Annotated in this window: 47 protein-coding genes, 1 tRNA gene and 1 pseudogene; 23 read left to right on the top strand and 26 right to left on the bottom strand. The window is 62.3% G+C overall.

The genetic code is table 11. The features are described 5' to 3' along the window. From dctP to ABSG20_RS00475, 5 genes are all read left to right on the top strand, one after another. A partial coding sequence (gene dctP, locus ABSG20_RS00495) for a TRAP transporter substrate-binding protein DctP (RefSeq protein WP_423862510.1) occupies positions 1-505 on the top strand: 505 nt, incomplete at its 5' end. Between the two features lie 10 nt (positions 506-515). After that, positions 516-1,088: a TRAP transporter small permease gene (locus ABSG20_RS00490; protein ID WP_423862509.1), complete on the top strand. Its 573-nt coding sequence runs from the start codon at positions 516-518 to the stop codon at positions 1,086-1,088. Then, entirely contained in the window at positions 1,088-2,371 is a 1,284-nt protein-coding gene (locus tag ABSG20_RS00485; protein ID WP_423862508.1) for a TRAP transporter large permease, read from the top strand. Before ABSG20_RS00490 ends, ABSG20_RS00485 begins: the two co-directional genes overlap by 1 nt. Before the next feature lie 118 nt (positions 2,372-2,489). Next, positions 2,490-3,077: a Spy/CpxP family protein refolding chaperone gene (locus tag ABSG20_RS00480; RefSeq protein ID WP_423862507.1), complete on the top strand. Its 588-nt coding sequence runs from the start codon at positions 2,490-2,492 to the stop codon at positions 3,075-3,077. A gap of 168 nt (positions 3,078-3,245) precedes the next feature. Next, positions 3,246-3,321, top strand: a tRNA-Lys gene (locus tag ABSG20_RS00475). 142 nt (positions 3,322-3,463) lie between these two features. On the opposite strand, the gene ABSG20_RS00470 is transcribed toward ABSG20_RS00475, so the two are convergent. After that, entirely contained in the window at positions 3,464-4,402 is a 939-nt protein-coding gene (locus tag ABSG20_RS00470; RefSeq protein ID WP_423862506.1) for a hypothetical protein, read from the bottom strand. Between the two features lie 570 nt (positions 4,403-4,972). Here ABSG20_RS00470 and ABSG20_RS00465 point away from each other — a divergent pair. From ABSG20_RS00465 to ABSG20_RS00450, 4 genes and pseudogenes are all read left to right on the top strand, one after another. Continuing rightward, positions 4,973-5,710: pseudogene (locus ABSG20_RS00465) on the top strand (adenylate/guanylate cyclase domain-containing protein); the annotation flags it as partial. Between the two features lie 333 nt (positions 5,711-6,043). After that, positions 6,044-7,348, top strand: a complete 1,305-nt coding sequence (locus ABSG20_RS00460) for an ABC transporter substrate-binding protein (RefSeq protein ID WP_423862505.1) — start codon at positions 6,044-6,046, stop codon at positions 7,346-7,348. 50 nt (positions 7,349-7,398) lie between these two features. Next, positions 7,399-8,283, top strand: a complete 885-nt coding sequence (locus ABSG20_RS00455; protein WP_423862504.1) for a carbohydrate ABC transporter permease — start codon at positions 7,399-7,401, stop codon at positions 8,281-8,283. Then, complete coding sequence (locus ABSG20_RS00450; RefSeq protein WP_423862503.1) at positions 8,283-9,125, top strand: carbohydrate ABC transporter permease; 843 nt, start codon at positions 8,283-8,285, stop codon at positions 9,123-9,125. The genes ABSG20_RS00455 and ABSG20_RS00450 overlap by 1 nt, the downstream gene beginning before the upstream one ends. 91 nt (positions 9,126-9,216) lie before the next feature. On the opposite strand, the gene ABSG20_RS00445 is transcribed toward ABSG20_RS00450, so the two are convergent. From ABSG20_RS00445 to ABSG20_RS00415, 7 genes are all read right to left on the bottom strand, one after another. Then, positions 9,217-9,957, bottom strand: a complete 741-nt coding sequence (locus ABSG20_RS00445; RefSeq protein WP_423862502.1) for a YoaK family protein — start codon at positions 9,955-9,957, stop codon at positions 9,217-9,219. A gap of 264 nt (positions 9,958-10,221) precedes the next feature. Then, positions 10,222-12,396: a DNA topoisomerase gene (locus tag ABSG20_RS00440; RefSeq protein WP_423862501.1), complete on the bottom strand. Its 2,175-nt coding sequence runs from the start codon at positions 12,394-12,396 to the stop codon at positions 10,222-10,224. 55 nt (positions 12,397-12,451) lie between these two features. After that, positions 12,452-13,528 carry an alpha/beta hydrolase gene (locus ABSG20_RS00435; protein ID WP_423862500.1) on the bottom strand — a complete coding sequence of 359 codons (1,077 nt, stop codon included), beginning with the start codon at positions 13,526-13,528 and terminating at the stop codon, positions 12,452-12,454. Between the two features lie 38 nt (positions 13,529-13,566). Beyond that, the gene (locus ABSG20_RS00430; protein ID WP_423862499.1) at positions 13,567-14,751 is read right to left on the bottom strand and encodes an ABC transporter permease; all 1,185 of its coding nucleotides are present in this window, start codon (positions 14,749-14,751) and stop codon (positions 13,567-13,569) included. A 3-nt stretch (positions 14,752-14,754) separates the two neighbouring features. Beyond that, a complete protein-coding gene (locus ABSG20_RS00425) occupies positions 14,755-15,915 on the bottom strand; it encodes an ABC transporter permease (protein WP_423862498.1) in 1,161 nt (386 codons plus the stop codon). Then, positions 15,912-16,601, bottom strand: coding sequence for an ABC transporter ATP-binding protein (locus ABSG20_RS00420; protein WP_423862497.1), 690 nt, complete (start codon positions 16,599-16,601; stop codon positions 15,912-15,914). Before ABSG20_RS00420 ends, ABSG20_RS00425 begins: the two co-directional genes overlap by 4 nt. Before the next feature lie 34 nt (positions 16,602-16,635). After that, a complete protein-coding gene (locus ABSG20_RS00415; RefSeq protein ID WP_423862496.1) occupies positions 16,636-17,475 on the bottom strand; it encodes an efflux RND transporter periplasmic adaptor subunit in 840 nt (279 codons plus the stop codon). A 421-nt stretch (positions 17,476-17,896) separates the two neighbouring features. Here ABSG20_RS00415 and ABSG20_RS00410 point away from each other — a divergent pair, with 421 nt between their 5' ends. From ABSG20_RS00410 to ABSG20_RS00365, 10 genes are read left to right on the top strand one after another with little or no spacing between them, the layout of a single operon-like run. Continuing rightward, the gene (locus tag ABSG20_RS00410) at positions 17,897-18,358 is read left to right on the top strand and encodes a cobalamin-dependent protein (protein WP_423862495.1); all 462 of its coding nucleotides are present in this window, start codon (positions 17,897-17,899) and stop codon (positions 18,356-18,358) included. Between the two features lie 38 nt (positions 18,359-18,396). Continuing rightward, positions 18,397-18,636 carry a phosphopantetheine-binding protein gene (locus ABSG20_RS00405; protein ID WP_423862494.1) on the top strand — a complete coding sequence of 80 codons (240 nt, stop codon included), beginning with the start codon at positions 18,397-18,399 and terminating at the stop codon, positions 18,634-18,636. Positions 18,637-18,679: 43 nt separating this feature from the next. Then, positions 18,680-20,257 carry a class I adenylate-forming enzyme family protein gene (locus tag ABSG20_RS00400; protein WP_423862493.1) on the top strand — a complete coding sequence of 526 codons (1,578 nt, stop codon included), beginning with the start codon at positions 18,680-18,682 and terminating at the stop codon, positions 20,255-20,257. A 1-nt stretch (position 20,258) separates the two neighbouring features. Continuing rightward, complete coding sequence (locus ABSG20_RS00395) at positions 20,259-21,401, top strand: type III PLP-dependent enzyme domain-containing protein (protein ID WP_423862492.1); 1,143 nt, start codon at positions 20,259-20,261, stop codon at positions 21,399-21,401. Further along, complete coding sequence (locus tag ABSG20_RS00390) at positions 21,385-22,443, top strand: acyl-CoA dehydrogenase family protein (RefSeq protein WP_423862491.1); 1,059 nt, start codon at positions 21,385-21,387, stop codon at positions 22,441-22,443. The genes ABSG20_RS00395 and ABSG20_RS00390 overlap by 17 nt, the downstream gene beginning before the upstream one ends. Continuing rightward, positions 22,430-23,275: a hypothetical protein gene (locus ABSG20_RS00385; protein ID WP_423862490.1), complete on the top strand. Its 846-nt coding sequence runs from the start codon at positions 22,430-22,432 to the stop codon at positions 23,273-23,275. Before ABSG20_RS00390 ends, ABSG20_RS00385 begins: the two co-directional genes overlap by 14 nt. Next, on the top strand, positions 23,272-23,814 hold the full coding sequence (locus ABSG20_RS00380; protein ID WP_423862489.1) for a hypothetical protein: 543 nt from the start codon (positions 23,272-23,274) through the stop codon (positions 23,812-23,814). The genes ABSG20_RS00385 and ABSG20_RS00380 overlap by 4 nt, the downstream gene beginning before the upstream one ends. Then, a complete protein-coding gene (locus tag ABSG20_RS00375) occupies positions 23,807-24,763 on the top strand; it encodes a hypothetical protein (RefSeq protein WP_423862488.1) in 957 nt (318 codons plus the stop codon). The genes ABSG20_RS00380 and ABSG20_RS00375 overlap by 8 nt, the downstream gene beginning before the upstream one ends. Beyond that, positions 24,756-26,633 (top strand): acyl-CoA dehydrogenase, encoded by a 1,878-nt coding sequence (locus tag ABSG20_RS00370; RefSeq protein ID WP_423862487.1) that lies wholly within the window; start codon positions 24,756-24,758, stop codon positions 26,631-26,633. Before ABSG20_RS00375 ends, ABSG20_RS00370 begins: the two co-directional genes overlap by 8 nt. 11 nt (positions 26,634-26,644) lie before the next feature. Beyond that, positions 26,645-28,009, top strand: a complete 1,365-nt coding sequence (locus ABSG20_RS00365; RefSeq protein WP_423862486.1) for a hypothetical protein — start codon at positions 26,645-26,647, stop codon at positions 28,007-28,009. A 39-nt stretch (positions 28,010-28,048) separates the two neighbouring features. On the opposite strand, the gene ABSG20_RS00360 is transcribed toward ABSG20_RS00365, so the two are convergent. The 3 genes from ABSG20_RS00360 to ABSG20_RS00350 all read right to left on the bottom strand — a co-directional run bounded on the left by ABSG20_RS00360 (position 28,049) and on the right by ABSG20_RS00350 (position 31,391). After that, positions 28,049-28,798, bottom strand: a complete 750-nt coding sequence (locus ABSG20_RS00360; protein ID WP_423862485.1) for an autoinducer binding domain-containing protein — start codon at positions 28,796-28,798, stop codon at positions 28,049-28,051. Positions 28,799-29,284: 486 nt separating this feature from the next. After that, positions 29,285-30,418, bottom strand: a complete 1,134-nt coding sequence (locus tag ABSG20_RS00355; protein WP_423862484.1) for an LLM class flavin-dependent oxidoreductase — start codon at positions 30,416-30,418, stop codon at positions 29,285-29,287. Positions 30,419-30,470: 52 nt separating this feature from the next. After that, positions 30,471-31,391: a LysR family transcriptional regulator gene (locus ABSG20_RS00350; RefSeq protein WP_423862483.1), complete on the bottom strand. Its 921-nt coding sequence runs from the start codon at positions 31,389-31,391 to the stop codon at positions 30,471-30,473. A 258-nt stretch (positions 31,392-31,649) separates the two neighbouring features. On the opposite strand from ABSG20_RS00350, the gene ABSG20_RS00345 reads away from it, so the two are divergent. Next, entirely contained in the window at positions 31,650-32,333 is a 684-nt protein-coding gene (locus ABSG20_RS00345) for an acyl-homoserine-lactone synthase (RefSeq protein WP_423862482.1), read from the top strand. A 1,105-nt stretch (positions 32,334-33,438) separates the two neighbouring features. Here ABSG20_RS00345 and ABSG20_RS00340 read toward each other — a convergent pair. The 10 genes from ABSG20_RS00340 to hutH form a co-directional block, all read right to left on the bottom strand. After that, positions 33,439-34,362 (bottom strand): alpha/beta hydrolase, encoded by a 924-nt coding sequence (locus tag ABSG20_RS00340; protein ID WP_423862481.1) that lies wholly within the window; start codon positions 34,360-34,362, stop codon positions 33,439-33,441. Positions 34,363-34,388: 26 nt separating this feature from the next. Beyond that, on the bottom strand, positions 34,389-34,853 hold the full coding sequence (locus ABSG20_RS00335) for a hypothetical protein (protein ID WP_423862480.1): 465 nt from the start codon (positions 34,851-34,853) through the stop codon (positions 34,389-34,391). A 74-nt stretch (positions 34,854-34,927) separates the two neighbouring features. After that, positions 34,928-35,779, bottom strand: a complete 852-nt coding sequence (locus tag ABSG20_RS00330) for a hypothetical protein (RefSeq protein ID WP_423862479.1) — start codon at positions 35,777-35,779, stop codon at positions 34,928-34,930. A gap of 16 nt (positions 35,780-35,795) precedes the next feature. Continuing rightward, entirely contained in the window at positions 35,796-36,938 is a 1,143-nt protein-coding gene (locus tag ABSG20_RS00325; protein ID WP_423862478.1) for a type III PLP-dependent enzyme domain-containing protein, read from the bottom strand. A 30-nt stretch (positions 36,939-36,968) separates the two neighbouring features. After that, on the bottom strand, positions 36,969-38,567 hold the full coding sequence (locus ABSG20_RS00320) for a class I adenylate-forming enzyme family protein (RefSeq protein ID WP_423862477.1): 1,599 nt from the start codon (positions 38,565-38,567) through the stop codon (positions 36,969-36,971). A gap of 51 nt (positions 38,568-38,618) precedes the next feature. Further along, entirely contained in the window at positions 38,619-39,413 is a 795-nt protein-coding gene (locus ABSG20_RS00315; RefSeq protein ID WP_423862476.1) for an ABC transporter permease, read from the bottom strand. Next, entirely contained in the window at positions 39,406-40,371 is a 966-nt protein-coding gene (locus ABSG20_RS00310) for an ATP-binding cassette domain-containing protein (RefSeq protein ID WP_423862475.1), read from the bottom strand. The genes ABSG20_RS00315 and ABSG20_RS00310 overlap by 8 nt, the downstream gene beginning before the upstream one ends. Positions 40,372-40,427: 56 nt before the next feature. Continuing rightward, positions 40,428-40,670 carry a phosphopantetheine-binding protein gene (locus ABSG20_RS00305; protein WP_423862474.1) on the bottom strand — a complete coding sequence of 81 codons (243 nt, stop codon included), beginning with the start codon at positions 40,668-40,670 and terminating at the stop codon, positions 40,428-40,430. 50 nt (positions 40,671-40,720) lie between these two features. Continuing rightward, on the bottom strand, positions 40,721-41,167 hold the full coding sequence (locus ABSG20_RS00300) for a DUF2141 domain-containing protein (RefSeq protein ID WP_423862473.1): 447 nt from the start codon (positions 41,165-41,167) through the stop codon (positions 40,721-40,723). A 195-nt stretch (positions 41,168-41,362) separates the two neighbouring features. Beyond that, on the bottom strand, positions 41,363-42,907 hold the full coding sequence (gene hutH, locus ABSG20_RS00295) for a histidine ammonia-lyase (protein WP_423862472.1): 1,545 nt from the start codon (positions 42,905-42,907) through the stop codon (positions 41,363-41,365). 263 nt (positions 42,908-43,170) lie between these two features. Here hutH and ertE point away from each other — a divergent pair, with 263 nt between their 5' ends. Beyond that, entirely contained in the window at positions 43,171-44,436 is a 1,266-nt protein-coding gene (ertE, locus tag ABSG20_RS00290) for an N-carbamyl-l-glutamate amidohydrolase ErtE (RefSeq protein ID WP_423862471.1), read from the top strand. Positions 44,437-44,448: 12 nt separating this feature from the next. Here ertE and hutU read toward each other — a convergent pair whose 3' ends face one another. Together hutU and hutI are read right to left on the bottom strand one after the other, a co-directional pair. Further along, complete coding sequence (gene hutU, locus ABSG20_RS00285; protein ID WP_423862470.1) at positions 44,449-46,113, bottom strand: urocanate hydratase; 1,665 nt, start codon at positions 46,111-46,113, stop codon at positions 44,449-44,451. A gap of 26 nt (positions 46,114-46,139) precedes the next feature. Then, complete coding sequence (gene hutI / locus ABSG20_RS00280; protein WP_423862469.1) at positions 46,140-47,372, bottom strand: imidazolonepropionase; 1,233 nt, start codon at positions 47,370-47,372, stop codon at positions 46,140-46,142. A 122-nt stretch (positions 47,373-47,494) separates the two neighbouring features. Between hutI and ABSG20_RS00275 the strand changes: the two genes are divergently transcribed. Together ABSG20_RS00275 and hutC are read left to right on the top strand one after the other, a co-directional pair. Continuing rightward, entirely contained in the window at positions 47,495-48,856 is a 1,362-nt protein-coding gene (locus ABSG20_RS00275; RefSeq protein WP_423862468.1) for a formimidoylglutamate deiminase, read from the top strand. Then, positions 48,853-49,593, top strand: a complete 741-nt coding sequence (gene hutC, locus ABSG20_RS00270; RefSeq protein ID WP_423862467.1) for a histidine utilization transcriptional repressor HutC — start codon at positions 48,853-48,855, stop codon at positions 49,591-49,593. Before ABSG20_RS00275 ends, hutC begins: the two co-directional genes overlap by 4 nt. A gap of 17 nt (positions 49,594-49,610) precedes the next feature. On the opposite strand, the gene ABSG20_RS00265 is transcribed toward hutC, so the two are convergent. The 3 genes from ABSG20_RS00265 to ABSG20_RS00255 all read right to left on the bottom strand — a co-directional run. Next, positions 49,611-50,438 (bottom strand): hypothetical protein, encoded by an 828-nt coding sequence (locus ABSG20_RS00265; RefSeq protein ID WP_423862466.1) that lies wholly within the window; start codon positions 50,436-50,438, stop codon positions 49,611-49,613. 333 nt (positions 50,439-50,771) lie between these two features. Beyond that, on the bottom strand, positions 50,772-52,190 hold the full coding sequence (locus tag ABSG20_RS00260; RefSeq protein ID WP_423862465.1) for an eCIS core domain-containing protein: 1,419 nt from the start codon (positions 52,188-52,190) through the stop codon (positions 50,772-50,774). A gap of 76 nt (positions 52,191-52,266) precedes the next feature. Next, a partial coding sequence (locus tag ABSG20_RS00255; protein ID WP_423862464.1) for a hypothetical protein occupies positions 52,267-52,995 on the bottom strand: 729 nt, incomplete at its 5' end.

The following is a 52,995-nucleotide window of genomic DNA, read 5'->3' as shown; positions in this document are numbered from 1 at the left end:
GAAATTCCGCATTCAGTCGTCGAAGGTCCTCGAGGCGCAATTCCGTGCGCTCGGCGCGATCCCGCAGGTGATGGCGTTCAGCGAGGTGTATCAGGCGCTGCAGACCGGCGTGGTCGATGGCGAGGAAAACACCTGGTCGAATATTTACACCCAGAAGATGAACGAGGTGCAGAAATACGCGACCATCACCAATCACGGCTATATCGGCTATGTCGTGGTCGTGAACAAGAAGTTCTGGGACGGTCTGCCTGCCGACCTGCGCGGCGAGCTCGAAAAGGCCATGAAGGAAGCCACCGCATTTGGCAACGGGCAGTCGGCGAAGGAAAACGAGGACGCGCTCGAGGCGATCAGGAAGGCCGGCAAGACCGAGATCATCACGCTGACCGAGGCGCAGGACGCCGCCATGCGCAGGGCGATGGAGCCGGTCTACAAGGACGTCGCAGGCCGGGTCGGCCAACCCTTGATCGACGAGTTCGTCAGGGAAACCGGCGGAGCCAGCCACTAGAGCATGAGAGATGCTGCTTCGCATACTTGATCGGCTCGAGGAAATCATCATCGCCTCGCTGATGGCGGCCGCGACTATTCTGATCTTCATATCCGTCGTGCACCGGTTCGGCACCGGCGTGCCGTTCCTCTATCCCTATTTGATCGCCATCCACATTTCCTGGGCGCAGGAACTGTGCATCTACATGTTCATCTGGATGGCGAAGTTCGGCGCGGCCTATGGCGTTCGCACCGGCATCCATGTCGGCGTCGACGTCCTGATCAATCAGCTCAATGCGCGCTGGCAGAAGGGCGTCATTCTGTTCGGTCTGTTCGGCGGCGCGCTGTTTACTTTTGTCGTCGGCTCGATGGGTGCGAAGTTCGTGCTCGAATTGATGAGCACCGACCAGGTCTCGCCCGATCTGGAACTGCCGAGCTGGATCGTCTACGCCTGCATCCCGCTCGGCTCCTATCTGATGTGCTTCCGATTTCTGCAGGTGTCGTGGCGCTATTTCCGGACCGGCGAACTGCCGCATCATGATGCCACCCATGTCGACGGCGTCGAAGTCAGCGCCAAGGCGCCGATCGCGCTCGGAGAAGCGTGATGAGCGCGGCCCTTATTTTCGGACTGCTGTTCGCCCTGATGCTGACGGGCATGCCGATTTCGATTTCGCTCGGCCTCACCGTCCTGACCTTCCTGTTTACGATGACGGAGGTGCCGATCGAGAGCGTCGGACTGAAGTTGTTTTCCGGCCTCGACAATTTCGGCATCATGGCGATCCCGTTCTTCATCCTGGCCGGCACCTTTCTGACCCGTGGCGGGGTGGCGCGGCGCATGATCGCCTTCACCACCTCGCTGGTCGGCCATCTGCCGGGAGGCCTTGGGCTGGCCGGGGTGGCGGCGTGCGCGATGTTTGCGGCGATTTCGGGATCCAGCGTCGCCACCGTGGTGGCGATCGGTTCGATCATGATGCCGGCCATGGTGGATCACGGCTATCCGCGCCGCTTCGGAGTCGGCGTGATTTCGACCTCGGGCGCGCTCGGCATCCTGGTGCCGCCGTCGATCATTCTGGTGCTGTACGGCGTCTCCACCAACACCTCGATCGGCGCGCTGTTCATGGCCGGCATCGTGCCCGGCATCATGCTGGCTTCGATGCTGGCTACCGTCACCTGGTTCATTGCCTGGCGCAACGGCTATCCGCGGATGCCGCGGGCGAGTTTTGGTCAGCAATGGGCCGCGTTCCGTGAAAGCGTCTGGGGCCTGTTGCTGATCGTGATCGTGCTCGGCGGCATCTATGGCGGCATCTTCACGCCGACCGAAGCCGCCGCCGTGGCAGCGGTCTACGCGTTCTTCATCACCGTGTTCGTCTACAAGGAACTGAAATTCCTCGAAGCAGGCAAGGTGCTGCTGCAGGCGGCGAGCATGAGCTCGATGCTGCTCTACATCATCACCAACGCGGTACTGTTCTCGTTCCTGATGACGCACGAGCAGATCCCGCAGCAAATGGCGGCCTGGATCATCGACAAGAATTTCAGCCTCTGGATGTTCCTTTTGGTCGTCAATGTGCTGCTGCTGGCGGCCGGCAACGTGATGGACCCGTCGTCGATCCTGTTGATCATGGCGCCGATCCTGTTTCCGCTCGCGACCAAGATCGGTATCCATCCGGTCCACCTCGGCATCCTGATGATCGTCAACACCGAGGTCGGATTGTGCCATCCGCCGGTCGGCCTCAATCTCTATATCGCCAGCGGTATCGCCAAAATGGGCATCAGCGAGATCACTATCGCGGTGCTGCCCTGGCTGTGCGCGATGCTGGCCTTTCTCGGGCTGATTACATACATTCCGGAAATCTCGCTGTGGCTGCCGCGCCTGCTCGGCATGGTCTAGCCTTATTGTTTCAAAGGCGGCAGATTACATCTTGGTAACGCGGGCCACTCTTGCCAAACTGTAAGTTGAATACGCCTAAAAGCGCGTCATGTTGATGCAAGCTTGACAGGAGGCCGACATGAGGAAGTTTACTATCGCCGGTATTGCGGCGCTCGCCATCGCCGGTTCGACCGCGGTCTATGCCCAGCATCGCCCGTGGTTTCACGAGGGCATGGAGCATTTCCGGATCAGCCCGGAGGACCGGGCGGCGTTTGCCGATGCGCGGATCGCCGCGGTTCATGCCGGGCTGAAACTCAATCCCGATCAGGAAAAGCTGTGGCCGCCGGTCGAGGCCGCGGTGCGGGATTTCGCCAAACTGCGGATCGACCGCGCCAATGCGCGGATGAATGCGAAGCCGGATGATGCGCAAGGCCAGAAGCCCGACGATCCGGTGGCGCGGCTGCGCGAGCGCGCCGACAATATGGCGACCACGGCGGCGGCGCTGAAGAAGATCGCCGATACGGCCGACCCGCTCTACAAGACCCTCGACGACGGCCAGAAACGGCGGCTTGCCGTCCTGACACACAGGCAGGGCGGTTTCGGCGGCGGCTGGCGGCACCCCGGCTCAGAGCGGGGCATGATGGGCGGCGACCGGGATCACGGCCACGAGCGCCAGGGCGGCCGGGGCGGGGATGACGGCGATCGGGATGGCCCCGACCGGCTCTAGCCGCGCGAGCGTTGCATGACTCGGAGGCTCCAGAGAAGCCGCCGGATCCGGCGGCTTTTTCGCTGCTTCGCACCGCCGGGGGCCGGGAATAAACTGCCGCATTGCTGGACATCGGGGGGTCGCTTTGCTAAACGACGCCCTCTTGCGAAGGCTTTCCGGGCCGGTTCCGGGCGCATAGCTCAGTTGGTAGAGCAGATGACTCTTAATCATCGGGTCCCAGGTTCGAGCCCTGGTGCGCCCACCAATGGTTTCAGGCACTTAGTGGTAACCTAGATTCCGTGCCATGGTGGTCGTCTGCTGTGCGCGCTTCTCACAAGCGTGTCCGGCGTCGACCTGCCGAATTGCGAAGGGCATCGGGAATAGACCATTCCCAGGCTGGACGCGGTTTAACACACGATCTCGTTTGGTTTCCCTAACTTAACCACCGCCAGCGCGTTCGACGACCGGCTTGCGACCGTCGCTTCGGTGCGATAGCGCGGGAGATGATCCTCGAGCGAGTAGAAAACGCACAGCGCGAGGCTGGCCCAGACCGCCGCACTGAAATAAAGCGACATCCAGGCAATCTCATCCTTCCACTCAGCAAAGTCGTGCGTCACGACCCAACGCGTGCTCACGTCACGGAGACCATCGAGAGGTCTCAGGAGCGTGCTGCCGACGGCGACCTCGGCCCGCCATCGGCTCAGATACATCGGCACATCGATGGTCACGAGAAACGCCAGATAGCCTGCGATAGCGATGATCGCGATGGCGAGGACCAGGCGAACCGGACCATCGAACTCCGGTAGCAACCGGCAAAGTCCAAACCCAACTGCGAAGAAGGCAACGGCCCATATCGAATTTTCGATGGCGTTGCCCAAATAGTGGGTGGTCAGCACGGCATACCATGAGAAGCATTCCGCGATGAGGATCAACGGCACGATCACCCACGCGGCGTTCAAGGTGGTGTCCGCTCCCGTCATCGTGCCCAGCTGGTGCAGGATCATCGCCCACTGCGCCGCGAAGCACACCTCGGCCGCGGTTGCTACCGACCGACCGACGACAACGCTCGACAGCCAGGTGTCGAACAAGCAGATCCGCTGAACATCCGCGCGCGGAAGGAACGACCTGAATGCGCAGCCGAAAACATAGGCCGCACTGAGGAGGAGCATGAGCTCGATGCCGGAGGTGCTGCCGAGACTGCCAGTCGGCTGTTCGTGGAGCTGGCGATACAGAAAGAACCAAACGGCGATATTGGCGCTGCTGACCAGGGTCAACAGACCCCACCACCAGGACAGGGGATTTGACCAGGCCAGGGAACTTGACCGCGCCCGCCATTCCAAACTCATGGATCGCTCCGCGTGTGACCGAACTGACATCTGATTGTAGTGATACTGTCACAAACTCGCGGCCAGTCACGACAAAAAAATATGTGTGCTGCGGGTGCTTGCGGGATGGTGCAGCCGGTTGGCGGGCGGCGCCAGGGTAGGCGGGGCCGGAGTTGCACCCGTAAGCCGGATACCGGGCTTGACGTAATCCGATCAATGTCGAGCGAACGCTGAAAATCCGTCATCATCGCGCTCTCCGCGGAAGTGCCCCTGAACGAAGGCGCCGTGCGGGTCTTTTCCCTCACGCGGCCGCTTGCTGCCGCGATGCGCCGATTTGGATCTGGTCGACGGCTTGCGCGTGCTTGCGTCATCACCCAGGGCGGGCAGCGGTGGCGCGGTGCGGCGGCCGAGGTGTCGAGCATCTTTTGCCATGCCGCGCCTGCTTCGCCGGAAGCGATCTGCTCAAGAGCGCACGCGCGGGTGAACAGCGCCAGATAATTGGCGGGATCGCGCAGCAACGCGGGATCGAGCCCTCCTCGATGGCCCGGCGATGCTGACCCATTTCGTGAAAGATGACGCCAGGTTCCCGTCGATACCGTTGCCTTGTGCCCCGGGCCACTGCGGCTGGCTTTGGAAAACCGCACCGAGGGTCGCGTGTTGCCGGCGGTCTGGGTGACGAACCAGGCGCTGGACGATCTCCTGAAGCGACGCAAGCCTGTTCGCACGGCAAAGCGTCTCCTCACCAATCAGAGCTTCCGCGACATCTACCGCACCCAGACGCTCGCCATCGGCCAGCGCCTCAAGATCTTGAGCCTGACTTTCCTGTTCAGTGATCTCAAGGACTCCACTGAGCTCTACAAGCGCGTCGGTGACCTCGTCGCTTTCGATCTGGTCGACGAGCATTTCAGGCTGCTGGGGAAGATTATCGCGTCCGAAAGGGGGGCAGTGGTGAAGACCGTTGGCGATGCCGTCATGGCGACCTTCGAGACGCCTGACCGCGCCATTGCCGCTGCGATCCGCATGCGCGAGGCGATGAGCGATCTCGGCGCCGAGCGTCAGCATCAGAGCCTGCGCCTGAAGATGGGCATCCATGAAGGCTCACGCCTCGCGGTCATACTCAATGACCAGCAGGACTATTTTGGCCAGACTGTGAACATCGCCTCGCGCGTCCAGGGCCTTGCGGCCTCGCGCTCGATCGTGGCGACGCAATCGGTGGTGGAGAACGCGCATGCCCGGGCCCTGCTCGAGACCAACGGGCTAAAGCCAACGCTCAGACGCGTGGCGTTGAGCGGCATCGCCGACAAGGTGTCGGTCTACGATATCTCTTGAACACGGCGGTGGTCGGGGTAAGTCGGATGGCAGGACGCGCATGGTTTTCTAACTTGCGGATTGTCATGTGTTCGATCATGCGCTGCCGCAGCGGCTTATGGCCTTCCGGGATTCAGGCCGCATCCGGATCGTCATGGGCCTTTCATCCAATCGTAGCGCTGCACCGGGCCGCGCAACTTCTGGGCTTGAGAAAATCCAGTTGCATCAGTGTATGGAGGGGTTAGGCTAACGGGAAAAAAACCGCCTCGATACGTGACCGGACGAAATGTCGGATCGAAAAAGGTTGGGCTGCGCTCTTGTCGATGGACAGGGGCGCCACAGGGAGGGGATGCGATGACCAGGGCGGTACACGCTTTGCCGGACAACTCGCGCCGGCAATTCTTGAAGGCAACGGGATTCGGTGTCGCCGGGGCTGCGCTCGGCGTGCGCCCCGGAGTTGGAGCGCCGAAGACCATGTCAATCATGCACGAAAACTCGTTCATCAGGACCTATGACGAGTATTTCCAGAAGGCGCTGATCCCGGCCTACGAGAAGCTCACCGGAGTCAAGATAAAATACGAGCTGGTCAGCGTTGGCGGCCTGCAGACCCGTGTCACTACCGTGGCAGAGACCGGATCGGGTCCGGACATGACGCTGAACTTCTTCAACTGGCCGTTCCTGTACGATGAGAAATATGTCGATGTCGGTGATGTCGCGGAGGAGGTAGGCAAAAAAAGCGGCGGCTGGCATGACGCGGCAAAGGAGGCCGTCATCGTCAACGGCAAATGGAAGGCTATCCCGTTCGGCAATGTCGGCCAGTTGATGAACTGGCGCACCGACTGGTTCAAGGAGGCCGGTTACGACAAATTCCCCGATACCTGGGACGAGCTTCTGGAGGCCGGCATCAAGCTGAATGCCATGGGGCATCCCTTTGGCTTTGAGCTCGGTCATGGCTTTGGCGACAATCACGGCTGGCTCTATCCTTTGTTATGGTCCTATGGAGGGCGCGAGGTCGAGCCCGACGGCAAGACGGTGGTGATCGATTCGGCCGAGACGGCGCGCGCGGTCGATTTTGCCCGCACCTTCTTCCAAAAGACCATGATCGAGGACGTGCTTGGCTGGACCGATCCCAACAACAACAAGGCCTATTTGAGCGGACAAATATCCTGCACCAACAACGCCGAGAGTATCCTGTGGGCGGCGAAGCGCGATTTCCCCGAGATCGCCAAAGCCACCGACCAGTCGCTCAATCCGAAGGGGCCGGGTGGCCAGCGCTTCCACATCCTGTTGCCGTGGAGCCACTCCATCTTCAGCCACACTCCGGATCAGCAGGCCGCGAAAGATTTTCTGCGCTGGTTGATGGAGCCGGCGCAGGTCGGCGGATGGTATGCCTCGGCCGACAGCTACTACGCGCCGTTCCTTCACGCCTTCGACGACGCGCCGCTGTGGCATGTCGAGCCGCGCAACATCCCGTACCGGGATTCGCTCGCCACCTCACATCCGCCGGGCTGGCCGGCGCCGATCAGCCGCGCCTCGTCCGAGAGCGTCGCCAAATACGTGGTCGTGGATATGTTCGCCAAGGCGTGCGCCGGCAAGTCGACCAAGGAGGTGATCGCCGATGCGAACACACAGCTGAAGCAGATCTACCGGCCCACCTGAGCATGTCGGCGCACAGCGAGCCGATACCGCGTCCGGCCACTCGCGGGCGCGTGCTGCCGGCCCTGCGGGAGTGGACCGAACGCGAGGACGCCTTCAGCTTGCTGATGATCTTGCCGCCGATGGCCTTCCTGGTCGCGCTGGTCGGCTATCCCTTCGTCTACGGCATCTGGCTCAGCCTCGAGCATCGCCCGGTCGCCCAGCCCGGCACCTTCATCGGGCTCGGCAACTTCATCACCGATTTCCACGATCCGACCTTCTGGCAGGTGGTTCAGAACACCTTCGTCTATACCGGCGTGGCGACGGTATTGAAAATGGTCGGCGGCCTCGGACTCGCGCTGGTGATGAACCAGGCCTTCCGCATGAAGAACCTGGTTCGTGCGTTGCTGTTGTTGCCGTTCATCGTGCCGACCGTGTTGTCGACCATCGCCTGGATGTGGATCCTCGATCCGTCCTTCAGCGTGATCAATTGGCTGCTCGTGCACGGCGGGATCGCCGTGCGCGGCCCCTCCTGGCTCGGCAATGGCAGCTGGGCGATGTTTTCCCTGATCGTGGTCAACACCTGGCGCGGCCTGCCTTTCTACGCGATCACGCTGCTCGCCGGACTGCAGACAATTCCCCTGGAACTCTACGAGGCCGCGACGATCGATGGCGCCAGCGCGCTCGATCGCTTCCGCTACGTCACCTTGCCGCTGCTCAAGCCGGTCGTTTTCATCGTGACCATGTTCTCGCTGATCTTCACCTTCTCCGACTTCCAGCTGGTCTACGTGCTGACCCGGGGGGGACCTGCCAACGCCACCCACCTATTCGCGACCTACGCGTTCGACATCGCAATGAGCGGCGGACAGTTCGGTCTCGGCGCCTCGGTCGCGCTCGCCATGCTTCCCCCGCTAGCGCTGCTGATCATCGCGCTGGCGCTGTATCTGAGGAGGGCTTGATGGTGGACGACGGCGGCTGGCGGGTGCGCGCGCTGCGGTTATGGCTGCCACTCGGATTCTTTCTGATCTTCGCGCTTTTTCCCTTCTACTGGATGGCGATCACGTCGCTGAAGTCGAACCAGGAACTGTACAATCCCCAGGTGATGCCGCTGATCGTGCATCACCCCACGCTCAAGCATTATGTCGACCTGCTCGGCGAGACGGATTTTTTGATCTGGACCTGGAACACGATGCTGGTGGCGACGGTCTCGACCGCCATCTCGCTGGTTTTTGGCACCATGCTCGCCTATCCGCTGGCGCGAATGAACTTCCCCGGCAGTGCGCTGGTCTCGTTCGCGGTGGCGGCGACGTATCTCGTCCCGCAACCGCTGCTGTTCATCCCGATGGCGGAGATCATCGAGCGGATGGGGCTCGGCAACACGCTCACCTCGGTCATGCTGACCTATCCGACCTTGCTGATTCCGTTCTGCGCGTGGCTGCTGATGGGTTATTTCAAGAGCGTCCCACGCGAGCTGGAAGACGCCGCGCGGATCGACGGTGCGAGCCGGCTGCAGACAATGTTCCTGGTGTTCCTGCCACTATGCAAACCGGGATTCATCTCGGCCGGCATCTTCGCCTTCACGCTTGCGCAGAACGAATTCCTCTATGCGCTGATCTTCCTGACCGACACCTCGGTCCGTACGGTGCCAGTCGGTGCTATTGCCGAATTGATCCGCGGCGATGTCTTCTATTGGGGGCAGCTTATGGCCGCGGCGCTGCTCGGCTCAATTCCGGTAGCGATCATTTATTCGTTCTTCGTCGAGCACTACGTGGCCGGCCTGACCGCTGGAGCGGTGAAATAGGCGCCCGGGGATGCCGCCCCTTTTGTGCTGAGCAAATGTGGCCCAATCGATGTTTGATGAGGTCTCAGGCGCGAAGACGGTTGGCCCGCAATCAGCGCTGTATCGCGCGCCAAGCGCAGTAGCCGACAGCCCCTGCGAGAATGGCAATGGCGCCAATAAGACACGACAAACCGAACCATCGGTAGCCGAGCGCTCCGCCAATTGTGCCTCCGAGAAACCCGGCCATGATCGAAAATAGCCCGGTAAAACGGCCGCGTATGGCAGCGTAATCAGCTTGGACGCCGGGATCGTCTGGCATCACACGTTTACAGTGCGATGCGATCAACCATTCGGCAGCATCTATGGCAAGCTGCGTTGTATTTGTCGTCATCACATTTGTGGAGGCCACGCCGCGCATCAGCAGGCGGACCAATGCGCTTTGCACGCCCATCGCCGAAATGCCGAGAAGACTTGAGACCACCGCAAGCGGAGTATTCGCGTCAACGAACGGTGCCCCTATTATGCCGACTACGAAAAATGCGACGACCAGGGCCAACTCCACCGCAAGCGCGGCTGTCAAAGCCGTCCAACCCGTGCGCCCGAACCAAGCTAATAGCAGCCTGGTGCCCAACCCCATCAGAAAGAAAGTTGGAATAGCGAGAACGGGCACCAGCATGGTTTCGTCCAATCCAGAGAAATGCCCGCCGGCGACGACAAAGCTTCCGGTCACCTGAGCAACGAAAAGATGAAACAATGCAAAAAAGGTACAAGCGTCAATAAAGCCGGCTACGAAACCGAGACACGCAGGCAACATACGCGGCACCGCGAGCGGTTGCACGGTCAATGGCAGCATTGTTCGTCGCCCTCCAAAGCCCACCCCCCGTCCAGGAGCGCGCCTTCCAGCTCCCGGACGTCCCGACCGCCTTGTAGCCAGTACAGCCGCCCCTTCCGCCGATCAGTTAGACGGATCGATGATCTACGCCTTCGCTAAGCTGCAACTTCCGCTCAAGGCGCTCAAAACCGCGAGCATCGGCGGCGACCTCCGCTCCTTTGCTTCGTTCATCGCCGAGCCCGTGCGCTGCTCGATCGAGCAAGCCGAGAGGGATGCGATCGGACGTTATAACCATCCGCGCTCTTTGAATGGACCCGTTTCAACTCCAGGTGGAGCGTACCATCCTGCTGAGCCGTAGCGGGCGCCGAGCTTCATGGCGACTTCCTTGTTGCCATAAGGAATTCGCAGCCGCGTTGCGGTTACGCGCTTTGGCTGCGCGGGAGTCGGTGGGACGGCAACAGCATCAGCCTTGCGCTTTCGGGGCCTCTTTGTCGGGGCCCCTGATGGGGACGCAATCGATCCCGCCGGCCCTAAGGCGCTCTTGCGGCGCTTCGCGCCTTTGTTCGAGTCAATCCGCGCGTCCATTGCAGCCGAGTTGGCCTTGGCCTCGTCGGGAATGACGAAGCCTTTGCCGAGCGCAATCTTCGTGGCAGGGGCGCCTTCCGCAAGCTTGCCTATGATCCGCCGGGCGACATCGCACACCGCGTCGATCGCACCGATCATTTCCTGCTTGCCGACAACGACATCGTCCAGCAAGCATTCAAGTCGTGCCGTCACACCCGGATCGACCAGCGCCGGATCGGCCTGTTTGAGAACGCCAAACAGCGACAGGCCGGCCGCGGTCGGCACCGTATTCCTTCCCTGGGCAATTAGAAAACCCTGCTTCTTCAGTCCGCCTATGATCTCAGCCCGGGTCGCCGGCGTGCCAATACCCTTGGCTCGCTTCAGACGCTCCCGCAGAACTTCATCGTCGACGAATCGCCAGGCATTCTGCATCGCCTCGATCAGAGTGCCTTCGTTGTAACGCGGCGGGGGTCGGGTCTCCTTGTCCTCAATTTTGGGGTCCTGCAGCTGGGCGATCTCACCGTTGCGCAGCGGCGGCAGCAATTTTGCCTCGTCGCCCTTTTCGTCGGCGGGTTGCCAATCCGGAAATGCGGCTCGCCAGCCGAGATCGACGGGCTGACGGCCGACGGCACGGAATTCGAAGCCACGCACGTCGAGCGAAGCGGTTGTCTGCCGGTATCGGAAGTCAGGCATCAGGGCGGCGAGATAGGCCCGCGCGATGACGTCAAACAGTTTCCTTTCGTCAGATGACAGACGAGGCCAGATCCCCGGCAGTTTGTCGATCGTGTTGACATTGGGAATGACGGCGTGATGGCTCGCGCCCTCCAGTCCCTTGTCGTAGAATGTGCCGCTTGCGCCGCTGCGGATCACCGGCGGCTCAGGCAAGTGGATCGCGCTGAAGGATTGGCCGACCCTTAGTCCGGCCACGATTCGCGGCACATCCGAAATCAGGCTCTGCGGCAGGTAGCGCACCTCGGCCCGAGGGTAGGTGATGATATTCTTGCCCTGACCGTCATACAGCTCCTGCGCTACCCCAAGCGTCTTGCTCGCGGACCAGCCGAAGCGCGAGCCGCAGAGTTGCTGCAGCGAGGGCAAATCGTGCAGCCTGGGTGGCCCTTGCCGCTTTTCCTCGACGCGAATGGCGAGCGCGCCCGCGAAGTCTTGCGCAGCAGCGGCGACAGCCGCGGCCAATTCGCGCCGAACAATTCGGTCCGAAGGCGCGTGCCGCATCTGGAATTGGCCTTCCGCAACTTTCGCGGTGGCAACGACCTCAAAATAGGCAAGTGGCACGAAATCCCGGATTTCCAGCTCGCGCTTGCAAACAATTGCCAAGGTCGGCGTTTTCACACGACCAACCCCGATCACACCACGCGCGCCCTGGCGCAGGATGACGGTCGCCGTGCGGGTGAGGGATAAATTGAAGATCTGGTCGGCTTGCTGGCGCGCCACAGCGGCGGCGTAAAGGCGAGCGTATTCGGTGTTCGGCTTTGCCCGATCAAATGCGGTGCGAATTGTCTGGGAGTCCTGCGCGGTGAACAGCACCCGCATCACCTCGCCGCGGTACTTGCAATGCTCGAGAATTTCCTGGCCGATGAGCTGACCTTCGCGATCGCAATCGGTGGCGAGCCAAACTCGTTTGGCTCCGAGCAGTGCCTCGCGAATGACTTTCAGTTTGGCGGCTTTGTTTCCGCCCGCTGCCGGACGAGTGCCGTAAAGGCCTTCGGGCCGCAGAAGTATCGGCGACCACCGCTTCCACGCCGGCACCACATCACCTGGCTCCAGGAGCTCGAGTAGATGACCTTCGGCCGGGAGAACGTCTCCGTAACGAGAACCAACTGCGCCGCGGACGTCCTTTGCCTGGCTGTTTTTTTCGGTGATGACGATCTGCTCGGGCATGGCGGTTGACCGGAACGAACGACCCTATGTGTTTCCAGAACATACCATGAACAATTTACCCGGGCAATTGGGCATTTTGCATTCCGCCGGAGCCCGCCTTGTCGCCGCGAGAACATATCTCTTGATGTGAACTTTCGGGGCTAGACCGGGAATTCGCTCCGGATCGTGCAATATCGTCGGCGATAACGGATACGGCGGCGGGGTCGCTCACGATGCCAATGTGATTGACATTGGCAATGATCCTGACGATCCCGAGCGGGCTGAAAGCTTCCTGATATTTGTCGGGCAGTATCAGTTCGTCCGCTGCGCCTGCAAAGACCGTCACGGGATTGAGAGCCTTTGCGAGGTCCTGACGAAAATCACGCGAGGCGGAGAAATCGCGCAGCAGCCGATACGAATAGGTTGGCGTCAGAAATCTGCTGGCGTTGGGCGGCACCGCGAAGGCAAGCGTCGGCAGCGATTCGGCAAAGGGCATCCCCAGTCGGCGCAACATCGATAGCGCGATGAAGCGCGGAACATTCGCGCTCGCCCAGCCTCCCGAATCGGGACGGCTGGTGGGGGCGTCGTATCCGAGATAGGGCGCGAGCAACACGGTGCGCACGAACAGTTTTTGCATCGATGATCCGGCGATCCGCAGCGCAAACCCGCCGCCGGCCGAATGTCCGACCAAGGTCAGTGGCGCCACGGGGTGGTGCTTGCGAACTTCACCGACAAAATCGGCAAGGTCGTGCTCGAGCTGTCCGAGGTAGGCGATGTCGCCGCGCGTGCCCGACGCGCCGTGTCCGCGGATATCCACCGCATAGGCTTCGACCCCCCGCATCGCGATGGCTCTGGACAGGACATGGATCGAGCCCCGGCTCGAAACCGAAGAGCCGTGCACGACGATGGCGACACGATCGACGGCAGCCGAACGCGGCGCGTAGCGTCGGTAGGCCAGTTCGGTGCCGTCCCTGGCCTGAAACCGGTCAAGCGGCGGCAGGGTGGCAAGATTGATCAATTTGCGGGCCGCTGAAACCGAGGTCAGCTCCGGTGGCGATCGCAGCGGCCACGCGACAAGACCGGCCAACACCAAAGCTGCAAATCCAACGGCAGCCAAGCCCCAAACGATCACCGTAAAGCCGACTACGGCCATGAGCGGAAACTCCGTGCGGCTGCAAATGATGCCACGGCTCAACCCCGCAGACCCTCGACAATGCCGATACGCGCTGAACGCCATGCCGGAGCCATTCCGCCGACCAGCCCGATGGCGATCGAAAGCGCGAGAGCCTTGGCCATCAGTCCCCCGCTTAGTTTCAGGTTGAATGCAACTTGGGTAAAGCTGTTTCCGAGCGTCGTTGCGGCGAGGCCATCAAATGCGAAATAGGCCACCAGCGAGCCGATGATACCGCCGAGCATCGCTACCGCGAGCGACTCGCACATGGTGCCAAGAAACGTCGAGGCCGCGCTGAAGCCGATCGCCCGCAAGGTCGCAATCTCGCCCGCCCGGGCCGCGACCGAGCTGTACATCGTATTGAGGGCGCCGGCGACGGCGCCGATCGCCATGGCGATCGCGAGCGGCCAGCCCACATTCTGGATCAGGTTGGTGACGCGGGAAGATTGGTCCGCGAAATAGGCCGCTTCAGATTTGACCTCGAGCTTGAGTCGGGGCTCGCCGTCAACATAGAACTTGAGCTGCTGAAGATCGGCGGCGTTGCCAAGTTGCAGCCGCACGGTTTGGAAAACGTTGGTGCGTTTGAACAGGCTTTGAACGACGGGAGGATCTGCCCAGAGTTCGGATCCGAATACGGTTCCACCGGACGCCATGACGCCGACCACGGTCCACTTGCTGCCACCGAGCGTGATGGTGCTGCCCAGTTCGAACCCTTCGAAACGTTTGATGACGTCGGCCCCCGCGACGATCTCGTCGCTGCCGGCATGATACATTCTTCCCTCGGTAAACCTGATGCTCTTGTGCAGCCTGGCACCGTCCGGGCTGACACCGCGCAAGGGAATGTTGGCGCGCCTTTGTGAATCCCGCTCCACCCCGGAGATCGCGAGGTAGAGTTCGGGCGAAATCAGGGGCCTGCCGTCGGCACCGCGGGCGACGCCCGGCGCCTGCGCCAGCAACTTGATCTGGCTTGAACTCACGACGCTGTTGAACTCGGACTGCGAGGCGCCGCGGTACACAACCGCGATGTCGTCAGATCCGGACGAGGTGAGCGTATTGCGAAATCCGTCGGCCATGCCCAGAAAACCGAGCAGAACGACGATAACCAGCGTAACCGCCAACACCGACGACGCCGAGGACAGAAACCGGCGGGGGATGCTGCGGATATTGAGCCTGGAGACAACCGCGCTTTGTCGCAACCAATCCATGGTTCAACTCCTTTTGAGCGCCTGCGCAATTCCGATATTCATGGCGCGCAGTGCCGGCGTTAAGCCGGTGAGAATGCCGAATACCGCCATGATCGCCAGTGCTTCGCCCACGATGGCCAAACTCAGCGTCAACTGCGAAAACGCCCCCGCGCCGGCGAAGTGGAGGCAAAGGATGGCTGCCTCGGCTGCGATCATGCCGAGCACGCCGCCGGCCAGCGCCAGCGCACAAGCCTCGCCCAGCATCAAATTGAGCAAAGTCCGGCGCGAGAAGCCCAGCGTTTTCAGAACGCCGATCTCGCGCGTGCGCTCGCGGATCGCCATCACCATGGTGTTTCCAACGATCATCAGAATGGTCGCAAAGGCGGCGCCGATGACGAGGGTGACAATCAATCCGACGTTGCCGTACTGGGCGCCGAAAGCCCTGTTGAATGCGCGGTCGGTATCGGTCGATGTTTCGTTGGTGGAATTGGCGAACATGCCGTCGATCATGCGCGCAACCTCGTCGATGCGCTCGGGCGCTCCGGTCAGAAGCGCAATCCAGCCGATCGTATCCTTGCCGAATGTGCGGGTCTCATTGAGATACGCGTAGTGGAACACAAGGAAATTGGTCGGGTTGTTAGCGGTGCGGCCCTGCAGCAGGCCGACGATCGTCAAGGTCCAACTGAGCGAGCCGTTCTTCTGGAAATAGATATCGCTCGAGATCGGGATTTGATCGCCGACTTTCCATCCCCACTTCCGAGCCAGCTCCGCGCCGACCAGGGCCGAGGTGCGCTCCCGCAAAAAGGCCTTGTTGGCGTCGTCGGCAACGACGTAATCCGAACCATAGACGGTCAGGTAGGTCTCAGCGTCAACCGCCATCGCCGTGACCGTGTTCTTCGGCTCCTGGAAGTAGCCTCCAAACCAACTGAGATGGGTCGCGGATTGGACGCCATTGACCGCGCAAACCCGCTGGTAGTGGCCGAGCGGCAGCGGCTGCACGTAGTCGATCTTGTTGACGACGACGAGCCGGTCGGCGGCCGCGGCGTCGGCTCTGGCGCTCAATCCCCGCTCAAAAGCGGAGAGGACGCCAAACATGCCGAAGGCGATCATGATGGAGGCGATCATGAGTGCCGAGCGCACCTTGCTGCGCAAGAGATTTTTCCAGATCAGTGAGAGGACGTTCATGCCGCCAGCCTCCTTTCGACAAATTGTCCCTTGTCGAGGTGGAGCGTGCGGTTGGCGTACTCGGCCGCCGCCGGATCGTGGGTCACCATCACGACGGTTTTGCGGAAATCGCCATTGAGCAGCCGCAGCATCGACAGAATGTCGTTGGCCGAAGCCCGGTCCAGGTCGCCGGTGGGCTCGTCGCAAAGCAACAGATCCGGGTCGGAAACGATCGCGCGCGCGATGGCGACGCGCTGTTGCTGCCCACCGGACATTTCGTTCGGATAGTGTCGTCCGCGCTCGCTCAGATTGACGATCCTCAGCGCCGCCGCGACGCGCTTGTTGCGGTCGCCGGTGCCCTGGCAAAGCAGCGGCAATTCGATATTTTGGGCGGCCGTGAGTATGGGCAGGAGATTGTAGGACTGGAACACGAAGCCAATATGCCGGGCACGCCAGCGCGTGAGCCTTGATTCCGAGAGTGTGTCGATACGCGTGCCGGCGACATGAACCTCGCCGGAGTCGGCACGGTCGATCCCGCCGAGCAGGTTGAGCAAGGTCGATTTTCCGGATCCGGAGGGTCCCATGATGGCGATGAAGTCGCCGTGGGAAATCTGAAAATTCATGCGGTCGAAGATCGCAATCCGTTCTCCGCCCTTGACATAGCCTTTGGATATATCGATCAGATTGACGACGGCTTCATGTGACATGCCTCACCTCGGGTTTGCGCGAACAGGATTGCATTCAGTTCCCGGCCGCATTGACGTTCCGCGGCGGCGGTTCCTCGGCGGCAACGTCGTCCTGGAACGTGACCTTGACATCCAGACCGGGCACTACCCGCTGATCCTTGCCGGTCAGGGCGATCCTCACGCCCACCGTCGCCTTGTCGCGGTTGGCCATTGGACTGAATGCGAATACCGAGGCGGGAATACTCCAGTCGGGGTAGGATTGAAGGATGGCCGAGACGCGGCTGCCGGGGCGGACGCGACCGATATAGGCTTCGTTGACGTCGACGTCGATTTCCAGCGAGTCCGTGTCGATCATGGTGCAGACTGCGTTTCGCACGAGCCCGCTGCCAGGCGAAGTCGGCGAGATCAGTTCGCCGACCTCGGCATTGCGCTCGGTCACGACGCCGTCGAACGGGGCGTGGATGGTATACTTTTCCAGCAATTGCGTCGTGCGTTGCACGTCCAGCCTGCTGGTCAGGATTTGCTCGTTTGCCTGATGGAGCTGGGCGCGTAGGACGTTGCGATGCGCTTCCACCTTGCTGAGGTCGGCGGCGGTCGAAAAGCCCTTTTGCAGGAGCTGCGAGGTGCGGTCCAGCACGCGTTCGGCATCGGCAAGATCGGCTGCGATCGAATCCGAGTTCGCCACGGCGGCGCTCTCGCGAGATCTCGCCAGGGACACGTCCTTCTCGGCCAGGGTTGTGTCCAGGCGAGCTATCACGTCGCCCTCGCGAACGACCGATCCTTCATCGACGAGCAACTCAGTGACCTTGCCCGTTACTTCGGCGGCGACGGCGGATTTTCTACGCGCGACAACATAGCCCGATGCCACAAGTCCTGCATCTGCCGCCGCGGCCACCGGCGCCTTCGGGGTAGGCGCGGGATTCGGAACCGCGGCATATGACTGCGTCACAGCCGATGGAGGCCACACAGCAAAAAGATTCCAATGCCAGATCGCGGCGGCCGTGGCTCCGGCCGCGATCGCGGCGCTCGTAGTCAGAAGGCGCCCCTTCCACGCCGCGGACCGGCGTGACGAGCTATCCGATCGATCAACCACGAGTGTGCTCAGCAAAGCGCTGGTTTCATCTGTCACGTTCGCACCCTTCCGTCCCGATCCGCTTCTCACCGGTCAAATCCTAGCATTGCGACGGCGACGCCCAAGCCTACCAACATTCGTAGGTGCGCTGGCTGCCGAGTTATGGATACGTTGCGGACACATCAGCGAAGGCGGGCCCGGCAGGTCGAAGGTTTCGCTGCTGCGGGAATGGGACGGTGTCACGATGAAGCGCGTCGTTATTGGAATGACAGAATCGGATTGCCACACCGTCTCCCTGTACATGTTCAAGCTCTATCTCGAAGAGAGAGGATTTCAGGTGTTGAATCTCGGTGCATGCGTCCCGCTCGAACTCATGTTCAGGGAGGCGGTGAACTTCCGAGCCGATGCCATCGTGATTGGCGCGCAGAACGGCCACGCCGTCGACGACCTGAAGCGGCTGAAGGCGATCAAGAAAGGATATCGTGACAGCCCGCCGATATTCATAGGCGGTCGGCTTGCTGTCGGCGTCCAGAAACCCGAAAGGGCCGAGGCGATAATCAGGGACCTGGGAGTCGACCATGTCCTGAATAGCTTCGAAGAGTTTCTGTCGATCGCGGCCGCGCCGGGCGATCGGCGACGATCCGAGATGGCGCCGGCCGCAGCCGGTCCGAAATCGCACCCCGTTGCGCCAGCCTTGGTGGGATAATGCGGACAACGACGTGACAGAAAAGGAAAGGAAGCGAGATGAGCGACACGCTGACGATTTTCGAAGATGAGATGAAGCGCATGTTGAGCGTCAAGACCATCGATATCGACGTTCCGCTGTCTCAGTTGGGCATCGACTCGCTCAACATTGTCGAGATGGTGATCATCTGCCAGCAGGTCTACGTCGATGTGCAGAATTATGAGGATATCGCCATCGACGAAAACACGACCATCCGCGAGCTGGATGAGCAGCTGAATTCTCTATCCATCCCTGCATGACCGGTCGGCGGGATTCCATGAAGCCAGAAGTCGAGAGGCGCCCATGAATAAGATCGTAACGGACTGCATTGTTGACACGCGGCTCGATCGCGGCGCCAGGGCGATTGCAGAGCCGCTCGCCGGCCTGATCGAAGCGGCGCCCGCCGGCGATGCGCGCCTCTGGGCGCAGAGCCTGCAGGATCTGGTCGTCGCCATGTTGCGTGACGGCCGTGCCGGCAACATTGAAGACGCCACCGGCAAGAGGCTGCGTGACGAGGACGTTTTCGCCGCGCAGGAACAATTGCGGTCGCTCGGTGTCCGGCCCGGTGAGGTTGTGCTCGTCAAGGCCAACAACGATGTTGCGGGCGCCGCTTCGGTGCTCGGCGTTTGGCTGCACGGTTGCGCCATCTGTCCGGTCGATCCGTCCGCGCCTCGGAAAGTCCACGAGCTGATCGAGCTGCATTCCGGCGCCGCGGCTCGAATCGACAACCAGGGCAAGGCGTCGCTTGTTGCCGGCAGGCCGCCGCCCAAGGCGCTGACGCCCGGCAGGGCCACCGGAGTCGATCTCGGGCTTATCATCTTCACCTCGGGAAGTTCGGGGACGCCCAAGGGCGTGATGCTGAGCAATGCCAACGTACTGGCCGCACTGCGGGCCATTTCCAGCTATCTCGAGATCGTCGAACAGGACAAGATTCTTTCCGTTCCGCCGATGTTCCTCGACTATGGACTCTATCAGCTATTGTTTTCGATGTTCGTGGGATGCCGGCTTTTGCTGGCCGCGGGCATCACCAATCCGCTGAAAATCCTGGCGCTCATCGAAGGTCATCGGCCGAGCATCCTGCCGGTCGTCCCGGCGCTGGCCTCGAACATCGCGCGGGTTCTCAACACGTTCAATCAGACCATATCCAGTCTGCGCCTCATCTCAAACACCGGCGGGCACCTGGCGCCGGCGACCATCGAGGCCATGGCGCGATCATTTCCCGAGGCGGCGATCTATCCGATGTACGGCCTTACGGAATCCAAGCGTGCGCTCTATTTGCCGCCGCACCTCGTGCCCTCAAAGCCGGGCTCTGTCGGCGGACCTATGCCGGGCCTCGATGCGCGCGTCGTGGTGCAGGACAGCGAAGGACAGCTGGTTGAGGCGGAGCCGGGCCAGATCGGCGAGTTGTACCTGCGCGGGGCCTCGGTGATGCAGCGTTATCACAGGGCCGACAGCAGCGCGGGAGCCAGGCTCGTACCCGGGCGGTATCGCGACGACAATTGGCTGGCAACCGGTGATCTGTTTGAAATGGATGGCGACGGCTGCATGTACTTCCGCGGCCGCTCCAAGTCGCTGATCAAGCAAAAAGGTTATTGCCTCTATCCGCGCGATATCGAGGCCGCGGCCGAAGCGCTCGACGGGGTGGCATCGGCTGTCGTCGTTGGCCGATCGGAGCCCGACGGCGACGAAACGGCGGTTCTTTTCGTGGTGACGCGGAACGAGGCCTGCGAAGCGCAGCGGGACGCGGTGCGCGCGCAGCTCAGACGGAACCTGCACAAGTCGCTCTATCCCGGGATCATTCACTTTCTCAGGGAATGGCCGCCTTCGCCGGTCGGCAAAATCGATCTCAACGCTCTCAAAACCCTCGCGATGGAGCTCTGAGATGCTTTTGAGCCCGAACCAGCCCAGATTGTGGGACGCGCCGATCGATGTCACGGAGGTCCAGACTCCGGCCTATATCTACTCGGTAGACGAGGTCGGACGACGCCTGCGCGCTCTCAAGGACGCGCTCCGCACGACCGTGATTGTGTCGCTTAAGGCATGCCCGGTCCAGGATATTGTCTCGCGTATTCCGTCCGATCTCTGGGACGGCGTCGAGGTCGCCTCCCGCGGCGAGTTGCATATGCTTGCGGGCCTCAGAAGCCGTCACCTCTACGTCAATACGCCGGCGTTGACCGAAAGTCTGGCGCGCTCGGCGCTTGGCGCGCAGGCGACCTTCATTATCGACTCCCCGGCGCATCTCGCGCTGATCCAGCGGCTGCGCGGCAGGCGCGAGGTGCAGCCGGTCATGCTGCGGCTCTCGAACCGGCTCGTCAACGCGCATGACCGGGATGCGCCGACCCTGCGGCACGATCAGTTCGGCATGGACTTCAAGCAAGCGTGCGAGGCGATCGATCTGGCGCGCTCGCTCGATATCAGGGTCCGCGGTTTTCATCTGTATGCGGGGCCGCACACCTTCGGCCGTGCGTCGCGCTTTGTGGTCGACGCGGCGGTGAGCCTGCTCGGCAGGCTGGAAAGCCACGCCGGCTTCCGCTTCCAAACGGTCAATCTGGGAGGCGGGCTGGAAGAGACCTGGAGCGAGAAAGGTTACGATTTCGCCGCCTATCGCCGCGAGTTGGCGCGCTTCCCCGCCCATATCGAACTTGTGCACGAATTCGGGCGCGCGATCTTCGCCACGGCTGGCTGCTTCGCGGTCCGCGTACTGTTTGCCAAGTCGATCGACGGCCAGCGCTATGCCGTCTGTGACGGCGGCATGGCGCAGGCCTTTCTGCTCGCGCAGACCGAGAACATCCTGCGCAAATACCGTACGCCACGGATCTTCGGGCCCGTGCGCCAGAGTGCAAGCGGCAAGGAAAAGACCATCATCTGCGGCTCGACCTGCAGCCGTGACGACGTGATCGGCGAGACATTCGAGACGGTCGAAGACGGCGACGTGCTGCTGTTCGACTTGTGCGGCGCCTATTTTCGCAGTTATGCCATGAACAGCTTCCTGCAACTTGGAGAGGCCAATGTCTATGTCGTCTGAGGTTGGCCATATCTTTGCCGCGCCGGCGATCATGTCGCTGGCCCGCCACACCCAAGCGCCGCAATCGGTCAAGGACCTGCTTGCTGCCTCGGCAGTTCGGCTGCTTGATTCGGCGATGATTATCGAGGACGCAGGGCTCCCGTTCGCGCCGATTGAGGAGTCCCGGACCAGAATTCCTCTGCCGAGCCCGCCGGTGCTCCACGCCATCCGCGATACCGTCGCGCGCATTGCGAGCGATGGTTTCGGGCCCCATGCTCTGAGTTTCTTCGGCATGCTCGGCTCGGTGATGATGTCACTCGCAGGGAATTCAGCCCAATCCCGGCAGGTGATGCGGTGGGTCGAAAGCGGCAAGACCGGCGCGTTCTGCATGACCGACCGGGGCGGTCCGAATGCCTCGCAGTGGCGTTCAGGGACGAGCGGAACAGGCCCCATTCGCCTCGCGATCGACAAGATCTGGGCGATGAACGCCGAGGCCGCGGACTTTGCGATCGTGGTCGCGCGTCGTGGCAACTCCATGATCATGGTGCCCGTCGTCATCCCGCCCGAGGTCTATGCCGGCGCGACACGCAAAGCTTCCGGCGCGCCATTTCTCGACGGCCAGTTGCCGCTCGGCAATGTCCGGCTCGACGTCGACGCCGACGCCGATTGGTTTCTGAGCGAGGGCGGCCCGATCTCGCCGAAAATGTTTCTCGCCCTGGCGCGTCCCTGGCTGATCCAGGCGCTTTGCGCGCACGCTGGCTGGCTCGCCGCGCATCACAGGGTCGAAATCGATGCCGCGACCGCCGAGCGCATCGCCTTCCTGCGGCTGGCGGCACAAAACCAGGCCGCCATCGCTTATTTCGACCGGTTCTCGGAAGACCAGGCAATGGCGATAAAATGGGTGGCGAACGAGGTCTGGAGCGATCTGGTTGTGCGCGGCGCGGTTCGCAGCAAGGCCGATCAACGAGACCTGCTGGCATTCACCAAGATGGAAGGCAGCTCTTATCGCTGCTTCTTCGAAATCTACGAGCGCAACAAGAGATCCCGCCATGTTGAGCGTTGAATGCGTGCGCTATCGGAGCGTTCCGGAATGGTCGGCCTCGGAGACTGGCGAGTGCGCCGCCAGCGCCTTCGGCCATTTGCTCGGCGAGGAAATCGCCGCGGCGACGGCGTCGCTGTCGGAGACAGATATTTCTTTCAACATCTGCGTGTCGACGATGATTGATCTGCCGTTCGCGAGCGGCTGGTTGAAATGGCCGGAAGTGGCCGCCGCCGCCGCGGAGGTCACGGATAAGCCGCCACGCAACTTCACGGCCTCATATGAATGCGCCGGCTGGGGATTCGCGCTCGAATACGCCAGGCGGCGCGCGCGTCCGGGCTCGCGGATCGTCATCACCATCGCCGACCTCAACGTTCTCGACTTCAGCTTCTGGCGGCGAAATCCGAACTGGGGTCCTTCCGGATTTGGCGTGACGACGCTTGTCGTTCGGCTGCCCACCGACGGGGCGTTTCCCTTGACGACCAAGATTGCGCAATCGCTGCACGGCATGGGCGAATACTGCGTTGACCTGCGAAAATGGCTGGCCTGTTCGCCATCGCGCGCGGCCAACGTCCCCTTCCTTCCGGCCGGCATGGCCGAGATCTACAAGCATTTCCTCAAGCAGGAGCGGCTGCTGCCCAATCTGCATGACCGCTACGGACACTGCTTCGGCTCGGACACCTGGCTTTCCTACATCAATCACGCCAAGTCGGGACAACTCGGGCCGAATGACGTGTACACGGCGACATCGGCGTCCCTGCGCGGATACTGGGCGATCAGCGACATTGTCTTCGATGCTGGCTGCCGGTTCGAACTGCTCGAACGGCCCGGGTCGCGCGAGGAGGCAACATCATGATTAGCGCCAGATATGAGGGCGTCCTGGCAACGACGAAATATGCCAGTCGGGTAAAGCGGGCGACGCCTCCCAATCCAGCATTCGATGACGATCGGGATTTTGAGAGCTTCGCAAAGATCGGGCGCTGGCGGTGGTCGACGCCGCAGGTCGGATACGAGGAAAAATATGGCGTACTCAGCGACCTCCTGCGGATCATTCGGACCCACCGGGGCGACAGCGTCGACGAAATGATCATGACTTCGCGGATGCCAAGCACCCTGCGCATGCCGAAGGAGATGTTCGGCGACGATCTTTTCCTGGTCGTCGACGTGGAGGCGGAGGCACGCGAGTTGATCCGCCTGGGCCGGCGATTCATCGCCATCCGCGAAGGCTTCGTTCGCAACATCGTGGAGGCGGGACAGAACGAATTCGTGCTCGACTGGCACCAGCCGCCCGCCGACGTCGAAGCGCGGCTGGCGGCGATGATCATCGGCTTCGAGCTGGCCGGCCTGCGCACATCCCTATCGACCGTTCGGCGAGAGGAGGTTGGACATGAGTGAGGCGATCTATATCGTCGGTATGCGACGGGTGACGCGGCAGACCGTGGCCAGCGGCGAATTGCGCCAGATCCCGCGCGATGGCTTTCTGGTCACCAGCTCGGCCGAGATCGAGATTGTCGATCAAGCCGCGGCGGCGGCTGTGATCGATGCGGTGCGGCCGATCAGTGCGACGGGGCCCGACGGCTTCGTTTCGATCGGCTGCGTGGGGTTCTTCGCCTGTGTCCTCGAATTCATGCAAAGCAGCGCGCGCGATGCGCGAATTCTCCTTCTGGAGACGCCCTCCGCCTTTGTCCAGGACACGCTCGACCTCGCCAAGATCGGCGGTAGCGACGGCTTCATCGCCCAGGATATCTCGTTCGTGGTGGATATCAGCCGCACGCCGGAACCGGATGCGCTGCGGATCTATTGCTGCGAGATCCTCGCCCGCAGTCGTGAACTGTCAGGCACCGCAAAGCTCGCCTCGCGGGTTTTCAAGCGGATGAATGAAATCAAGAAGGAGCTTCCCGGTGCCGAGTTCGTCTCGTTCGAAAATTCATCGGAATGGTCCAGACGGCTCGCGCAAAGCCTGGTTGCGGTCGCGTCCCAGGGCGGTGAACCCCTGTCGTGGCTTCCGTCGATCGAAAACGGGCACCGCCATTTCATGACCGTTCGCCCGCTGCTCGACCTGACGGCCAATATTGAGCTCGCGCGCGAGCGGCCGCTGGTCCTGGCCTGCCTCGGGGCCGGCGGTCGCTTCGGCATCATCGCGCTCGGGCCCGACGTCGGGGACAGCCAATTCGACACCCGGGCCGCAATACCAAAAGACCTCGGAGAGATCGTGTTTCGGGCGCCACGGCCGGAGCCCGCGAACAAACCTAGAGACATTCGCTACGTCCGAGAAGAATTCTACGGACACGACAATTTCTACTTCAGGTGGACTTTGCAACAGGAGATCCCCAGCCATGCATAACTATTTTTACAAGGCGCCGATCCGCGAAGTCGAATTTGTGTTGTGGGAGCAGATGCAGATCCAGGAGACGCTGAGCCTGTCGGCGCCGGAGGATCGCGCGGCGATAGACGCGGTGATCGAGCTGGCGCGCGAGTTCGCCGAAGGGCCGATGGCTGCGGCCTACGCGGAATCCGACCGCGAGGAGGCTTATCTTGATGCCAATGGGGTCGTACAGACACCCCCGAGCTACGCAGCCTTGATGAAGCGCTATCGCGAGATTTGGACGACGTGGCGAACCCTCGGAGACGACGGACGGCTTCCATTGCCGGAAATTGTCGAAGGCCTCGTGATCGAAATGATGGTCGGATCAAATCCATCTTTCGTGACCTATGTCGGGTTCAACGGTCCTGCGCTGACGCTTTTGGAAACCTACGGAAGCGAGGAATTGCGCGAGCAGTTCGCACCAGCACTGGGCAATTTGAGCGCGACTGCGTGCCTTTGCCTCACCGAGAAGGCGGCGGGCTCCGATCTGAACCTGATTGCTTGCGCAGCCGAAAAGCAGTCGCCCGGGATTTATCATCTCAGCGGCCATAAGTGGCTTATTTCGGCCGGCATGCACGAATTGAGCGACAACATCTACTACTTCATTCTTGCGCGAGTCGGTGACGGCTTGGGGATGTTGGGGCTGAGCTGCTTTCTGGTCCCGCGCTATCGCCTTGACGCGGGCGGCCAGCCGACGATCGACAATGGCGTGCGCTGCCGGCAAGTCGTGAAAAAGATGGGACTACGCGGCTGCGCCAATACCCATCTCGAGTTCGGCAAGGAGGAGCCGACGGTGGCCTATCTTCTGGGCTCCGCCGAGGGCCATGGTTTGCAGCAATTGATGCTGATGATGACACCGGCGCGAATCAGCACCGGCATCTATGCGCTGGGGCTCGCCTCGTCGGCCTGCGAGACGGCGAAGACCTATTCCGAGCACCGCATTCAAGGCAAGAAATTCGATCAGTCGATGAGTGGCAAGGCGCCGAGCCTGCCGATCAAAATGCATGCCGACGTCAGGCGCATGCGTCTGGACATGGTTTCGACAACGATGGGGTGCCGTGCCCTGATCGCACGGCTCGGACTCTGCCGCGCCTTGCTGCGAGGCAATTCGATGCCGGCGGAGCGGGTCCAAATTGAGAAGGACCTGCTCGATATCCTGCTGCCGATCGTCAAGGCCTATACGTCGGACCAGGCGTGGCGCGTGACCGGGTCGGCGATTCAGACCATGGGCGGAGTTGGATACCTCAGGGAAAACCCTGTCGAGCAGAATGCCCGCGATTGCAAGATATTGTCAATTTGGGAAGGCACGAACCATATTCAGTCACTGTTCCTGATCCGCGACAAGCTGGGCATGTGCTTGCGGAGTTCGCGCCTTGACAGCCTATTCGGCGAAATCGATGCGACCATGGCCGCCCTGGCGCAACTTGCGATGTTCGCCGAGGAGATCCGCGCGCTGGAAGAGGCCAAGCGCACACTGCTCGATGTCTGCCGTCGAATGGGGCTGGCGGTTCGGCAATCGGAGATGAACCGGCTTCCGGAATTTTCCTGCGAATTTCTGGCGGGCTTGGCCGAGATCGCCATCGCATGGCAGCTTCTCGATGGCGCGCGCGTCGCGACGCAAGCGCTGGCGGAGCGGTCGCACAGCGCGGAAGATCATGAATACTATCAGGAAAAGATCGAGGCCGCGCGCTACTTTATTCGCCGGCGCCTGCCGCTCTCCTGCGCGAGCCTGGCCGCGATCGCACGCGAGCTTGGCGATCGGACCGCACCGCAAAGCGCGGTGCCCGGCAAGCAAAGGCCCGACCGCACCGCAACAGTGAAGGATACGCCGGCGGCGGCGGAGGTCTGACTGGAATGAACATGGATAGTCCCAGCTTTCTCTCCAGCACGCGTTCGCGCGATCGGGTGCCGCCGCTTGACGAATCCATCGACTTCATTCGCTCGCTCAAAAAGGAGTCGGTGCAGGCCGTCCTGGCGCGGAAGCGAACCGAGGGCGAACTGGTTCTGCAACCCCGATCGGGGGTGGGTGCGCACGACAAGATGCTCGATCTGCTGCAGGGCTTCGATGCACCCGAAGCGCCGCATATCCTGTCGATGACCATCGATTCCCACACCCGCCTGTTGAACTTCGAAAAAGCCTACGCGGTCATGTTGTGGGCGCCTGACCGCTTGAACGGCTATCCGCTGGTCGCGCATGGCTGGCAGCGTGGACGGGAGCTGAACCTGAAGACCCGGAAGGCGATCGAGGTCCGCCACGGCTCGCCGGATCCGAGAGCTCTGTTCGAATATGCGATCGCATCGGGACTAACCTCGTTCGAGGGCGGGGGTATCGGATACAATATCCCTTACTGTCAGGGCATCCCGATCGTCGAGACGCTGCGCTACTGGCAGGATGTCGACAACCGCTGCGGTGATCTGGCTCGGGCCGGCATTATCGTGGACCGCGAGTACTTCGGCACGCTGACCGCCGTGCTGATGCCTCCCAGCATCTCGATTGCCTGCGTTTTGCTCGAGGCGGTGCTGGCCCATGATGCCGGCGTCGCCTGCCACACGCTGGCGATCTGCCAATCCGGTAACGCCGAGCAGGATATCGCCGCGCTGCGCGTATTGCGTCGACTGGCGTCCGAGTTCCTGTTCGGTCCGGATATCTATGTCGCCCTGCACCAGTTCATGGGGGTCTTTCCGCAGCGGCGGGTCGACGCCGAAGCCCTGATACTGCTCGGAGCCCTGGTTGCGCGGCACGGCGGCGCAGACAAGGTCATAACCAAAAGTTATCAGGAGGCCATCGGCATCCCCAGTCAAAGGGCGAATCTCGAAGGCATCACGCTGACCAACATCGTCAATAGCCCGCTGATCGGGCAGATCGACTTCGATTCCGAGACGATCGCCGAAGAGGAGGAACTGATCGAAGGCGAGGTCCGCGATCTCCTGAAATGCGTGCTCAATGGGTACGTCTTGATCGATGCCATCGGCGCCGCCTTCGCGCGAGGCTGGCTCGACGTGCCGCTGTCCGCCAACAGCCTGATCAGATCGGAGGTGCTGCCGGTGCGGGTCGCAAACGGCGCCGTCCGCTTCTTCGACTACGGCAATCTCGCGATCGGTGACAAATGGCGTAAACGCAACAATCGCCTGCTGGGTTCGCGGCTGAGGTTGAACTCGCGCTATGAAGGGCTGCGCCGCTCAGTTTTCCATTTCAGCGAGGCAACGACGGACCGTATCCCATGAGCCAGCCTGCGCGCCGCCGTGGCGCGGACCGGCAACGAGCTACCTGATCCTGGAACGAGATGGCAGATCGATGATGCCTTGACGGATCGCCTTGATTACCGCGACGGTGCGGCTGCTGGTGTCCAGCTTGCGCATGGCATTCTTGATGTGAAAATTCACGGTGTTCTCGCTGATGTTCAAGATCGCGCCGATGTCCCAGGACGACTTTCCCTGGGCGGTCCAGCTCAGACAGTCGCGCTCCCGGTCAGACATCAAGACGACGTCGTCATCCATCGGATCGTCGTTCGACAAGTCGAGGAAGGCGATATGGAACTGCGACGCCAGCACTTCAAGGTGACGTTGTTTTGCTGATTCGTCAGTCCCGGCTGCGCTGGAAGCAAACGAAAGCACGGAAATCTTGCCGCCGGCGCCGTGGATCGGCACGCTCACTCCGTTGCGCAATCCGGCGTCCTCCGCCATCCCAAAGAACGCCCGCTGCCGCTTATTTATCAGGCCGCGTTCGGCAAAGCCGTTCCATCGGAAGGAGCGGGCCATCTGGGGAGAAAACAGCAAAATCGGATCGATCTCGTGGTCCTTTCTTTCAAAATAGCTCTTTTGCCATTCGATCGGGTAGTTGAGCATGATGGCTTGCGGGTTGTAGTCTGCCAGTCTCAGGCTCTCTCGATAATTAACAGAACCATACGCAACCCGGTCGAAGCCCTCGCTTGAAGTCGCCTCGACCAGGAGTTCAAAGATGAGTTCGGGGGATTTGGTTTGATTCGAAAGTTCGATAAAGCGGAAAATTTCCACGGGATCCCCCACGTCGACTGGGACGACTGAGCCTGCGCATTTCCTTGAACTTTTTCATAATAACTTTTTTTGATAATAATGAACCGCGCCGCGATTTGCAATCTAAAATATATGGTGCTGACGACTGCTCCGGTCACACCCGTTTCACTTGAGGCATGCCCGGTCTAATCCCTGCCGCGGTAGCTTTCGTGCTGCAGATCACAACAAGCAATTCAGGGGCAACGAAGGTTTTGGCACAAAAGCGGCAGACCCGGCCGCCGCGCCGAGCAAGACCGGGCAGCTGACCGAAGTCTTTGCAATTGTATCTATTTACAATTGGAAGTGTTTGCAATTGAAAGTCTCTGCAATTGGAAGTGTTTGCAATTGGAAGTCTCTGCAATTGGAAGTGTTTGCAATTGGAAGTCTCTGCAATTGGAAGTCTTGGCAACCGGAAGTCTTTGGGACTGAATGTGTCATCTGATCGGCTTCGATCAGACTAGCGCACGCTTAAAGGCGTCGATCGGCTCTCAGTCCGCGCCTCTCAAGCCGCGGTAGGACTTCGTCGAGAAAATAAGGCAATTCCTGCCGGTAGTCGACAAAACCGAGAGTTGTGCCGTCGAAGCCGGCGGCGCTGATGGCCGCGAGATCGTCCGCGATCATGTCGGGGTCGCCGACCAGGGCACGGCTGCCGTGGCCAGCGGCGAAGCTGAACTTGATAATTTCCTGAGTAGCTTTCGGCAGCGTTGCAACATGCGGCATCATCGAACTGACGAGCGTCTCCACGGCCTCGCGATCGGCATGCTGGATGGCGTAGTAGCGGTGATAGTCGCGTGCATCCCGCGCTGAAGGCCGGCAGACCACGTGACAGAAGGTGAGGGTGCCGACACTCCTGTCAAGCGATTGTGCCGTCGTCCGCATGCTTTCAATATCGGTCTTTGCGGTACGCAGGTCCAAGGAGGCGGTGAAGAGAAATTCGGAGTTTCGCACAGCGAAGTCCCGACCATCCGCCGACATCGCTGCATTGAAAATGGGCACCGGGCAGGCGATCGGCCGCGGCGCGCCGCTGACCTTGCTCAGTTTGTAGAACTCGCCATTCCAGTCAAACGGCGCGGTCTCGTGCCACAGCCGCCTGACAATCGCCAGCCATTCGGCCGCCATCGCGTAGCGTTGAACACGATCGACGTCGAGCGGCAGTCCGAGCGCTGCGAATTCGGGCCGATTCCACCCGACCACAACGTTCAATCCGACCCGTCCTGCGCCGATTTGATCGAGCGTCGCGATCTGCTTGGCGACCACGACCGGATGGTGGATCGAGGTGTGGGCGGTCGTGAACACGTTGATGCGGCGGGTTACTGCCAGCAGTCCCGCGGCCCAGGTCATGGGATCAAGAACATCGGCGTGGAAGCCGGATGTGCCGCCATAGCCGATCCAGCGCGCGATCGGGAGCAAAAATTCAAGGCCGGCCTCGTCCGCCAATTGAGCCACGGCGACATTGTTTTCCCACCCGTTGCGCCACCGTTCCGGCACGGTTGAAGCCGCCAATCCGCCCGAGCAGTTCATGCCAAATAAACCAAGCTTGAGGCGATTTTGGTTGCGGATCGGCGGCATGGGCGCAAGCCGCGGGGGAGAAATATGTTTCATCGTCCCATCTCCTTTGCATGGTGTGAGGCTGTCGGATCCTGCCGAACGATGATCATGGCGAGCGCGATCCGTTCGGCGCGGGGAAGGCTTCCCTGACGTAATTGTCGAACACCCTGACCGCAGCGTTGGCAGTGTCGCTCTTGCGATGATAGGTCATCACCTGCAGCGGAGGCAGGCGATCTGCGAAGGGGACGACGGCGAAGCGGTGGCCATCATGCGAAACCGTCGTCGCGGGGACGATGTTTTCGATCGCGAAGCCGAGACCGCGGCTGGCCATGGCACGGATCAGGTCGGGAGAATTTGATCGATAGGCGACCCGTGGTTCAGCATTGAGCGACTTGAAAAGTCCGCGAACGTAGCGGCGGCTCTCGGGCGACACCGACTGGAGGAACGGTTCGTCGATGAGGTCGGCCAGCCGTATCGACTTGCGCTTTGCCGAGGGGTGGTTGACTGCAATGATGGCATAGGGGGGCAGCGCGGCGACCTCTCCGCTGACGATGCGGTCGTCCATCGCGTGCCCGATGCCGATGCCGAATTCGATTTTGCCGGCCAATAACGCGGCGATCACGTTGTCACGTTCGTTCTCTTCCTTCACCGCCAGCGTCATCGCGGGAAAGCTGCGCCCAAACCCATCAAGCAGCGCGGGCAGAAAGCGGATCGCGATCGCGACCTGGCAACCGATCCTGAGCTCCCCGATCCGTCCGGCGCTCAGGCCCACCGCTACCGCCTGGAACTTCCTGACGTGCCCGAGCAGAACCCGGACTTCGTGGATGAAGTCTTCGCCCAGGGGCGTCAATGTCACCCCGCGGGACGAATGACGGTGATAGAGCTTGGCGCCGATCCGCCGCTCAAGCAGGGAAACCGCCGCCGAGATTGAGGCTTGCGAGACGTCGAGGTGCCGGGCAGCGTCGGTAAAGTTGGCGAATTCCGCGGCCGCGTCGGCATAGATCAGTTGTTGCAAAGTAAAATCCATGGAGTGCGACAGTCCCAAAGCGCGCGGTAGCGCGCGTATACCAGGCACATCACAATGCCTTTGACCGCGGTGGTTGAGACCTACCAAGGTTAGCAGGGTGTCATGTTGCGGCGCGCCAGATGCCGGGAGTGGGGCTGGTATTGAGGCCCAAAGCAAGCGGTGGCGGCCCTCCTACCAGACTCGGTAGCTTCATGAGAAAAACTGATGGTGACAGTCTGTGGCTAGTGCCGCATCAGCGGACGGGGCTGGGGAAGGACCATGACAGTACTGGTATTGAGCTGGGAAAATGCACATTTGCACGGTGAAGCGTGGATCTCTCATCACCGTCTCCGTCATCAGATTTTTGTCGGCCGGCAGAGCTGGGATGTTCCGACTTACAACAGTCTCGAATATGACCAGTTCGATACGCCGGCCGCCAGATACCTGGTTTGGATTGATGACAACGGCCAGGCGCGGGGGGTGGCGCGCCTGTTGCCGACGACCCGTCCCTATATGATCAAATCACTGTGGCCGGAACTTCTGCAGCATTCACCCCCGGAGACCGAGACGATTTGGGAGGCGACGCGCTTCGGCTGCGATCGCTCGTTGACCCCGTCGACACGCCGACGAGTCGTCGCGGAACTGATCTGCGGCTGCCTCGAATTCGGTCTCGCCAACGGCATCAGCCAATATCTTGGCTTGATGCCGGTAGCTGTGTTCAACCATGTCATCATGGCCGCGGGCTGCAAGGTCGAGATCCAGGCGGCGAACTTCCACATGGGCCGTCACGACGTCGCCGCCGGGTATATCGACGTCACGCTGTCAAGCCTGCTCGAAGTCCGCTTGCGTGCGGGTATCCGGCAATCGGTTCTGCATGGTTCGAGCGGCGACGTTTCCCAGCATGGGTCAAATGATGGCGTCTCCCGGCGTGAACGGGCCATCGTCGATAACATCGCGGCTTGACCGATCTGGTCTGCGCGCCTGCGGGCCGCGACGGCTGCGGTCGCGAAGAGCGCAGGCAGCATTGCGAGCCTGATGCTGCCTCCGGCTTTGGTGGGCTTTGGTGCGAGGGAGGAGAGACCTTCAACCGCTCGCGCTTGAGCTATCGATGGCATGCGGGCGGTACGGCAGTGGGGCCCGAGATCCGGTCAGCTGCGAGCCGGCTGCGGCGGCGCCTGGGCAGCTTCGAGAAAGTCGATTTGCAACGCGGCCAACATGGCCTCGCCGGCCCCCCGCGGCGTTTCTCCGCCAAGGCGGGCGACCCTGCGCCCAAGCATGAAAGGGTTAACGTCGAACCACAGACCCGCCTGCAAGGAGGGTTTGCGGAAAAACAGCCGACGCATGACCAGCGCGAAGACGTTTTGTCCCAGCGGGTCGCTGGCTTTGAATTTTCCTAGCGCGATCTCATGCGCGGGCGCGGGGTCGGCCTCGTCCGCGCGGTGGAAATGGATACGCTGCGCGACCGATCCGACGCAGCGGCCGAGGTACTGGCGCGCCATCGGAAATATGAACGCGCGGTCGATTTGGCGATCCAGCCAATCGTCGGACGAACGAACGGGCAAGCCAAGCGCGATGCGCCGATGCTCGCGCAGAACCGAAATGCGTTCGATAACGATGGCGCGTGCGTGCGGCTTCAGGCGATCCAGGAACGGTTTTGGCTGGCTTGGCGGCAGCGAGACAAGAAGCTGTTCGTCGTCAGGCAGGCGATCCGCCAAGGCCATGAGCGCGAGCAGATGCGTGTTGACCAGGGGCAGGCTTAGTCGCGCCGCGACGGCGCGCGCGGTAGCCGACATGCAATAATTCGGCAGGTCAGCCGCACGGTCCGGTGTCGCATCAATAAAGCGGACGCGTTTCACTTCGGCCGGCGTCCCTGCGCGGGAAAGGCCCGGGCCGGTCTTGTCGTTTACAGGGGTTACCCCCGCTACAAGGCCGAAGCAGGCCAGATCGCAGAAAGCCTCAAGCGTCGTCAAACTTGCGCGCTCAGCGCCGGCTCCGACGATACATTCCGTCTTCTGCGCGGCGTGCAGAGCCCCTGGTCGTTCCTCGAAGCGCCGAAATGCATTCGCGTTCATGGCTTGTGCCCTCCAATGTTGGCGCCAATCCATTGGCTCAAGGCGCGCGCGGACTTCAGCAGGACGGTGTAGTGATCGCCATCGGCGTAGTTGATCGCGGTCATCGAGCAGTCGGGCGGCAGCGCCCATGGCAAGACCGTTTGAACCGCGGCCGAATTGACGTAGGGGTCAGCGCCGCCGGTGGCCAGAAACATCGGGCAGGAGATCGCGGACATCAGGGTTTCCAATCGGCCGGCCCGCATGCCAGCCACGGCCGCCGCGCTGTAGCTATAGGGGGCCTCGTTGCGCATCGCCGGAAAAGTCAAGATCGCGCGCCGTGCGCCGAGGCCGGTCAGTCGCGCCAACAGATATGCTGCGTAGGAGAACCGGATGTTGATCTCGTCACTGGAGCGTGGTGCTGGCACCGGCGCTTCAAGGCCAAGCCAATAGCGCAGGCTTTGCAACCGGCGCAGAAAGCGATTGTCAGTCGGAAACAGGGTGCTGTCGTCGGCGAAGGAGGGCGTCAGCAGCGCGATGCCGGCCGCCGAACGTTCCGGCAGGATCGACAGGGCGTTGAGCGCAATCGCGGCGGACCCTGAATGCGCAAGCACGAAGAGGGGCAGGTCATGCATGCGCCGTAATGTCGAGAAGCAACACGCGAAGTCGTCGGTATATTGGGATGGCCGGTCAAGGTAGCCTGGGGTGCCCTCGGAGAGGCCGTGTCCGCGCGGATCGATGACGACGACCTTTATCGACGCGCTGGCCAACAGGCGCGCGAAAGTCACATAGAAATCCCCGTGCATGGCCCCGCCAGGCAGCACGATTGCGCATGCCGTCGCGGGTTTGCTGGGTTGAAAGAAGCGAAACCCGATTTTCACACCATCGGCCATGGCAAGGCGCATGATCGACAAAGCGCCGTGGGTCGACTGCAGTTCGAACATGGCCTGGTTCCGCTTCGGCAGGTGTTTCAATGCGTAGCTTCGATGGAAGTTGTGCCGCCGCCGGCTGCCGGCGCGCTGAAGCCCAGCTTGTTGAGCTCGCTCGTCAGCAGGTTGAAGCGCGCAGCGCCGCCTTCCGGCGGATTGTGCCAGGCGATCTCGACCTCGTTGTTGCCGACCTCCAGTGGATGACGTACGAACCCCTCGTGGATGCTGAGGAACGAAAGACCGGCGCTGAGCAACCGGGCAATCTCGCATTCCAGCTCAGAGACGATGAAGACGGTTTCGCGCGCCAATATAGCCGGCATCCGCCCTCCCGCCGGCACGCGGCTGTGAAGCAGGATGCGTTGGAGGGTGTCACCGAGAACGGCGTCAATGGTCTGGAAGATCCGGCGCATCAAATCGTGCCGCTGCGCGAAAGATAACAGCACGGGTGCCCATTCGGCCCGCGCCATCAACGCCATCGCGGTAAAGTCGGCCTCGCTGGTCAGCACAGCGGGATGGGATATCGAAGGGATCGGCAACCCCGCATAGGGCGACGATCGCAGTCGGCCGGAAAATGTCGGTATCATGCGGCAGCCTCGACCAGTTCGTCTTCGGATTCGGCTTCGGAGAGAATGAATCGTCCGGCGTCCGCGATCTCGACTTCGGCAAAGCACCAGTAGCCGCTGAGCGCGATAGAGGTTGCCAGATAGTGGTCGCTTGGCCCATCAAGGCCGCGTTGTCGATGTTCGATCAACGCGATCCACGGATCAGAGCCGAAGCTGTGGCCGTAGTCCGCATTGCGGTTGGTCAGCAGCCGTTCGCTCGGCAGCAGGCGGTCGTAGAGTGTCGCGATGTTGGGGGGAAAATACGGCGCGCAGACCCGAAGATCTTTTTTGACGGTCATTACCGTGCGCAAGTCGACGCAGAATTCGCCGAACGCGTTCGCGGATTTCGAGGTCTGGCAATGGATGAAATCGTCCTGCGAACAGCGCAGCACAATCGTTGTCAGTCCGAAGCCCGAGTCGCCCCACATTGAATTGTTGCGCCAATACGACAGGCCAAAGATATTGAGATCGAGAATCGAGATCACGATGTATGGCGCCGTTGGCGCGCAGTTCTTCGCGTAGCGGAGAACATAACCCCAGGATGCACATTCATAGGCTGTGACAATGTTTTGCGGCGCTGACCGGGTGTGCTTTCGCGCCGCGCTGGCGATGGCGGGCCACCGCAGCCACTGCGACGTAAAGGGCACATCAAGCATCGTCGAGACGACCATATTGAGCCCGACGCTTTGCGCGGGAATATCACCGAGTGCAATTTCGATCTGGCGTCCGAGCAGCGCGCCGAGTCGATCGGCGACGGCATTGCTGCCATGCAATACCAGCGCGCTCCATGCAACGGTGCGCTTGTAGACTGCGGCTTCGAGCAAGTACATCGGTCTAGCCCCGGTCTCAGAGAACGTAGGAGGCGGCGTAGCCTTGGCCCAGATATTCGCCGGGCGTATAGGTTCGGCAATAAGCGCCCGCCTGCGGGAAGAAAAGCAGATCGCCCGGATTAAGGTCGGTGTTCGTTTCCGCGAGGATATCGTCGCGACTGAGTGAGCCTCCGACGATGGTGGTGACCGCGGCGCAGCGGGCGGCATTTGATTGCCGCAGCTCGAGGCCTGCCCCGCAGACCAGCGGATTTGACTTGAGCTGCTGGTCTCGCGCCGCTTTCGAGAGCAGATACGCTTGCGCCATGCCGCCGTCGCAAATGGCGTAGCTGCGGCCATTCACGTTTTTGCGCGCGACCACCTTCGTGACGAAGCATCCGGCGGATGCAATCGCGGCGCGGCCGACATCGTGGATGATTTGGATGTGCGAGGCGAATTTGGCTATCTCCGCGCGATAAGCGGCGAAATCGTGACCTTTGTTTTCCCAGCCTGCCTCGAGGCCGGCACCGATCGTGATCACGTCCAATGGCCCGCCGAGCTCGGCCTCGACCTGCGCCGCCAGGTCCCGCATTGCTCGAACGATGGCCAAAGATCGGCCGCCGAAGCTGTTTGCGCCGCCAAAGACATAGAGGCCGCCGACCGGAACGCCGTGACGCCTGGCCAATGCGATCGCCAGTCTCAGATCGTCCCAGTCCATGCCGAAGCGGCTGACGTCATCGCCGCCGCGATCCGAGCATCCCTCGATCAGCCCGACGCTGACGCCGAGGCTGATGGGGACGACCTCACGCTTTCCTCGCAGGCTGGCCAAGAGCTCAATCTGCTGTGACGCATCGACGATGAGGCGGAATCTCGCGCCGAGCACTGCGCGCATGGTTTGCTCGTCCATCGACGGCAGCGTGACGAATGCGTAATCGGTGCGCCAGCCCGCGACCAGTCCCATTTCGGCCTTCGAGGAGCAGCGCACCCCGAAACGAACGTCCTCGGCCTGGCGCATCAGCAAATCGGAGTTTGGGCAGGCCGAAACAGAAAAGATGACCCGCGTGCCCAACGCGGCGCCAAGCTTTCGCATCTGCCGGCTCATTTCCTCGGGTGAGAAAACATACGCCGGCGTGGCAATCGGCTGTCCGACCAGTTTGTCGATCCATTCGGGATGTGTTCGCATGAACGTAAGCTCGTTGGGAGTTGGCGGGGTTCAGAACGCAGCCGAGGCGCTGTCGAACTTGGCAAGCGCCGCGGCATCGATCTTGCCGTTGGCGGTGGCCGGGAATTGATCGACGAAATGAAATACGCGCGGCATCAATGAAGTCGGGATTGCCGCCCTGAGCTCGCGGATGATCCGCAGTCGTTCGGCGCGTTCCACCGGGGTTGCGGTCTGCAGGAACAGCACGACGCTTTCGTCGCCATTCGCCTCGAACCGGCCAATGGCCTTGGCAATGACGATGTCCGTGTGTTGTTCGGCCAATATTTCGATATCACGCGGATGGATGCAATAGCCGCCTTGTTTTATCAGCGATTTGGCACGGCCGCGAAAATAAAACAGCCCGTCCGCGTCGGTTGAAAACAGATCCCCGGTGGCCAGCCAGTTATCGTCGCGATAGTGCCCGCCTACCAGCCGCGCACCTGCGCCGGCGTCGCTGCGATGATAGCTCTGCATCACGGCAGAGCCGCGTACGTAAAGCTCGCCCGTCTCAAAGGCTGCCGCTTCGCGCAATTCTCCGCTATCGCTTTCGACAACGACTTTGGCATCGAGGCCGGGCATGGCGCGTCCGACTGAGCCGGCCCGGTTGGGGTAGCGGTCAGTGTCGAGATAGAGCGCCCGTTTCGATTCCGTCAGCCCGTACATCGGCATGATCTTGGCTGAGGGAAAGGTCGCACGAAGTGAGTCAATGGCACTGTCCGACAGATGACCGCCGGTATTGGTGATCAGGCGCACGCTCTTTGCCTGGGTTCCGGCCAGCTCGTTGAGCCGCGCCAGGCTCGAGGCAAGCGCAGGAACGACGGGAAGGACGGACGGGCGTAGCCGCTCGATCAGCTTCACGATCGTGACGGAATTAGTTTGTGAGCCGTTAAGGATCAGGGTGCAATCGGTGAACAAAGCGAGCAGCAGTTGGTACAGCCCGTAGTCGAAGAAGAACGGCGGGATACAGAGGATACTGTCAGCCGTATTGAGGCCGAGGTAGGCGCTGATGCTGCGCAAGGCGCATATCACATTGTGATGCGACAGCAGAACGCCCTTCGCGGCGCCGGAACTCCCAGACGTGAAAATGATGAGAGCAAGATCCGCACCGGTGATGCGTTTGGGCCGGCGCAGCCGGATCAGCTCCTGTGGCGGGTCCTCCCGGTCATGACCATGAACCTGCCCGTCGACTGCGATGGTAGCTGTTGCCTTGGCTTCCGCTGCAATCATCGCCTTGACATTCGCCGGCGCCTGCGGGTCAGTCGGGCAAACCGTGCATCCGAGCAGCCAAAGGGCGAGGAACGACTCGGCGACATCAAGCGTATTGCGGGCTTCGATGATGACGACGTCGCCGGCGCGAAGCCCCTCGGCCGCGAACCTTCGCACGGCGTCTTCCACCCGTGATGACGACAGAGCCTTCCCCGCATCATCTTGAATGCGGCCGAGGCGGCCATCCCGCGTGGCGCCCGCGACGAGGTCGGTGACGCTGTGGGCCCAATATTCCGGCGCGCCCTTTGGCAGTTCGCCGGTCACAGATCGAGAGGCCGACTGGTACAAGTCGTTCGGGGCATGACGGACAGCGGATCTCTGTGGGTTTATGATACGGGTGTTCACGGCAAGCACTCCTCAGGCGATCTGGCATCAGCGCGGGTTGACGGACGGACTTCAGGTCGCGACCATTCGGGGGCGGAGCGCGATCAGTCGGCTGGCCAGCGCGATGACGGCAAGCCCGACCACGAGCAGGGCAGCGATGGTCGCGGCGATCGTGCTGCCGGAATATTCCCCGGCGTAGACCGCGCGAACCGTGTTCACCAGGGCCAGGAAGGGCGAGAGTTGGATGGCCGAAGCCAGCCATTTGGGAAACAGCGCGGCTGGCAGGAAAAGGTCCGACAGGAAGATGATGGGCACATTGATGACGTTGCTGACCGCGTAGCCTACCCCGGGCCGGTCAATCAGTGCGGCCAACAACAGGCCGGCGCCGACAAGAACGAGCGCCGCGCTGGCCAACAGCGTCACCAGCAAAAGCAGATTCCATGGCGTGACCGCGTTCGCAGTGGGCGCCAACCGGGAAAATGCACCGATGAAGACCAAAAAGAAGATCGTCAGGATAATGACGCGTGAGGCCGCCAGCCCCGCGATAAAAATGCCTTTGTGGAACGGCATGAACTCGAACAACCACAGACGCGCATTTGCCTTGTGCTCGATCAAGGCGGCGGCGACGCCGAACATCGAGGCGCTGATAGCGGTCATGACCGCGAGCCCCGAGATCAGGTAGTCGGCATAGCTCAAACCCGGTCTGCCGCGGCCCGCAGTGCCAAAGATCGCAAACAGCACGAAGAACATCAGGATCGGGTAGAAGAAGGTCCAGAAGATTGCAGCTGGCGTCTTCATGTAGCTCTTCGATTCAATCCTGAGGAAGTGGACAAACAGCGCAAGGCGTTGCGAGACGGCGTCAGTCATTTTTCACCTCCTGCATGAGATCTGCGGCATCGGGAGACCACAGCGCGAAACGTTCAAGCTCGACCTGTGCCGCGGCCTCGATCGCGGCGCGTCGTAACGGAGCGTCGCCGAAGGCCTGCAGTCCGTCGCGGGTGAGCCGAAAGCGCACGCCCGCTACAGCTGCGAGCGCTGATTGGACGTGGCTTTGAGCCGCGCTGTTGCCGGCGAACAGGCAGCCGACCGGGCCGAACAGCTTGCTGATGAGCTCGCGTTGGGGGCCCTGATGTTCAACGCGGCCGTCGCGCAGAAACAGTATCTGGTTGCTGATGGCGACGACGCGCGGTGAATGCGTGATGAATATCGATGATGCGCCGTGGTGGCGCGCGCGGGTCAGCAAATCGCAGAAGACGGCCTCAAAATGCCCGTCCAGATTCGACGAGGGCTCGTCGAAGATCATCAGCTCCGGCGTATGCGCCATGGCCATGGCCAGTTGCAGACGCTGCTTCTCGCCGGACGAAAGCGCGCCAAATCGTTTGCCGTCGAGTTCCGCAATCCGAAAGGCGTCGAAGATCGCCGGATCGGAAGCGGCGTAGACCCGGCGGTGAAGTTTGACGATGTCCTGCACCTTGTATTGCTCGTTGAACCCGACATCCTGCAGTTGGACGCCGATGCGCGCCCGCTTCGCGACCGGCAATTGCCGAACCGGATGACCGAACAACTGAATGGTCCCTTGGCCTGACGGCCGTGAGCCGAGAAGACAGGACAGCAGGGTGGTTTTTCCCGATCCGTTCGGGCCAATTAGCGCAGTCAGACTCTTGGGAGGCAAACGGAAGGCAGGCAGTATCAGCGCGAAGGCCGGGGATAGCGCGCAGTGAAGGTCGTGAACCTCGACGGCGGCGTCGCACGCGCCCAGCGAGGGCTCCCATACGCTGCTGGCTTCTGCCGGAGAGAGCCCGTCCGTGTTGACGATCTTGTTCATGGTGAAGAGGCTCCGCGAACTGTGAGCTTCCGAGCTCGAGTGTTTCGGCAATCCAGTCAGGCAGGCAACGGCATCAGCGAATTCATCTGGCTGTCGATCTCCCGAACGGTCGTGTTCTCATCGATGTTGATCGCATCGTAGTCCAGTATGTTGGTGTAGACCTGCTGACAGATGATGATCATCTCGACGACGTTGAGCGAATCGACGCCGATTTGAGACAGTGGCCGATCGAGGTCGACTTCGTCGATCCCCAGCATGTTCTTGATTCCGTCCGAGAGTTGGCAAAGCGTGTCGGTCATTTTAAACCCCTTGAGCTTGATATCCTGGCGCGGGTGCAAAGCGGGCCGGCTCACATACCGAGATCGATCGTCTTGACGGTAACGCCGTCGCCCACGGTGAAAGCCGCGTCCGCGAAGTCGGGCGCGCGCATCGCCGGTTTGGCGTTGTTGCTGATGCCCCAGGGTTCGGCGGGACGTCCGTACGGGCCGCTTAAATCAATCTTGCCGAGCCGGCGCAGGTCCTGGAACGCCGACACAGCGTAGCGACCGTTCGGGACCTCAACCTTGACCGAATATGGCGGCTGGTCCGCCGGCACCGAGACAAGCTTGGCGCCGCTGGTGTTGGTCGAGTCCAGGAACTGGTCAGCCCGCGTTTCATCGAGAATTTCTATTTTAATAGGTCCTTTGCCTTGCTCGACGCCGCTGAAGTGCAGAACGAGTTCGGCCGCAGGGACGGGGGTGATGGTGCCAAGGCCGACGATGGTTGCCAGAAGGCTGGTCGCGGTTTTGGTGATCATGGTGGTCTCCCCAAACGGAAAGGCTCGATGCCTTTTCGAGCAGGAGACTAGCTTGAGAGGGCAGTGGACGAACCTACGCAGTCTGGTAGGGTTTGGCTTGCCGGGTGACGCGGTGGACACGGGTCCGCGGCGCGCGCGCCCCGCGAGAACCGCAGGCGCGGGATCGCCGCGGTTTGGCCGTCGACGGCGGTTCGGTTATTGCCCCGGCCCTTGCAGGAGCGGGAACAACGTGGCTCCCGCTCGCTCGGTGAGCGCGCCGGAACCAATGAGATCGGCGGCGGTGGCGATGTCGGGGGCCATCAGACGGTCGTCGGACAATGGTGGCACCGCGCCGCGCAGACATTCCCGCACCCGCTGGAGCGGCGGGCTCGAAGTCATCGGGGCATGGAAGTCGCAGCCCTGCGCGGCGGCGAGCAGCTCGATGGCGACGATATGGGTTGCGTTCTCGGCCATGGGACCGAGCCGTCGCGCGCCGTGGGCGGCCATCGACACATGATCCTCCTGGTTGGCCGACGTCGGGATCGTATCGACGCTCGCCGGGTAGGCACGCTGCTTGTTCTCGGAGACGAGCGCCGCCGCGGTCACCTGCGCCATCATGAATCCGGAATTGAGCCCGGGCTTCGGCGTCAGGAAGGCCGGCAGGCCTGATAGTGCGGGGTCGACCAGCATGGCGATCCGCCGCTCGGCGAGCGAGCCGATCTCGCACAGCGCGATGGCGAGCATATCGGCCGCGAAGGCGACCGGCTCGGCGTGGAAATTGCCGCCAGACAAGGCCTCGGTGGTTTGGGCGACAATCAGCGGATTATCGGTGACCCCGTTGGCCTCGATCACAAGCGTGCGCGCGGCAAAGCGCAGAACGTCGAGGACGGCGCCCATGACCTGCGGTTGGCAACGCAGGCAATAGGGGTCCTGCACCCGGTCATCGTTGAGGACATGCGAGGCGCGGATCGTGCTGCCGGCGATCAGGGCGCGCAGACTGGCGGCGACATCGATCTGGCCGAGTTGGCCGCGCAGCGCGTGAATCCGGGGATCGAACGGTGTGTCGGAGCCCTTGGCCGCGTCGGTCGACAGCGCACCGGTCACCAGCGCCGCCTGGAACAGGCGCTCGATCGAAAACAGCGCCATCAGCGCCTCGGCGGTTGAAAACTGCGTGCCGTTGAGGAGCGCAAGTCCCTCCTTCGGCCCGAGCACGAGTGGCGCAAGCCCGACGCTCGCTAATGCGGCCTCGGCAGGCCTGCGCTCGCCGGCGACCCAGGCCTCGCCGACGCCCAGCAACACACCGGTCATGTGGGCGAGCGGCGCAAGGTCGCCCGAGGCCCCGACCGAGCCTTGGCACGGTACCACTGGGATCACGTCGCGCGCGAGCATGGCTTCGATCATGGCGACCGTCTCTCGCCGGACGCCCGATGCACCGCGACCGAGGCTTGCGAGCTTCAATGCCATCATCAGCCGTGCGCTGTCGCGCCGCATCGGCGCGCCGACGCCCGCCGCGTGCGAGAGCACGATATTGCGCTGCAGACCAGCGAGATCGTCCGGCGCGATGCGCACGCTCGCGAGCCTGCCGAAGCCGGTGTTGATGCCGTACACGGGCACCCCCTTTGCAACGATCGCCTCCACCGCGCGGGCCCCCGCCTCGACTGCGGGAATGGCTGAGGGATCGAGCATCACCGTGGCACCCGCCGCGATCGCGCGCCAATCCGAAAACCTCGTCTGGCCTGGAGTGAGGATGATCGCGGTCATCGGCCGAGCTTTCTGAAGGTCGCCGGCAGCCTCAAGCCGGGGGCTTTCTACAGGTTGACCATTCGGCCCGGGCCCTGAACGCTGACGTTGCCAAATCCCGTTGCTTTGGGCAGAACAAAATGGCCGCCCACAAGAATGCTCCCCTGAGGCCCAAAGGTCGAGAGGCCCTCCGGCCCGTTTCGTTGCCGCCGATGGCCGGGTGTTGGCCGAACCGGGACAGGGACATTTCGTCAGCGCCTCACGCGCATTAGACCGGGGACCACATGAAAACCAATCTCCTGCTCGACGCCGATCGCCTCTGGGCCGACGTGTTGGCGCTTGCTGATATCACCGACCCGGCACGGCCCTATACGCGACGCTCGTTCACACCGCTGTATCTCGCAGGCCGCGCCTTTCTGGCGCAGCGGTTCGCCGACGCCGGTCTTGCTACGCGGATCGATACCGCCGGCAATCTGATCGGCCGGATCGAGGGCCGCCATCCCGCGCTTGGCGTGATTGCGATCGGATCGCACAGCGATACCGTGCCATCAGGCGGGCGTTTCGATGGCGTTGCCGGGGTGGCGGCAGGGCTCGAAATCGTTCGTGCACTGCGCCAATCCGGCACATTGCTGGATCATACGATCGAGATCATCGATTTTCTTGCCGAGGAGCCCAGCGAATACAGCCTCTCATGCGTGGGCAGCCGCGGCATGACCGGTTCGCTCGACGGCGAGATGCTCGCTCTCACCGAGCCCGGAGGAGAGCAGTTGCGCGACGCCTTGCGGCGCGTCGGCGGCGACCCTGACCGCCTGGATCAGGCCGGACGTAACGATATCAGCGCGTTTCTGGAGCTGCATATCGAGCAGGGCATTGTGCTCGAATCCCGCTCACTCGACGTCGGCGTCGTCACCTCGATCGTCGGGATCCGCCGGATCGAGATTATATTCCAGGGCGAGGCCGATCATGCCGGCACCACGCCGATGGGGCTGCGTCACGATGCGCTCGTGGCCGCCGCGAACACGGTTTCCGCGGTCCGTCGTGCCGCCGAACAACTGGCCGCCGCGGGATCAGACTACTTCGTCGCCACGGTCGGCATCCTGACGGTCGATCCTTCGGCTTCAAACATCATACCGGGACGGTGTCGTCTTGTCATCGACGCGCGGACGACGGATCAGGCATTGACGGCGCGTTTTGTCGACATCATCGAGCGGGAAAGCACGGACCACGCCGCGGCGGCGCGGGTCACGCGCGCCCGCTTTACGACCTTGTCGGACGGCCCTCCGGTTCTCTGCGACGCCGATCTGCGTTCCGCCTTGCGCCAGGGCGCACGCGATTTGGGCCTCGCTGTGACCGATCTGCCAAGCGGTGCGGGTCACGATGCGGCGTTCATGAGCCGGATCTGTCCGTCCGCCATGGTGTTCGTGCCATGTCGCAAGGGCAAGAGCCACGCTCCGGAAGAGTGGGCGGATCGCGAAGCGATCGCCGCAGGTGCCGCGGTCATCTATCAGGCGGTCAAGGCGCTCGATCTGTCCTTGCCGCGGGAGGCATAGTCAGGCCCCTGATCAGCACAGGCTCGGCAGGTCGAGATTATTTTCGCGTGCGCAGGAGATCGCGAGGTCGTATCCGGCATCGGCATGACGCATCACACCGGTGGCCGGATCGTTCCACAGCACGCGGCCGATGCGCTTTGCCGCCTCGGGCGTTCCGTCGCAGACGATGACCATGCCGGCATGCTGCGAGAAGCCCATGCCGACGCCGCCGCCATGGTGCAGCGACACCCAGGTGGCGCCGCTGGCGCAGTTCAACAGTGCATTCAGAAGCGGCCAGTCCGACACCGCGTCGGAGCCATCTTTCATCGCTTCGGTCTCGCGGTTGGGCGAGGCGACCGAACCGGAGTCCAGATGATCGCGCCCGATCACGACCGGCGCCTTCAGTTCGCCCCGCGCCACCATGTCGTTGAAGGCAAGCCCGAGCCGGTGGCGGTCGCCGAGGCCGACCCAGCAGATGCGCGCCGGAAGTCCCTGGAAGGCTATGCGCTCGCGCGCCATGTCGAGCCAGTGATGCAGCGCCGCGTTGTTCGGCAGCAATTCCCTTACCTTGGCATCGGTGCGATAGATGTCTTCGGGATCGCCTGACAATGCCGCCCATCGAAATGGACCGATGCCGCGGCAGAACAGCGGCCTGATATAGGCCGGCACGAAACCCGGGAAATCGAACGCGTCCTTGACGCCTTCTTCGAGGGCCATCTGGCGGATATTGTTGCCGTAGTCGACCACCGGAATTCCCATGCGATGAAAATCCAGCATGGCGCGGACCTGTTCCGCCATCGAGGCGCGCGCCGCGCGCGCAACAGCCTTGGGGTCGGTCTCGCGGCGCGCTTCCCATTCGGCCGTGGTCCAGCCCCTCGGCAAATAGCCGTTGACGGGATCGTGCGCCGAGGTCTGGTCGGTGACCGCGTCGGGCCGAACGCCGCGCCGCACCAGTTCGGGAAAGATGTCGGCGGCATTGCCGAGCAAACCGACCGACACCGGCTTGCGGTCGCGGCCTGCCTGTTCCATCATCGTCAGCGCTTCGTCGAGGTTTTCCGCCTGGCGGTCGAGATAGCGGGTGCGCAGGCGCATCTCGATCCGTGACGGCTGGCATTCGACCGCCAGGCAGGACGCGCCGGCCATCACGGCCGCGAGCGGCTGCGCGCCGCCCATGCCGCCAAGACCGGCGGTCAGAATCCATCTGCCCCCGATATCGCCGCCATAATGCTGCCGTCCAAGCTCCGCGAAGGTCTCAAAGGTACCCTGAATGATGCCTTGGCTGCCGATATAGATCCAGGAGCCGGCCGTCATCTGGCCATACATCATCAGACCCTTGCGATCGAGCAGGGCAAAATGTTCCCAGTTCGCCCAATGCGGCACCAAATTGGAGTTGGCGATCAGCACGCGCGGCGCGTCGGCATGGGTACGAAACACGCCGACCGGTTTGCCCGACTGCACCAGCAGCGTCTCGTCACCTTCGAGGCGCTGCAATGTCGCGACAATACGATCAAAGCTTTCCCAGTCGCGCGCGGCGCGGCCGATGCCGCCATAGACCACGAGTTCCCCGGGCTTTTCCGCAACGTCGGGGTCGAGATTGTTCATCAGCATCCGCATCGGCGCTTCCGTCAGCCAGGACTTCGCTGACAGCGCGGTGCCGCGGGGGCTGCGGATCACGCGGGCATTGTCGATGCGGGTCATATCTCTAGTCCTCGCAGCAAGAGGCGTCAGGTGCGATGGCGCGGGGCATCCGAGATGCCGTGCCACACCCGGGCATAAAGCGGATTGAAGCCCATCCGATAAACGAGTTCGGCGGGCCTCTCGATATTCCAGATCGCAAGATCGCAATATTTTCCGGCCTCCAGGCTGCCCGTTGCCTTGAGCAGCCCGAGCGCGCGCGCCGCCTCGCGCGTCACCGCAGCGATGCATTCTTCGACCGTGAGGCGAAACAGCGTCGCGCCCATGTTCATCGCCATGAGCAGCGACGTCAGCGGCGAGGTGCCGGGGTTGCTGTCGGTCGCGAGCGCGATGGCGATGCCGTGGCGACGCATCGCTTCGATCGGCGGCAGTTGCCGCTCGCGGATGAAATAGAACGCGCCGGGCAGAACCACGGCAACGGTACCGGCCCGGCCCATCGCCGCGACGCCGTCCTCGTCGGCATATTCGAGATGATCCGCCGACAGCGCGCCAAAGCGCGCGGCAAGCGCGGCCCCGCCAAGGTTGGAAAGCTGATCGGCGTGGAGACGAACGGGCAGGCCGAGGCTAACTGCCTTGGCGAACACGCGCGCGGTCTCATCGGGCGAGAACGCAATGCCCTCGCAAAAGGCGTCGACCGCGTCCGCCAGGCCTTCGGCGGCGATCGCCGGCAGCATTTCATTGCAGACCGCGTCGATATAGGCGCGGCTGTTGCCCTTCATTTCGGGCGGCACCGTGTGCGCGCCGAGGAAGCTTGTTCTGGTCGTGACCGCGCGCAAACTTCCGAGCCGCCGTGCCGCGTGCAACTGGCGGCGTTCGGTATCGAGCTCGAGGCCGTAGCCGGATTTGATCTCGATGGTCGTGACGCCCTCGGCGATCAGCGCGTCAAGCCGCGGCAGCGCCGCGGCAATCAGCGCTTCGACGCTGGCCTGCCGCGTCGCCCTGACCGTCGAGAGGATGCCGCCGCCGGCCTGCGCGATCTCCTCGTAGCTCGCTCCGCTCAGGCGTTGTTCGAATTCGAACGCGCGGTTGCCGGCATGGACGAGGTGGGTGTGACAGTCGATCAGCCCGGGCGTGATCCAGCGGCCATCGCAATCGGTTCGCTTCGCATCCGACATCGACGGTGCCTCGGCAGCCGGGCCGGCATAGAGGATGCGGCCACCGGCGCAAGCGACGATGCCGTCATCGACCAGTCCGAGGCCCTGGCGGGACGGCGAAAGCGTTGCAAGACGACATCCGTGCCAGATGTGATCGACTGACGTCATGAACCCTGCTGACAAGAACTCCGGGGCCGATACGAGCTTGGCAGTTTGCCAATTTGTCTATACATATTAAATGGGTGGGGGATTGTCCAGACTTTCGCTGCGCCGGAGATCGGAGCTCGAACGTGGCCGGATTCTTTTTTGACGAAGCCCTGTTGACGCGAGGCTGGGCGCGCGACGTCAGGATCGCGGTCGAGGCCGGCCTTATCGTGAGCATCGTCAGCGGCGGCGCGGCGGAGCCCGGCGATGAGCGTCACGGCATCGGAGTTCCCGGCATTGCCAATCTGCACAGCCATGCATTCCAGCGTGGAATGGCGGGCCTCGCCGAGATCAGGGCAACTTCTGCCGACAGTTTCTGGACTTGGCGGGAGCTGATGTATCGTTTCGTCGGCCGCATGACGGCGGACGATATCGAAGTCGTCGCGGCTCAGGCCTATGTCGAGATGCTGGAGACGGGATTTACCCGGGTCGGCGAGTTTCATTACATTCACCACGACCTCACCGGCGATCCCTACGCTAATCCAGGCGAACTGGCCGAGCGGATCGCCGCGGCGTCACAGGCAACCGGCATCGGCCTCACTCTGCTGCCGGTGTTTTACGCCCATGCTGGTTTTGGCGGTCGCGCGCCGGCTTCCGGGCAGCGGCGTTTTGTCAATGATCTCGACCGATATTCGCAACTAATCGAGGCGAGCCGCCGCGCCGTGGCGGGGCTTGAGGGGGCGCTGGTTGGTCTCGCGCCGCACTCGTTGCGGGCGGTCACCCCTCGGGAACTTGACGCCGTTGTCGCGCTGGCAGGCGCAGGCCCGATCCACATTCACATCGCCGAGCAGACCCGAGAGGTCGATGAATGCATCGCGTGGTGCGGGCAGCGTCCTTTGCAATGGTTGTTCGACCACGCGCCGGTCGATCGCCGCTGGTGTCTCGTTCATGCTACCCACGCAACCCCAATGGAAATCCGTGCGCTTGCCGACAGCGGCGCGGTGGCCGGACTATGTCCCGTGACCGAAGCCAATCTTGGGGACGGAACATTCAACGCACCGGAATTCAACAGTCAGAACGGGGTGTTCGGCATCGGCACGGATTCCAACGTGCTGATCGGCGTAAGCTGCGAATTGCGGCAACTCGAATACGCGCAACGTCTGGCGTTGATGGCGCGAAATGTGATCGCGTCCGGCGACACCACCTCGACTGGCCGCGCCTTGTTCGACGGCGCGCTGAGAGGCGGTTCGCAGGCGCTCGGCGTGACCAGGGGCGGGCTGACCGAGGGTGGCTTTGCCGATATCGTCAGTCTCGATGCCGAGAGCGCTGCATTGGCCGGCCGCTGCGGCGATGCGATCCTCGACAGCTGGATCTTCGGCGCCAACCGCTCGCCGGTGGATTGCGTATGGGCGCGCGGCCGCAAGGTGGTAAAGGACGGCCGGCATGTCAGCCGGGAGCGGGTCGCGCGGCGCTTCCGTGGGGCGATCGAAGGCTTGCTTCTGGCATGACCGCAAAATTCAAGCCTGGCGCAAAGGGGACGACGAAGGCGCTGTATCAGCGTATCCGCGGCGATATCGAAGCCAGGATCACATCCGGCGACTGGCCGCCAGGGTATCGCATGCCGTTCGAACACGAACTGATGCAAACCTATTCCTGTTCCCGCATGACCGTGAACAAGGTCATATCGGCGCTCGCCGCGGCGGGTCTGGTGGTACGCCGGCGCAGGGCCGGCAGCTTCGTGTCGCGGCCGCGGGTGCACACCGCGATCCTCCAGATTCCCGATCTCAAAGGCGAGGTGGAGCAGCGCGGCGAACGCTACGCATACCGGCTGATAGATCTTTGCAAGCGCGTTGCTTCGATGCGCGACCGATCCCGCCTTGGCGTCGGCGTTCGCGCACCCGTGCTGGCCATGCGCTGTCTGCATGAGGCGGAAGGCCAACCCTTCGCGATCGAGGATCGGCTGATCAATCTGCAGGCGGTGCCCGACGCGCTGCAGGAAGACTTCTCAACCACGCCTCCGAACACCTGGCTGGTGGGTCACGTGCCCTGGACCGAGGCCGAGCACCGCATCACCGCCTGCAATGCCGATACCCGCACAGCCGAGGAGCTGAAGATCGAGAAGGGCGCGGCCTGCCTCGTGATCGAGCGGCAAACGTGGCGCAATGGCGAGCCGATCACGTCGGTGCGGCTCACCCATCCCGGACACCTCTATGATCTGATCGCGCGGTTCACTCCGACCGGCTGAAGACTTTGCCGAAGCGCTCAAGCGAAGCTGTGATACATCGGCGTCGCCTTCAATTCGGCGTCGCCTTCTGTCCAGATCGAGGTGATCTCGTCTTGCGACAGCAACCGGTTCCAGATCGCCAGATGCGCGATCGATCCCTTGAAACCGGTATCCTGAGTGCCGCCGACACCGAGCGGCCCGGCGCCCGCCTGGGGATGCACGTGAAACTCCGGATATTCGTATTTGTCCTGCGGGATGCGCGCGGCCTCGACATTCTGCTTCCACAGCACGCAGCCCGTCGTCAGATCGTCGGGCGCGATCCATGGCTCCGCCTGCCCGATCAGGAAGATCCAGTTGCCGGCCTGGATCGGCGTCGCATCGTTTGCCGAGACGCCAAACTCCATATAGGCGCCGGCGCCTTTGCCCGCGGGTGAGCCCAGGTTGAACGTATAAAAGGACAGCCGCGAATGGCGGGTCGGGTTGGTCTGGTTGTAAAAGCGCATCGCCCATTCGACATCGCTTGAGGGCGCGACCGCCTTTTCCAGAACATGCACATATTGATCTGAGGTTCCGGCCACGTTCGCATTGTCGAGCGCGAGCGGGCAAATCCACACGGCGACCGAAAGCGCATTAGCGAAAGGTTGCGAGTATCGGGGATCGCTCTCGATCGTCAGGCGACTGCCGAGCGCGCCATCGAAGAAGGGCGCCCGGATGGCGCCGAAGGGCATGGCCGCAAGTGTGATCCCGGCGGCGGGCACTGAGGCATCATGCAGGCCCATCTCGTCGTGGCACGAAGTGCCGGCGGCGTCGTCCAGCGGCCAGTAGCTTGCAGGTTGGGTAGCCAGGATCGCGGTCTTGACGGTCATTCTCCATTCCTCCTTCGATCTGCGGGGAGAGTCTGATTGGCGCGCCTTGTTCACTCCGAGTTCAGTAACCTTGCCGACCACAAAGGGCGGCAACCTGTCGTTCAGAATATGCCAAAACGGCTTTGCCTGTACGCGGTGCTTCAAGAATGCTCCATCCACTGCATCCAGTTTCCTGGCCGCGACCTCCATCCCCGCCAGTGCGGCAGGGTATTGCGCATGAACGTCATCTCCACCATGCGATCCTCCGAATTTGCGACCGCCTGATCGGCGCTTGGCTCTCGCCGCAGGTCCAGAGGCCTGTGTTTCGTCTTCTTGCATCATCGTCTGACATCCTCAGTCCCCCGCCGCGGAGCCTGCGTGCATGGCGAATCCTGAATAACTATCCGGATTGTTGAGCGTATCGCTGTTGCTTCTCATCAGCCGGAACAGGGCCCCAATGATCGGTATACTGCTGAGGAACGACAGAATTCCGCTCCCGCGCGGCGACAGTCGATTGAAATCCTTGCTGCTGGAATACTCACGATCCGTGGTATGAAGGGCATTGTGCGTCGACTCGTGAATGATTGTGTCGATCTTGAATTTCGCGTCGGCGGATTTCGTGTAAGCGTCGGTACAGACATGAAGGTCGCCGAAACACGTCCACATCAACCTCCCGTCGATGCACCATTTTTCTGAACTGCCGCACAGAGTGCTGGCATCAGGAGCGCAATTGAAGCGAACTGAACGCATATAGCTGCCGATGCGCTGATAATTTTCGCGAACGTCGCGGACGAAACCGTCGTCGATTTCGCCGGTGTTCGCGGGATCGAAATAGTGCCGAAAGCTGGCCTTGTCGGTGGGATCCATCCTCTCGAAGCCGCTCGACAGAACGGTAATGGCTCGTTGCACGTGCGTTAGCGCCGCTCGATGGTTGTCCCTCAAGTCACTTTGGAGGCCCTCCGGACAAGATTCGAAGTTGGTTTCGAGGCTTTTGTGCCTCGGCTCGCTTTCGTCACCCGGGCTCTGGCGCTGAATGACCGGCGTTGCGACGCTGCTCAGCGCGCTCGCGGCGGCGCGCGCGTCACCAGACCGCGCGATCGCATCGGAGACGGCCTCGGCCTCGCGTTCCGCGGACGCGTCCGGCAAACCAAACCTCAGATCTTCAGAACTGTTTGCGTCGTTCGCCACCGGCGGCTGCTGCAAGACATGCGTCAATTCGTGCGCCAGCAACTTCAGTCCGGCGGCGGTCCGAGGCGCGTATTGCCGGGGGCCGAATGCGACGTGCGCGCCGACGGTGTAGGCCCGCGCATCAATTGCTCGCGCGGACTCCGCGGCCTTCGTATCGGTATGCATCCGCACCCGACTGAGGTCGTGACCGAAGCGCGGCTCCATGAAGGCGCGCACCGCCGGATCGAGCGACTGGCCCGGTGATCCCAGCACCTCCCGCACCCCCGACGGGATCTCGCTTGCGCCGATGAGCCCGTTGCCGCCAGGGAAACGTGGCGCGCTTGGCAACGAAGCTTTCCCGGCTCCCCGCTGCGCACCATCCCAAGCCGATGCCGGTTGATTGTGCTCGCCTGGTTCCGACGGCCATATGCTCGTTTTCGACAGCGACCAACCCGGCCCGGCCGGCGCAGCCCACCGCACCTCATCCGCCGCCCGCTCTGGCTCCGGTTCGGGCGCGCGGCGAGACGCGCCGGTCCGCGGTGCGCGCGACGCGGGCCTCGAATGCTTGGCCGTATCGGCCACGTGCATGGCGACGGCTCGGCTCATCGGGTTGTTCCGGCGCCGCACGCGCGCCGGCCTGGAAGTCGGCGCGTTTGCATGGATGTGGTTCGCGGCCGACCCATTAAACGGCCCTCGCGGCGTCTGTTTCGCCAGGGGCGACCTCCCGGGCGGCGACGGCCGATCCCTTGGGCACCACGGGCGGCGGCGTCACGTATTTCATGATGATCATCTCCGAGCATCGGCCGATCGCCGCTTTGCGGGCGACCGGATCCGGCGTGGTGCAGGCGGAGTCGCGGCACCCCTTGTAGTCGGCGAGCGCCTGCGGATCTTGACGCAAGGCGTCGTTCACGAAGGTCAGCGTCGGGTGGCCGATATTGGTCGTCTTGAGATCGCTCTGAATGATCGAGATGATGATCTGTTGGGCTTGTTTGTTGACGTCGATGAATTCCTCGCATGGATTGCTGGCGCCCGGGCCGAGTTCCCGCAGCAGCTTGTCCTCGGCGGGGGTCCCCTTCACGTTCGCAAGCGGCGGTGCCGAACTGTCGGTGCCGGCGCCGGCGAGCGGCGAGGCCGGCGAGCCGGCGGTCTTGCACGACGCTTCGAGGTCGTCTACGGCGTGAATGAGTTCGTGCACAATCGTGTCGACGAGCTCCTGTGGGTTTGCGGTATGCTCGGGCTTGGTCGGGTTGATCTCCAGTGTGTGCTGGCCGGGCGAGTATCCGCCGAATCGTTCGACCCCACCGATCTTGAGCCCCGGCGTGACCTTGAGCCCGAGCGGCCCGAGGTCCATCTTGGGCGTGGCCTTGCAGGCCGCCATATAGTCCCAGAGACCCTTGAATTGGGCCTGCGA

The sequence above is a fragment of the Bradyrhizobium sp. genome, from assembly GCF_049512235.1.
GTDB lineage: Bacteria > Pseudomonadota > Alphaproteobacteria > Rhizobiales > Xanthobacteraceae > Bradyrhizobium.
This window is presented reverse-complemented; position numbering and strand designations above follow the sequence as displayed.

What these genes read in the sequence shown, in the direction of transcription:
- ABSG20_RS00400 (WP_423862493.1), top strand. Translation starts at nt 18,680, where the DNA reads ATGAATAAGATCGTAACGGACTGCATTGTTGACACGCGGCTCGATCGC.
- ABSG20_RS00470 (WP_423862506.1), bottom strand. Translation starts at nt 4,402, where the DNA reads ATGAGTTTGGAATGGCGGGCGCGGTCAAGTTCCCTGGCCTGGTCAAAT.
- ABSG20_RS00325 (WP_423862478.1), bottom strand. Translation starts at nt 36,938, where the DNA reads ATGCGAACACATCCCGAATGGATCGACAAACTGGTCGGACAGCCGATT.
- ABSG20_RS00265 (WP_423862466.1), bottom strand. Translation starts at nt 50,438, where the DNA reads ATGACCGTCAAGACCGCGATCCTGGCTACCCAACCTGCAAGCTACTGG.
- ABSG20_RS00330 (WP_423862479.1), bottom strand. Translation starts at nt 35,779, where the DNA reads ATGTACTTGCTCGAAGCCGCAGTCTACAAGCGCACCGTTGCATGGAGC.
- ABSG20_RS00365 (WP_423862486.1), top strand. Translation starts at nt 26,645, where the DNA reads ATGGATAGTCCCAGCTTTCTCTCCAGCACGCGTTCGCGCGATCGGGTG.
- ertE (WP_423862471.1), top strand. Translation starts at nt 43,171, where the DNA reads ATGAAAACCAATCTCCTGCTCGACGCCGATCGCCTCTGGGCCGACGTG.
- ABSG20_RS00420 (WP_423862497.1), bottom strand. Translation starts at nt 16,601, where the DNA reads ATGTCACATGAAGCCGTCGTCAATCTGATCGATATATCCAAAGGCTAT.
- ABSG20_RS00300 (WP_423862473.1), bottom strand. Translation starts at nt 41,167, where the DNA reads ATGATCACCAAAACCGCGACCAGCCTTCTGGCAACCATCGTCGGCCTT.
- ABSG20_RS00385 (WP_423862490.1), top strand. Translation starts at nt 22,430, where the DNA reads ATGTTGAGCGTTGAATGCGTGCGCTATCGGAGCGTTCCGGAATGGTCG.
- hutC (WP_423862467.1), top strand. Translation starts at nt 48,853, where the DNA reads ATGACCGCAAAATTCAAGCCTGGCGCAAAGGGGACGACGAAGGCGCTG.
- hutH (WP_423862472.1), bottom strand. Translation starts at nt 42,907, where the DNA reads ATGACCGCGATCATCCTCACTCCAGGCCAGACGAGGTTTTCGGATTGG.
- ABSG20_RS00430 (WP_423862499.1), bottom strand. Translation starts at nt 14,751, where the DNA reads ATGGATTGGTTGCGACAAAGCGCGGTTGTCTCCAGGCTCAATATCCGC.
- ABSG20_RS00410 (WP_423862495.1), top strand. Translation starts at nt 17,897, where the DNA reads ATGAAGCGCGTCGTTATTGGAATGACAGAATCGGATTGCCACACCGTC.
- ABSG20_RS00445 (WP_423862502.1), bottom strand. Translation starts at nt 9,957, where the DNA reads ATGCTGCCATTGACCGTGCAACCGCTCGCGGTGCCGCGTATGTTGCCT.
- ABSG20_RS00450 (WP_423862503.1), top strand. Translation starts at nt 8,283, where the DNA reads ATGGTGGACGACGGCGGCTGGCGGGTGCGCGCGCTGCGGTTATGGCTG.
- hutU (WP_423862470.1), bottom strand. Translation starts at nt 46,113, where the DNA reads ATGACCCGCATCGACAATGCCCGCGTGATCCGCAGCCCCCGCGGCACC.
- ABSG20_RS00390 (WP_423862491.1), top strand. Translation starts at nt 21,385, where the DNA reads ATGTCTATGTCGTCTGAGGTTGGCCATATCTTTGCCGCGCCGGCGATC.
- ABSG20_RS00260 (WP_423862465.1), bottom strand. Translation starts at nt 52,190, where the DNA reads ATGAGCCGAGCCGTCGCCATGCACGTGGCCGATACGGCCAAGCATTCG.
- ABSG20_RS00435 (WP_423862500.1), bottom strand. Translation starts at nt 13,528, where the DNA reads ATGGCCGTAGTCGGCTTTACGGTGATCGTTTGGGGCTTGGCTGCCGTT.
- ABSG20_RS00380 (WP_423862489.1), top strand. Translation starts at nt 23,272, where the DNA reads ATGATTAGCGCCAGATATGAGGGCGTCCTGGCAACGACGAAATATGCC.
- ABSG20_RS00315 (WP_423862476.1), bottom strand. Translation starts at nt 39,413, where the DNA reads ATGACTGACGCCGTCTCGCAACGCCTTGCGCTGTTTGTCCACTTCCTC.
- ABSG20_RS00345 (WP_423862482.1), top strand. Translation starts at nt 31,650, where the DNA reads ATGACAGTACTGGTATTGAGCTGGGAAAATGCACATTTGCACGGTGAA.
- ABSG20_RS00405 (WP_423862494.1), top strand. Translation starts at nt 18,397, where the DNA reads ATGAGCGACACGCTGACGATTTTCGAAGATGAGATGAAGCGCATGTTG.
- hutI (WP_423862469.1), bottom strand. Translation starts at nt 47,372, where the DNA reads ATGACGTCAGTCGATCACATCTGGCACGGATGTCGTCTTGCAACGCTT.
- ABSG20_RS00460 (WP_423862505.1), top strand. Translation starts at nt 6,044, where the DNA reads ATGACCAGGGCGGTACACGCTTTGCCGGACAACTCGCGCCGGCAATTC.
- ABSG20_RS00375 (WP_423862488.1), top strand. Translation starts at nt 23,807, where the DNA reads ATGAGTGAGGCGATCTATATCGTCGGTATGCGACGGGTGACGCGGCAG.
- ABSG20_RS00485 (WP_423862508.1), top strand. Translation starts at nt 1,088, where the DNA reads ATGAGCGCGGCCCTTATTTTCGGACTGCTGTTCGCCCTGATGCTGACG.
- ABSG20_RS00305 (WP_423862474.1), bottom strand. Translation starts at nt 40,670, where the DNA reads ATGACCGACACGCTTTGCCAACTCTCGGACGGAATCAAGAACATGCTG.
- ABSG20_RS00370 (WP_423862487.1), top strand. Translation starts at nt 24,756, where the DNA reads ATGCATAACTATTTTTACAAGGCGCCGATCCGCGAAGTCGAATTTGTG.
- ABSG20_RS00425 (WP_423862498.1), bottom strand. Translation starts at nt 15,915, where the DNA reads ATGAACGTCCTCTCACTGATCTGGAAAAATCTCTTGCGCAGCAAGGTG.
- ABSG20_RS00355 (WP_423862484.1), bottom strand. Translation starts at nt 30,418, where the DNA reads ATGAAACATATTTCTCCCCCGCGGCTTGCGCCCATGCCGCCGATCCGC.
- ABSG20_RS00440 (WP_423862501.1), bottom strand. Translation starts at nt 12,396, where the DNA reads ATGCCCGAGCAGATCGTCATCACCGAAAAAAACAGCCAGGCAAAGGAC.
- ABSG20_RS00395 (WP_423862492.1), top strand. Translation starts at nt 20,259, where the DNA reads ATGCTTTTGAGCCCGAACCAGCCCAGATTGTGGGACGCGCCGATCGAT.
- ABSG20_RS00350 (WP_423862483.1), bottom strand. Translation starts at nt 31,391, where the DNA reads ATGGATTTTACTTTGCAACAACTGATCTATGCCGACGCGGCCGCGGAA.
- ABSG20_RS00340 (WP_423862481.1), bottom strand. Translation starts at nt 34,362, where the DNA reads ATGTTCGAACTGCAGTCGACCCACGGCGCTTTGTCGATCATGCGCCTT.
- ABSG20_RS00480 (WP_423862507.1), top strand. Translation starts at nt 2,490, where the DNA reads ATGAGGAAGTTTACTATCGCCGGTATTGCGGCGCTCGCCATCGCCGGT.
- ABSG20_RS00490 (WP_423862509.1), top strand. Translation starts at nt 516, where the DNA reads ATGCTGCTTCGCATACTTGATCGGCTCGAGGAAATCATCATCGCCTCG.
- ABSG20_RS00310 (WP_423862475.1), bottom strand. Translation starts at nt 40,371, where the DNA reads ATGAACAAGATCGTCAACACGGACGGGCTCTCTCCGGCAGAAGCCAGC.